Source organism: Frankia sp. AgB1.9 (assembly GCF_016786355.1).
GTDB lineage: Bacteria > Actinomycetota > Actinomycetes > Frankiales > Frankiaceae > Pseudofrankia.
Genome location: NZ_JADWYX010000001.1, coordinates 1 through 55,991 on the forward strand (window position 1 = coordinate 1; position 55,991 = coordinate 55,991).

General features: G+C 69.1%; 56 protein-coding genes (1 of these 56 running past the window's edge). 22 read left to right on the forward strand and 34 right to left on the reverse strand.

Going from position 1 to position 55,991, the window contains the following annotated elements; translation table 11 throughout:
- Positions 1-109: 109 nt before the first annotated feature.
- The 7 genes from I6A60_RS00005 to I6A60_RS00035 are packed head-to-tail and all read right to left on the reverse strand — an operon-like array spanning position 110 to position 7,535.
- Positions 110-1,303 (reverse strand): amidohydrolase family protein, encoded by a 1,194-nt coding sequence (locus I6A60_RS00005; RefSeq protein WP_203012753.1) that lies wholly within the window; start codon positions 1,301-1,303, stop codon positions 110-112.
- A 33-nt stretch (positions 1,304-1,336) separates the two neighbouring features.
- A complete protein-coding gene (locus I6A60_RS00010; RefSeq protein WP_203012754.1) occupies positions 1,337-2,908 on the reverse strand; it encodes a class I adenylate-forming enzyme family protein in 1,572 nt (523 codons plus the stop codon).
- Entirely contained in the window at positions 2,905-3,771 is an 867-nt protein-coding gene (locus I6A60_RS00015) for a TIGR03620 family F420-dependent LLM class oxidoreductase (RefSeq protein WP_203012755.1), read from the reverse strand. Before I6A60_RS00015 ends, I6A60_RS00010 begins: the two co-directional genes overlap by 4 nt.
- On the reverse strand, positions 3,768-4,631 hold the full coding sequence (locus I6A60_RS00020) for an amidohydrolase family protein (protein ID WP_203012761.1): 864 nt from the start codon (positions 4,629-4,631) through the stop codon (positions 3,768-3,770). Before I6A60_RS00020 ends, I6A60_RS00015 begins: the two co-directional genes overlap by 4 nt.
- 11 nt (positions 4,632-4,642) lie before the next feature.
- The gene (locus I6A60_RS00025) at positions 4,643-5,509 is read right to left on the reverse strand and encodes an enoyl-CoA hydratase-related protein (protein WP_203012763.1); all 867 of its coding nucleotides are present in this window, start codon (positions 5,507-5,509) and stop codon (positions 4,643-4,645) included.
- Entirely contained in the window at positions 5,506-6,684 is a 1,179-nt protein-coding gene (locus I6A60_RS00030) for an amidohydrolase family protein (RefSeq protein WP_203012777.1), read from the reverse strand. Before I6A60_RS00030 ends, I6A60_RS00025 begins: the two co-directional genes overlap by 4 nt.
- A gap of 17 nt (positions 6,685-6,701) precedes the next feature.
- On the reverse strand, positions 6,702-7,535 hold the full coding sequence (locus I6A60_RS00035; protein WP_203012779.1) for an enoyl-CoA hydratase-related protein: 834 nt from the start codon (positions 7,533-7,535) through the stop codon (positions 6,702-6,704).
- Between the two features lie 84 nt (positions 7,536-7,619).
- Here I6A60_RS00035 and I6A60_RS00040 point away from each other — a divergent pair, with 84 nt between their 5' ends.
- The 4 genes from I6A60_RS00040 (at position 7,620) to I6A60_RS00055 (ending at position 11,248) form a co-directional block, all read left to right on the forward strand.
- Positions 7,620-8,258, forward strand: a complete 639-nt coding sequence (locus I6A60_RS00040; RefSeq protein ID WP_203012781.1) for a TetR/AcrR family transcriptional regulator — start codon at positions 7,620-7,622, stop codon at positions 8,256-8,258.
- A gap of 178 nt (positions 8,259-8,436) precedes the next feature.
- The gene (locus tag I6A60_RS00045) at positions 8,437-9,399 is read left to right on the forward strand and encodes an alpha/beta fold hydrolase (protein ID WP_238434493.1); all 963 of its coding nucleotides are present in this window, start codon (positions 8,437-8,439) and stop codon (positions 9,397-9,399) included.
- A 140-nt stretch (positions 9,400-9,539) separates the two neighbouring features.
- Positions 9,540-10,634: an LLM class flavin-dependent oxidoreductase gene (locus I6A60_RS00050; RefSeq protein ID WP_255544970.1), complete on the forward strand. Its 1,095-nt coding sequence runs from the start codon at positions 9,540-9,542 to the stop codon at positions 10,632-10,634.
- Positions 10,634-11,248, forward strand: coding sequence for a class I SAM-dependent methyltransferase (locus I6A60_RS00055; RefSeq protein ID WP_203012789.1), 615 nt, complete (start codon positions 10,634-10,636; stop codon positions 11,246-11,248). The genes I6A60_RS00050 and I6A60_RS00055 overlap by 1 nt, the downstream gene beginning before the upstream one ends.
- 108 nt (positions 11,249-11,356) lie before the next feature.
- On the opposite strand, the gene I6A60_RS00060 is transcribed toward I6A60_RS00055, so the two are convergent.
- The 3 genes from I6A60_RS00060 to I6A60_RS00070 all read right to left on the reverse strand — a co-directional run bounded on the left by I6A60_RS00060 (position 11,357) and on the right by I6A60_RS00070 (position 15,036).
- Positions 11,357-12,625 carry an acyl-CoA dehydrogenase family protein gene (locus I6A60_RS00060; protein ID WP_203012790.1) on the reverse strand — a complete coding sequence of 423 codons (1,269 nt, stop codon included), beginning with the start codon at positions 12,623-12,625 and terminating at the stop codon, positions 11,357-11,359.
- Positions 12,622-13,779 (reverse strand): acyl-CoA dehydrogenase family protein, encoded by a 1,158-nt coding sequence (locus tag I6A60_RS00065; protein WP_203012791.1) that lies wholly within the window; start codon positions 13,777-13,779, stop codon positions 12,622-12,624. The genes I6A60_RS00060 and I6A60_RS00065 overlap by 4 nt, the downstream gene beginning before the upstream one ends.
- Before the next feature lie 69 nt (positions 13,780-13,848).
- Complete coding sequence (locus I6A60_RS00070) at positions 13,849-15,036, reverse strand: amidohydrolase family protein (protein ID WP_203012792.1); 1,188 nt, start codon at positions 15,034-15,036, stop codon at positions 13,849-13,851.
- Positions 15,037-15,140: 104 nt separating this feature from the next.
- On the opposite strand from I6A60_RS00070, the gene I6A60_RS00075 reads away from it, so the two are divergent.
- From I6A60_RS00075 to I6A60_RS00090, 4 genes are all read left to right on the forward strand, one after another.
- Positions 15,141-15,770 (forward strand): TetR/AcrR family transcriptional regulator, encoded by a 630-nt coding sequence (locus tag I6A60_RS00075; protein WP_203012793.1) that lies wholly within the window; start codon positions 15,141-15,143, stop codon positions 15,768-15,770.
- Positions 15,771-16,088: 318 nt separating this feature from the next.
- On the forward strand, positions 16,089-17,360 hold the full coding sequence (locus tag I6A60_RS00080; RefSeq protein ID WP_203012794.1) for an ABC transporter substrate-binding protein: 1,272 nt from the start codon (positions 16,089-16,091) through the stop codon (positions 17,358-17,360).
- Between the two features lie 284 nt (positions 17,361-17,644).
- Positions 17,645-18,226, forward strand: coding sequence for a hypothetical protein (locus I6A60_RS00085; protein ID WP_203012795.1), 582 nt, complete (start codon positions 17,645-17,647; stop codon positions 18,224-18,226).
- A gap of 44 nt (positions 18,227-18,270) precedes the next feature.
- Positions 18,271-19,149 (forward strand): hypothetical protein, encoded by an 879-nt coding sequence (locus I6A60_RS00090; RefSeq protein ID WP_203012796.1) that lies wholly within the window; start codon positions 18,271-18,273, stop codon positions 19,147-19,149.
- A gap of 84 nt (positions 19,150-19,233) precedes the next feature.
- Here the strand turns inward: I6A60_RS00090 and I6A60_RS00095 are convergent, their stop codons facing one another.
- The 5 genes from I6A60_RS00095 to I6A60_RS00115 form a co-directional block, all read right to left on the reverse strand.
- Entirely contained in the window at positions 19,234-20,616 is a 1,383-nt protein-coding gene (locus I6A60_RS00095) for a WD40 repeat domain-containing protein (protein WP_307838625.1), read from the reverse strand.
- A 136-nt stretch (positions 20,617-20,752) separates the two neighbouring features.
- The gene (locus I6A60_RS00100; protein ID WP_203012822.1) at positions 20,753-22,072 is read right to left on the reverse strand and encodes a hypothetical protein; all 1,320 of its coding nucleotides are present in this window, start codon (positions 22,070-22,072) and stop codon (positions 20,753-20,755) included.
- A gap of 73 nt (positions 22,073-22,145) precedes the next feature.
- Positions 22,146-22,682: a hypothetical protein gene (locus tag I6A60_RS00105; RefSeq protein ID WP_203012825.1), complete on the reverse strand. Its 537-nt coding sequence runs from the start codon at positions 22,680-22,682 to the stop codon at positions 22,146-22,148.
- Between the two features lie 89 nt (positions 22,683-22,771).
- Positions 22,772-23,080, reverse strand: a complete 309-nt coding sequence (locus I6A60_RS00110; protein WP_203012828.1) for a hypothetical protein — start codon at positions 23,078-23,080, stop codon at positions 22,772-22,774.
- A 17-nt stretch (positions 23,081-23,097) separates the two neighbouring features.
- A complete protein-coding gene (locus I6A60_RS00115) occupies positions 23,098-23,421 on the reverse strand; it encodes a hypothetical protein (protein WP_203012830.1) in 324 nt (107 codons plus the stop codon).
- Between the two features lie 326 nt (positions 23,422-23,747).
- Between I6A60_RS00115 and I6A60_RS00120 the strand changes: the two genes are divergently transcribed.
- On the forward strand, positions 23,748-24,626 hold the full coding sequence (locus I6A60_RS00120) for a helix-turn-helix transcriptional regulator (protein WP_203012834.1): 879 nt from the start codon (positions 23,748-23,750) through the stop codon (positions 24,624-24,626).
- A 23-nt stretch (positions 24,627-24,649) separates the two neighbouring features.
- Here the strand turns inward: I6A60_RS00120 and I6A60_RS00125 are convergent, their stop codons facing one another.
- Positions 24,650-24,862 (reverse strand): DUF397 domain-containing protein, encoded by a 213-nt coding sequence (locus I6A60_RS00125; protein WP_203012837.1) that lies wholly within the window; start codon positions 24,860-24,862, stop codon positions 24,650-24,652.
- A 385-nt stretch (positions 24,863-25,247) separates the two neighbouring features.
- Here I6A60_RS00125 and I6A60_RS00130 point away from each other — a divergent pair, with 385 nt between their 5' ends.
- Positions 25,248-27,182 (forward strand): protein kinase, encoded by a 1,935-nt coding sequence (locus tag I6A60_RS00130; protein WP_203012854.1) that lies wholly within the window; start codon positions 25,248-25,250, stop codon positions 27,180-27,182.
- A 38-nt stretch (positions 27,183-27,220) separates the two neighbouring features.
- Here I6A60_RS00130 and I6A60_RS00135 read toward each other — a convergent pair whose 3' ends face one another.
- Complete coding sequence (locus tag I6A60_RS00135; RefSeq protein WP_203012857.1) at positions 27,221-27,988, reverse strand: hypothetical protein; 768 nt, start codon at positions 27,986-27,988, stop codon at positions 27,221-27,223.
- A gap of 405 nt (positions 27,989-28,393) precedes the next feature.
- Here I6A60_RS00135 and I6A60_RS00140 point away from each other — a divergent pair, with 405 nt between their 5' ends.
- Both I6A60_RS00140 and I6A60_RS00145 read left to right on the forward strand, forming a co-directional pair.
- Positions 28,394-30,583, forward strand: a complete 2,190-nt coding sequence (locus tag I6A60_RS00140; protein WP_203055529.1) for a DUF11 domain-containing protein — start codon at positions 28,394-28,396, stop codon at positions 30,581-30,583.
- 199 nt (positions 30,584-30,782) lie between these two features.
- Positions 30,783-31,514: a ferritin-like domain-containing protein gene (locus I6A60_RS00145; protein WP_203012861.1), complete on the forward strand. Its 732-nt coding sequence runs from the start codon at positions 30,783-30,785 to the stop codon at positions 31,512-31,514.
- Here I6A60_RS00145 and I6A60_RS00150 read toward each other — a convergent pair.
- Both I6A60_RS00150 and I6A60_RS00155 read right to left on the reverse strand, forming a co-directional pair.
- The gene (locus tag I6A60_RS00150) at positions 31,489-31,749 is read right to left on the reverse strand and encodes a hypothetical protein (protein WP_203012863.1); all 261 of its coding nucleotides are present in this window, start codon (positions 31,747-31,749) and stop codon (positions 31,489-31,491) included. The genes I6A60_RS00145 and I6A60_RS00150 overlap by 26 nt on opposite strands.
- A gap of 141 nt (positions 31,750-31,890) precedes the next feature.
- Positions 31,891-32,322, reverse strand: coding sequence for a PPOX class F420-dependent oxidoreductase (locus I6A60_RS00155; protein WP_203012865.1), 432 nt, complete (start codon positions 32,320-32,322; stop codon positions 31,891-31,893).
- 361 nt (positions 32,323-32,683) lie between these two features.
- On the opposite strand from I6A60_RS00155, the gene I6A60_RS00160 reads away from it, so the two are divergent.
- Positions 32,684-33,175: a DUF2975 domain-containing protein gene (locus tag I6A60_RS00160; protein ID WP_203012867.1), complete on the forward strand. Its 492-nt coding sequence runs from the start codon at positions 32,684-32,686 to the stop codon at positions 33,173-33,175.
- Complete coding sequence (locus I6A60_RS00165; protein ID WP_203012869.1) at positions 33,175-33,396, forward strand: helix-turn-helix transcriptional regulator; 222 nt, start codon at positions 33,175-33,177, stop codon at positions 33,394-33,396. The genes I6A60_RS00160 and I6A60_RS00165 overlap by 1 nt, the downstream gene beginning before the upstream one ends.
- Positions 33,397-33,506: 110 nt before the next feature.
- Here the strand turns inward: I6A60_RS00165 and I6A60_RS00170 are convergent, their stop codons facing one another.
- Positions 33,507-34,181 carry a response regulator transcription factor gene (locus tag I6A60_RS00170; RefSeq protein WP_203012872.1) on the reverse strand — a complete coding sequence of 225 codons (675 nt, stop codon included), beginning with the start codon at positions 34,179-34,181 and terminating at the stop codon, positions 33,507-33,509.
- Positions 34,178-36,217, reverse strand: coding sequence for a sensor histidine kinase (locus I6A60_RS00175; protein WP_203012888.1), 2,040 nt, complete (start codon positions 36,215-36,217; stop codon positions 34,178-34,180). The genes I6A60_RS00170 and I6A60_RS00175 overlap by 4 nt, the downstream gene beginning before the upstream one ends.
- Positions 36,218-36,494: 277 nt before the next feature.
- Here I6A60_RS00175 and I6A60_RS00180 point away from each other — a divergent pair, with 277 nt between their 5' ends.
- Both I6A60_RS00180 and I6A60_RS00185 read left to right on the forward strand, forming a co-directional pair.
- Positions 36,495-36,845 carry a hypothetical protein gene (locus I6A60_RS00180; protein ID WP_203012891.1) on the forward strand — a complete coding sequence of 117 codons (351 nt, stop codon included), beginning with the start codon at positions 36,495-36,497 and terminating at the stop codon, positions 36,843-36,845.
- Positions 36,846-36,950: 105 nt separating this feature from the next.
- A complete protein-coding gene (locus tag I6A60_RS00185; RefSeq protein ID WP_203012894.1) occupies positions 36,951-37,766 on the forward strand; it encodes a hypothetical protein in 816 nt (271 codons plus the stop codon).
- Between the two features lie 148 nt (positions 37,767-37,914).
- Here the strand turns inward: I6A60_RS00185 and I6A60_RS00190 are convergent, their stop codons facing one another.
- The 11 genes from I6A60_RS00190 to I6A60_RS00240 form a co-directional block, all read right to left on the reverse strand.
- Entirely contained in the window at positions 37,915-38,220 is a 306-nt protein-coding gene (locus I6A60_RS00190; RefSeq protein ID WP_203012897.1) for a hypothetical protein, read from the reverse strand.
- 85 nt (positions 38,221-38,305) lie between these two features.
- On the reverse strand, positions 38,306-39,598 hold the full coding sequence (locus I6A60_RS00195; protein WP_203012900.1) for a type II toxin-antitoxin system HipA family toxin: 1,293 nt from the start codon (positions 39,596-39,598) through the stop codon (positions 38,306-38,308).
- On the reverse strand, positions 39,598-39,867 hold the full coding sequence (locus I6A60_RS00200; protein WP_203012903.1) for a helix-turn-helix domain-containing protein: 270 nt from the start codon (positions 39,865-39,867) through the stop codon (positions 39,598-39,600). The genes I6A60_RS00195 and I6A60_RS00200 overlap by 1 nt, the downstream gene beginning before the upstream one ends.
- Before the next feature lie 292 nt (positions 39,868-40,159).
- On the reverse strand, positions 40,160-41,668 hold the full coding sequence (gene chrA / locus I6A60_RS00205) for a chromate efflux transporter (RefSeq protein WP_255544962.1): 1,509 nt from the start codon (positions 41,666-41,668) through the stop codon (positions 40,160-40,162).
- Positions 41,665-42,096: a chromate resistance protein ChrB domain-containing protein gene (locus tag I6A60_RS00210; protein ID WP_203012913.1), complete on the reverse strand. Its 432-nt coding sequence runs from the start codon at positions 42,094-42,096 to the stop codon at positions 41,665-41,667. The genes chrA and I6A60_RS00210 overlap by 4 nt, the downstream gene beginning before the upstream one ends.
- Positions 42,093-42,626, reverse strand: coding sequence for a Chromate resistance protein ChrB (locus tag I6A60_RS00215; RefSeq protein ID WP_238434495.1), 534 nt, complete (start codon positions 42,624-42,626; stop codon positions 42,093-42,095). The genes I6A60_RS00210 and I6A60_RS00215 overlap by 4 nt, the downstream gene beginning before the upstream one ends.
- Before the next feature lie 131 nt (positions 42,627-42,757).
- The gene (locus I6A60_RS00220; RefSeq protein ID WP_203012918.1) at positions 42,758-43,819 is read right to left on the reverse strand and encodes a cation diffusion facilitator family transporter; all 1,062 of its coding nucleotides are present in this window, start codon (positions 43,817-43,819) and stop codon (positions 42,758-42,760) included.
- A 142-nt stretch (positions 43,820-43,961) separates the two neighbouring features.
- Complete coding sequence (locus tag I6A60_RS00225; protein ID WP_203012921.1) at positions 43,962-45,212, reverse strand: phosphatidylserine decarboxylase family protein; 1,251 nt, start codon at positions 45,210-45,212, stop codon at positions 43,962-43,964.
- Positions 45,213-45,804: 592 nt separating this feature from the next.
- On the reverse strand, positions 45,805-46,320 hold the full coding sequence (locus I6A60_RS00230; RefSeq protein WP_203012924.1) for a DUF4234 domain-containing protein: 516 nt from the start codon (positions 46,318-46,320) through the stop codon (positions 45,805-45,807).
- Between the two features lie 170 nt (positions 46,321-46,490).
- The gene (locus I6A60_RS00235) at positions 46,491-47,732 is read right to left on the reverse strand and encodes an EAL domain-containing protein (RefSeq protein WP_307838626.1); all 1,242 of its coding nucleotides are present in this window, start codon (positions 47,730-47,732) and stop codon (positions 46,491-46,493) included.
- A 326-nt stretch (positions 47,733-48,058) separates the two neighbouring features.
- Complete coding sequence (locus I6A60_RS00240) at positions 48,059-48,307, reverse strand: hypothetical protein (protein ID WP_203012935.1); 249 nt, start codon at positions 48,305-48,307, stop codon at positions 48,059-48,061.
- Positions 48,308-48,713: 406 nt separating this feature from the next.
- On the opposite strand from I6A60_RS00240, the gene I6A60_RS00245 reads away from it, so the two are divergent.
- The 6 genes from I6A60_RS00245 to I6A60_RS00270 all read left to right on the forward strand — a co-directional run bounded on the left by I6A60_RS00245 (position 48,714) and on the right by I6A60_RS00270 (position 53,108).
- The gene (locus I6A60_RS00245; RefSeq protein WP_203012937.1) at positions 48,714-49,028 is read left to right on the forward strand and encodes a hypothetical protein; all 315 of its coding nucleotides are present in this window, start codon (positions 48,714-48,716) and stop codon (positions 49,026-49,028) included.
- Positions 49,025-49,462 carry a recombinase gene (locus tag I6A60_RS00250; protein ID WP_203012939.1) on the forward strand — a complete coding sequence of 146 codons (438 nt, stop codon included), beginning with the start codon at positions 49,025-49,027 and terminating at the stop codon, positions 49,460-49,462. The genes I6A60_RS00245 and I6A60_RS00250 overlap by 4 nt, the downstream gene beginning before the upstream one ends.
- Positions 49,463-49,880: 418 nt before the next feature.
- Positions 49,881-50,237, forward strand: a complete 357-nt coding sequence (locus tag I6A60_RS00255) for a hypothetical protein (protein WP_203012941.1) — start codon at positions 49,881-49,883, stop codon at positions 50,235-50,237.
- Positions 50,238-50,243: 6 nt separating this feature from the next.
- Positions 50,244-50,906: a nucleotidyl transferase AbiEii/AbiGii toxin family protein gene (locus I6A60_RS00260; protein WP_374113343.1), complete on the forward strand. Its 663-nt coding sequence runs from the start codon at positions 50,244-50,246 to the stop codon at positions 50,904-50,906.
- Positions 50,907-50,959: 53 nt separating this feature from the next.
- On the forward strand, positions 50,960-52,219 hold the full coding sequence (locus I6A60_RS00265; RefSeq protein WP_203012945.1) for a hypothetical protein: 1,260 nt from the start codon (positions 50,960-50,962) through the stop codon (positions 52,217-52,219).
- Between the two features lie 412 nt (positions 52,220-52,631).
- Positions 52,632-53,108, forward strand: coding sequence for a helix-turn-helix domain-containing protein (locus I6A60_RS00270; protein WP_203012947.1), 477 nt, complete (start codon positions 52,632-52,634; stop codon positions 53,106-53,108).
- An 18-nt stretch (positions 53,109-53,126) separates the two neighbouring features.
- Here I6A60_RS00270 and I6A60_RS00275 read toward each other — a convergent pair whose 3' ends face one another.
- Together I6A60_RS00275 and I6A60_RS43080 are read right to left on the reverse strand one after the other, a co-directional pair.
- The gene (locus tag I6A60_RS00275) at positions 53,127-55,370 is read right to left on the reverse strand and encodes a UvrD-helicase domain-containing protein (RefSeq protein WP_203012952.1); all 2,244 of its coding nucleotides are present in this window, start codon (positions 55,368-55,370) and stop codon (positions 53,127-53,129) included.
- Positions 55,370-55,991: the 3' end of a DEAD/DEAH box helicase gene (locus tag I6A60_RS43080; protein ID WP_203012966.1), read on the reverse strand. The gene runs 6,074 nt beyond the window's last position; 622 of the gene's 6,696 nt are visible here — the last part of the coding sequence; the start codon falls outside the window, past its right edge — the gene reads right to left on this strand; it ends in the stop codon at positions 55,370-55,372. Before I6A60_RS43080 ends, I6A60_RS00275 begins: the two co-directional genes overlap by 1 nt.

The window sequence follows — 55,991 nt, forward strand, 5'->3', positions numbered from 1 at the left end:
CGCCGGCGGGGACCCGATGCGCGCTGGGGGACCCCCCGCCCGGCCAGAACCGACCCCGCCGTCCGCCGGCTGTGCGGGTGCGGCCCGCCGCACCCGGACAGACGAGGTGTCAGGCGACGTGGAGCAGGGCGGCGAGGTTCCCGCCCATCACCTTCCGGACGTCGTCGTCCGGAAGGCCCTTGAGGTCGTCGACGAAGGTGATCGGGTCGGCGAGGCCTTCGGGGTGCGGCCAGTCCGAACCGAACAGGACACGGTCGGAGCCGATGAGCTCGCACAGCCCGACCGGGTTCTCCTCGTGGAACGGATGCACGAAGATGTTCCGCTTGAACACCGCCACCGGGTCCTCGTCGAACGCGCGGGGCGAGAAGGAATAGGCGAACTCGAGCGCTTCGAGGACGGGGCGGACCCAGTTGCTGCCGTTCTCGATCGGCGCGAACTTCAGGGTGGGGAATCGGGTGCACAGTCCGTGGGCGATCACGGAGGTCATGGTGTCCACGATCGGGCGGGAGAAGTGGCGCATGATCTGGGAGAAGGCCGTGGCGCCCTTGAAGGGCAGCATCTCGCCGTCGCCGATGCCCTCCCATTCGTTCACGTAGCGCTGGTAACCGCTGTCGGAGGCGTGCAGGCCGACGAGGATGTCGGCCTGGGCGACCTTGGCCCAGAACGGGTCGAACTCCGGCAGCGCGAACGACCGCTTGCCGTGCAGGCCGGGCACCGGCGCCGGGCGGATCAGGATGACGCGCGCGCCGCGCTCCAGCACCCAGTCCAGCTCCTTGATGCCTTCCTCGACGATGCCGAGGTTGATGACCGGGGTCGGGAAGATGCGGTTCTGGTAGTTGAAGGTCCAGTCGTCGTGCATCCACTGGTTCAGCGCGTGGATGACGGCGTGCGTCGCCAGCGGGTCGTCGCTGAGCCGTTCCTCCAGCAGGCTCGCGAGCGTGGGCCACATGAGCGCCCCGTCCAGCCCCAGATCGTCCATGATCTTGATGCGCTCGACCGGGTCCCGGAAGCCCGCCAGAGCCCTGATCGGCTTGCCGAGGATCTCCCGGTAGGACTTGCCGTCCTGGTTCCCGCTGCGGAAGTACTCCTCCTGCGCTCCCGGCGCCGCGACGACCTCGAAGGTCGGGTTCGGGATGTAGTCGGAGATGACGTTGCGGATGGCGATCTTGGTGCGGCCGGCGACCTCGACGTACTTGATCAGACCGTCGTACTCGCGGGGCAGATGGCGGGTGAACGAGTCGGTCGTCTCGTACAGGTGGTTGTCGGCGTCGAACACGGGATAGCTGAGCGAGCGGGACGGCATGGCAAGGGGCCTTTCGGTGTGGACGGCGGACTGTCAGCTGTCGGGTGAGAACAGCGCGAGGAGCTCGATCTTTCGGATCTTCCCGGCGGCCGTCATCGGGAAGCCCTCGACGAATCGCCAATGGCTGGGGATCTTGAAGTGCGCCAGGCTTTTGGCCGCGAACAGGGCCAGGTCGTCCGCGGTCGCCGACGTCGGCGAGGTGAGGCGCACGACCGCGGCGACCTCCTCACCCCAGCGGTCGCTGGGCGCGGCGAGGACGGCGACCGCGGCGACCGCGGGATGGCGCAGGAGGACGTCCTCGACCTCGATGGGGTAGACGTTCTCGCCGCCGCGGATTACGACCTCGCGGGCGCGGCCGTGGATGCGGACCACGCCGTGCTCGTCGAGGGAGCCGAGATCGCCGGTGTGCAGGAAGCCCTCCGCGTCCAGGACCTCGTCGGTGGCGGTGAGCATGTCCCAGTAGCCGATCATCGTCAGCGGCGAACGGACCAGGACCTCGCCGACCTCGCCGCAGGCGACGGTGTGGCCGGCCGCGCCGACGATGCGCAGCTCGGTGTACGGGACCGCGAGGCCGACGGTGGTCGCGACGTGGACGGCGTCACCCGCGGGGTCGGACTGGGTGATCATCGGGCACTCCGACTGCGCGTAGGCGACGGAGACTGTCGCCCCGTGGGCCTGGAGCCGTTCGACGAGCGAGGGAGGCACGCTGGTCCCGCCGAGCCCGACCGACCGGATGCCGGCCAGCGCCTCGTCGAAGCCCGGGACGTCCAGCAGCGCGTAGAACATCGTCGGTACGCCGCCGGTGCGGGTCGCGCCCGTCGCGCGCATGAGGGCGACCTGGTTGGCCGGGTGGAAGCGGGACATCGTCACGTAGCTGGCGCCGGAGGCGAGGGCGGCCAGCACGACGACTACCGACCCGCCGACGTGGTGCAACGGCACGGGGTTGAGCCAGACGTCGTGCTCGTCGGCGTGGAAGGTCAGGGCGCGGATGTCCCCGGCGTTGAGCGCGGCTCGGTGGCTGAGGGTCGCGCCCTTGGCCCGGCCGGTGGTGCCCGAGGTGAACTGGATGAGGAACGGGTCGTAGGGCCGGACGTCCGGCGGCTCCCACGCGACCGGCCCCGGCCGGGTGGCGACGGTGTCGAGGTCGACCGTGTCGCACAGCGGGGTACGGCTGACGAGGCCGGCCGCGCGGGCCCGCAGGTCGAGCCCGCGGCTGTCGGAGCCGGCGAACAGCAGCCTTGGCGAGACGAGCGCGAGCGCGTGGGCGACCTCGTCGTCGGTCCACGCGGTGTTGAACGGGGTGAGGATGGTCCCGGCGAGCGCGCTGGCGTACTCGACGATCACCCACTCCGGCCCGTTCGCAGCCCACACGGCGACCCGCTGGCCCGGTCGGGCGCGGCTGGCGATGGCGGCCGCGGCCGCCTCGGCGGCCAGTAACAGCTCGCGGTAGGTGAGCGTCTGGAGGGCGGCGGGATCGTCGTCCACGGCCCAGCTCAACGCCGGACGGTCGGGACGGGCCGCCGCCTGAGCGCGCAGCTGGTCGCCGATCGTGCGGTCGAGCAGCGGTTCGCCGGTCCGGGCGGCGACGCTGACACCTGCGCTCACAGCACCTCCAGACCGGCGGCGACCCGGTCGAGGACCCGCGCCGACGACGGCGGCGGGACGAACTGCAGCGCGACGTGATCGGCGCCGGCGGCGTGCTGCGCGTCGAGGCGGGCGCGCAGTGCGGTCGGCTCGTCCGGGACGACGAGCGCGTCGACGAGGGCGTCGCTCGTCTGCGCGAGGTCGTCCGCGGAGAACCCCCACCGGTGCAGGTTCTGCCGGTAGTTCGGCATCCCCAGGCAGAGCCCGAGGTAGCGGCGCAGGTCGTCGCTCCAGCCGGTACCGGGGTTCCCGACCGCGACCATCTGGGACGGGGCGATCCACGGGCCCGCCCCGACGGCCTCGCGGGCAGCGGCCGTGTGCGCGACCGGGCAGAAGTAGGTGTGCAGGCCGTCGGTGGCCGCGCCGGCGAGCTCGACCATCTTCGGGCCGAGCGCGCCGAGGAACCGTGGCGGTAGGGCCCTGGTCCCGGCGACGGCGTCCATGGCGCCGAGGTAGTCGCGCATGGCGGTCAGCGGTTTGGCGTAGGTGCCGCCGCGGCTCTCGGCGAGGTGGCGGTGGCTGGCGCCGAGCCCGAGGGCGAACCGCCCGGGGAAGGCCTCGTGCAGCGTCGACGCGGCCGCGACCATCGCCTCCGGGTCGCGGGCGTGGATCGTGGCGACCCCGAGTGCGACGGTGAGCCGGTCGGTGGCCTGCAGGTACAGCGCGGCGCGGATGAACGGGTCGACGCCGCTGTACTCCTGCAGCCAGATCGTCGTCAGACCGGCCGCCTCGATGTCGCGGACGGCGCTGATCGCCTCGGCGGGAGCCATCCGGTCGAGGAAGCCGGCCCACAGGCCGACGCCGGTCGGCGGGGTGCCGCTCATGCCGCCACCCCGTAGCCCAGCACCTTCGCCGCGTTGTGCCGCAGGAACTTCGGCCAGACCTCGTCGCGGAACGGGACGTCGTCGAGCTCGGCGAAGGTCCGTTCCAGCTCGATGCCGAACGGATAGTAGCCGCCGTAGATGATTTTGCCGGCGCCGCGGGTGTTCGCGTAGTCGATGATCGCCTGGGGGTAGTGCCTCGGGACGAACGCGGTGGTCGAGTAGTACAGGTTCGGCCACTTGAGCATCAGCTTGACCGCGAGGTCGGTCCAGGGCTCGGCGCCGTGGCGCATCACGAACACCAGGTCGGGGAAGTCGTAGCAGACCTGGTCGATGAGCTCTACGTGCTGCGGTCCCATCGGGACGCGCGGGCCGGGAACCCCGACGGAGACGAACACGGGTAGCCCGAGCTCGACGCAGGTCGCGTAGATCGGGTAGGCGTGCCGGTCGTCGATCGGCACCTGTGGTGCGACTCCCGACGGGAACAGCGTCACGGCGCGCAGGCCGTACTCGTCGACCGCCTGGCGGATCGCGCGGATCGATCCCATGATGTCGTTCGGGTCGACCCCGAGAGATCCCGCGAAGCGCCCGGGGTGCTTCGCCAGCGCGGTCCTCGCCGTCTCACTGGTGGCGTTGACCAGCGCGGTCTCGATGCCGTGGGCGTCCATCTTCGCGAGCGTCTCGTCGATGGCCTGGTCGTCCGGGACGTCGTCGGGACGGTTGGCCGGCATCCCCTTGAACATGTAGCCGATGGTGTTGTCCGCGCGCCCGCTGTCGCGCAGCCCGGCGATGTGCGGGATGTTGCTGGTGGACCGGAAGCCCATCAGGGTGTCGATCACCTTGACGTCGCGTGGTCGAGTCATCCGTCGGTTGCCTATCTCGTCTCGTCGGCTTCGGGAAGCGTGAACCGGGCGTGTGCTGGGTCGAGGCCGCCGAACGCTGGTGGACGTCGCTCACGCCAGCTGCGGACGCCTTCGGCGAAGTCCGGCGACGCCAGCGCCTCCTCCATCCAGGCGTCGGCGCGGCTGACCGCGGCGGGCAGCGTGGCGGTCAGGTCGGTGTAGGTCTGGCGCTTGACGACACCCATCGCGGCCGGCGAGCAGGTGGCGGCCAGTCCCGCCGCGTAGTCCTGCGCCGCGGCCAGCAGCTCGCCGTCCTCGACGACCCGGTTGACCAGGCCCAGCCGCTCGGCTTCGGCGGCGCGGACCAGCCGGCCGGACAGCAGCAGGTCGTTGGCGATCCCGAGCCCGACGATCCGCGGCAGCAGCCAGCTCATCCCGAGCTCGGCGATCAGCCCGCGGCGCACGAACGCGGTGGCGAACTTCGTCGACGATCCGGCGAACCGGACGTCGCAGAACAGAGCCAGCTGCATCCCGACGCCGAAGCAGGCCCCGTTGACCGCCGCCACGACCGGCTTCGCGATCGTCATCGCCGCCCAGTACGTAGGCCGAGCCGCGTCGATCTCGTAGGAACCGGCATCCGCCATGTTGTCGAGGCCGCCGCCGTCGGCGCCGACACAGAAGTCAGGACCGGCGCCGGTCACGACGAGGGCTCGCACCGCGGGGTCGGTCGCCAGCTGGTCGAGCGCGGCGAAGAACATCCGGCCCAGTGCGGGCGTCCAGCCGTTGCCCGGCGGCCGGGCCAGGCTGACCGTGGCGACACTGCGGGCGATCTCGACCTCGACGGTCCCGTCCTGCGCCCACGGTGGACCGCTCGTGGTGGCCGGCTGGGGCGCGGTCACAGGTTGAGGAGCGCGACGGAGTTGTCGCGCATGATCCGGCGGCGGGTCTCGGTGTCGAGCCCTTCGATCTCCTTCTCGAACTGCAGCGGCTCGGCCAGGCCTTCGGCGTGCGGCCAGTCCGACCCGAACAGGACGTGGTCGGCGCCGACCAGGTCGATGAGCTCGCCGATGTCGTCCTCGTAGTACGGCGCGACCCAGACGTGCTCCCTGAAAGCCTCGACCGGGTCGCCGCTGAAGCTCTCCGGGGACTGGTTGGCGTACTTCTTCAGGAGCCGCAGCAGCGGCTTCACCCAGGCGGCGCCGTTCTCGATGCTGACCGCCCGCAGCCTCTGATGCCGGGCGAACACGCCGTCCACGACGAGGCTCGCCATCGTGTCCTGGATCGCCCGGTCACCGACCACGATCTTCGCGAGGACGTTCGTCTTCCCGAACGCCTCCAGGGTCGCCGAGCCGCCCCACATCGCCGACATCTTGTGGTACCCGCTGTCGCCCAGATGGAAGGCCACCGGCACGTCGGCCTCGGCGAGCCGCGCCCACACCGGATCATGGGACGGATGGCCCAGCGAGCGCCCGTTCGCCCCGGAACCCGGCGACGGAACGGGAGCCGGGCGGACATGGACGATCCGTGCTCCAAGGGCCAGTACGCGGTCGACCTCGGCGACGGCGCCGTCCGGGTCGGCCAGGGAGATCAGCGGGACGGCGAACAGGCGGTCCTGGTAGGAGTAGCCCCAGTCGTCCTCCAGCCAGCGGTTGAACGCGTGCAACGACGCCATCGTCGCCGGGACGTCGTCACGCAGCGCCTCCTCCACGCCGACTCCCAGGGTCGGGTAGAGCACCGCGCCGGCCAGGCCCTGCTCGTCGAGCCGATGGATCCGCTGGTCACGGTCCTGGTACTCGGCCGCGAGCGGTTCGAGCTCCATGAGGGTCTTGCGGCTGACGCCGTCGGGCATGACGCCACGGAAATAGAGGTCGAGGCAGCCGGGCTTGGTGACCGGGTTGAAGGTCGGGTTCGGGATGAACTGGCTGATCCGGCCGCCCATCACGACCACGGCGCGCTTGCCCTTCTGCAGGACCTGCACGCCCCGCTGGGCGAAGGCCGGGTCGAGATGGCGGGTGAACGCGTCGAGCGGCTCGTAGTAGTGGTTGTCGGCGTCGATGGGACGCGCGTCGGTCACGGCGGTTCGTCCTTCCATCACGGGATCGGCCGGAGGTCCTCGAAGACCGGGGAGCGGCGTTCCTGTTGGGCGCTCAGGCTCTCCAGGCAGTCGTCCGGGTGGTACATGCCGGCCTGCCAGAGGGCGACGAGGTCGAGCCCGTCGTCGACGGCGTGGTCGCGCGCATGGTTGAGAGAGTGCTTCGAGCCCCATACCGCCAACGGGCTCTTCGCGGCGATCTCGCGCGCGATCTCCGACACGCCGTCGAGAAGTGCCTCATGGTCGTCGAACACGGCATTGACGAAACCGACGGACTCCGCCCGGGCGGCGGGCAGCCGCATCCCGCGGTAGGCCATCTCGCGGGCGATGCCCTCCGGCATCACCTTCGGCAGCCGCTGGAGCTGCCCGACCTCGGCCGTGATGCCGAGGTTGGTCTCCTGGACGAGGAAGAAGGCGTCCCGGGTGGCGTAGCGCAGGTCACAGGCCGCGACCAGGCCGAGCCCGGCACCGACGCAGCCGCCCTGCACGGCGGCGATCACCGGAACGCGGGCCCGCTCCAACGCGGTGAACGTCGCCTGCAGCGACCGGATGCCCTGGTAGAGCACGGCGCGTTTGCGGCCGGGCTCGTCCCCGCCGCCCTGCGCGCGGAACATCCCGCCGTCGAAGACGCCGAGATCGAGACCGGCGCAGAAGTGCCGCCCGGTCGAGGACAGCACGATGACCCGGGCGCTGGCCTGCCGGTCGATGTCCTCGACCAGCGTCCGCAGCTCCGCCCAGAACGCCGGGACCAGCGAGTTCTTCTGCTCGGGCCGGTTCAGTCGCAGGTGCGCGACGGAGCCGTCGAAGCGGACGTCGAAGCAGGTCAGGGTCATGCCGCGGACTCCTTGCGCTCGGCGAGCCTGCCACACTGTTCCGGATTTTCTAGATCATTCTGGATAACACCTTAGAATTCTGTCATGGAGAACGCAATCGGTCGGCCGAGCCGGGTCGCGGCCCGCATCGCGGCGCAGACCGCAGCCGAACGTCGCCGGCCGGACTACGCGGGCGAGGTGTCCGCGCTGATCGAGGCGGGCCGGAAGGTCATCGAGGCGACCGGGACCACGGCGAAGGCCCGTGTCGCCGACATCGTCGCGCTGGCCGGGCTGTCGAACGACGCGTTCTACCGGCACTTCCCGTCGAAGGACGCGCTGGTGGCGGCGCTCATCGAGGACGGCGCCGAGCGCGTCGCCGTGGCTCTCGACCGCCGGATGGCGCGGGAGCCCACGGTCGAGGGCAAGATCCGGGTCTGGGTCGACGGGACGCTCGCCCAGGCCGACGAGTCTCCGGCGGCGCGGACCACCGCGGTCCTGTGGAACAGCAGCACCCTCAACTCGTCGATCCCCACCGGCGACCACGCCGCGACGGCCCCGTTCGCCGAGCTGCTGCACGAGCCGTTCGCGACGCTCGGCAGCGCCACCCCCGAGCTCGACGCCGAACTCGTCACCCATGCCGTCCTCGGACGGTTGAGCGGTCATCTGAGGGCGCACACGCGGGCGACCCCCGAGGAGAAGGACCGCCTCCTGCGGTTCTGCCTGGCGACGCCGACGACCGCCTAGCCGACGGGATCGGGCGCCGCCCCGGCCGACACCGCTACTTGCCATGATCGCCCCGCTTGGAGATGGGGTCGTGTCCCGGACGGGCACCTTTACCGGGTCGGCTGGACCTGTCAGCTTGGGAGGGGTGCGGGCGCTGATCAGGTACTGTGCGACGCCGGCCGGCCGCGTCGCCTATTCGATGACGGGTTCGGGTCCGGCCTTGTTGTGCGACTCGGGCTGGATCACCCATCTTCGCGGTCAGCTGGACCTGTTTTCTTTCGGTGCGTTTGTGGAGGGCCTGGCGCAGCATTTCTCGGTGATTCGTTTCGACAAGCCCGGATGCGGCCTGTCGGACCGGGACGGCGTCGATCTTTCGTTCGACGGGCAGGTCGCCGCGGCGCTGGCGGTCGCCGACGCGGCCGGCGCACGCCGCTTCCGACTGTTCGGCGCCTCGCAGGGGGGCCAGCTCGCCGCCGCGATCGCGGCGGGGCACCCGGAACGCGTCGAGGCGATGGTGGTCTACGGAATGTGCGCCAGCGGCCGGGATCTGGCCCCGGCCGACGTCAGGACCTCGGTCGTGGCGCTGGTGAGGGCGCACTGGGGGATGGGGCTCCAAGCGCTGGCGCGTGCGTTCGTGGCCGATCCCACCGCTGACGATGTGGCGGCTTTCGCCCGGTTCCAGCAGGCGAGTGCCACCGCGGCGGCAGCCGCCCGGCTGCTGGAGGTCTACTACGACACGGACATCCGAGCGCTACTTGCGGCGGTGCGGACGCCGACCGCGGTCCTGCACCGCGAAGACGACCGAGGGACCGGGTTCGAGCTGGGCCGCGAGGTCGCCGCGCTTGTTCCCGGCGCGGTCTTGGTTCCGCTGCCGGGCTCCAGCCACCTCTACTACCACGGTGACTGGGCGGCGGTCCTGGACGCGGTACTCGCGTTTCTGAGGCAGCCCTCGCGCGGTGGGCAACGGCTGACCGTCCGCGAGTTCGAGGTGGCCGAGCTGGTCACCGAAGGTCTCACCAACCACGCGATCGCCGGGCGGCTGTCGGTCGCGCCGCGAACGGTCGAGACGCACGTGGAGAACATCCGTCGCAAGCTGCAGGTCAGTTCCCGGGCCCAGATCGCGGCCTGGACCACCGAACAGCGGCTACGCCAGAGCTTCTGACGGATCGGTCGAACGCCCGATGCCAGCGCCCGTCGACCGGCCCAGGACCGGAATGGAGTGGTTCCGTACCGGTAGTTCACCCGATGGTTGGCCCGGTGCCGCGGTCCTAACGTCAAACCCATGTTCCATGCATCGGCGCACTGCGGCGCCCACGTCCCGCACTTGGCCGCTTCGGAGGCGTCATGACCGTCCGGCGCGGCGTGGGGCTCACACCGATGGAGACCCGGCGGGATGTCATCGTCAAGGCCGCGGTGCTGGCCGAGGAACTGGGCTACGAGGCCTTCGCGGTACCCGAGGGATGGGGGCTGGACTCCACCCCGATCGTGACCGAGATCGCGCTGCGTACCAGCCGGATCCGGCTCGCGTCGGGCGTCCTGTCCGTGTGGGGGCGCAGCCCGGCGACGTTGGCGATGACCGCCGCCACCCTGCAGGAGGTCTCCGCGGGTCGGTATGTGCTGGGCCTCGGTGCCAGCACGAAGGCGCTGGCCGAAGGGTTTCACGACACGCCGTTCGAGCATCCGGCCGCCAAGCTGCGCGACGTCGTCACCCAGGTTCGCGCGCTGCTCGCCGGTGAGCCGGCCCAGCTGTACCGCCTCCCGGGCGCGCACCCGCTTCGACTGGGCCAGCGGCCGGCCGCCGAGGTGCCCATCTGGGTCGCGGCGCTCGGCCCGCGTACGACCGAGGTGGCCGCGCAGGTCGGCGACGGCTGGATCCCCGCGCTGATGGCCCGGGATCACCTCGCCGCGTCGGCGGACCGGCTCCACCGGCTACGCGCGGCCACCGCTCCCGACCGGCCCGCTCTCACCGTGGCGGCCGGACCGATCACCGTCGCCGACGAGAACCCCGAGACCGCGCGGGCCATCGCCGCCGCCTGTACTGCCTGGTACCTGACGGCGATGGGCGGTGTCTACGCCCAGTCGGTGTCAAACCAGGGCTTCGCCACCCAGGTTGCCGCGATCGTGGCGGCCAATCCGCGGCCGAGCCCGCGCCGCGGCACGATCCCGCCCGCCGCGTCCCCCGTGCTCGACCAACTCGCCGCATACGGGACCGGCGACCAGGTCGGCGAGCAGCTCAAGGCGTGGGACCAGGCGGCCGACAGTGTCACCATCCTGCTGCCACCCGGCCTGCCGTGGCCCACGATCGAGTCCACGCTCGTAGCCGCGGCCCCGCCGACCGGCCCGGACACCGCCCGGCCTGCCCCTCGTTCCGCGCGGGTTTTCGCTGAGGAGACGTGATGGGCTTCTACGACGACCAGGTGGTGCCCCGCCTTACCGATGTAGCCCTCGGCCGGCCGATGGAGGAGACCAGGGCCCAGGTGACGGCCGGGCTGGCCGGCGAGGTGTTGGAGATCGGTTTTGGCTCGGGACGCAATCTTCCGCATCTTCCGGCGGCCGTGACTCGCCTGCTCGTGGTCGAGCCCGCCGCCGTCGGACGCACCCTCGCGGCGCCGCGCATCGCCGCGGCACCCTTCCCGGTCGAGTTCGTCGGCGACGACGGCCAGGCGCTGCCCGTCGCGGACGCGTCGGTCGACCACGTGCTCTCGACCTGGACGCTGTGCACCATCCCCGACGCCGAACAGGCGCTGCGCGAGATCTACCGAGTGCTGCGGCCCGGCGGCACGATGCACTTCACCGAGCATGGCCGCTCGCCCAGACCACGAGTCGCCCGCTGGCAGGACCGGCTCACCCCCGCCTGGGGCCGAATCGCCGGAGGCTGCCACCTCAACCGTCGGATCGACGATCTGGTGCAGAAGTCCGGACTGATCCTGAAGTCGGTCCAGACGTATCCGATGGAGGGGACAGCGCTGCTCGGCTTCGCCTACGAGGGCATCGCGTCGAAACCGGACTGACAGCCCCCGAGCCCGGCCGCGGGGCTGGATGACCGTGCGCTGCCATGCGGCCCCGCGACCCGGGCTGGATTTCCGCTGCCGACCGGCTCGCCCGACGCCTGACCCGGCCTATGACCCGTGGCGCACGTCCCGGAAGGGGACCCCGCGGTCGAGGGAGGTCTCGCGGGGCATGCCGAGGACGCGTTCGGCGATGGCGTTGCGGGCCATCTCGGTGGTGCCGCCCGCGATGCTCATCAGCTGGCGGACCAGGTAGCTCGTACCCTGGTCGCCCAGCAACTGCCCGGCGTCGTCGTCCAGGGAGGCGGCGACGGCGTCGGGGCCGGCGAGCTCGAAGCCGATCGTAGAGAAGCGCCCCGCGGCCACGCCGTGCATCAGCCGGCTGAGGGAGGCGAACTGGTCGGAGGCCCCGCCGGTGGCGATCGCGGTGTGAACTCGGTGATCGAGCTCGCGCATCGCGACGCTCAGCGCGTGTGCCTCCCCGATGAGGTCCCGAGCGGCCGGGTCGTCCAGCCTGCCGGCGACCTCGGCCAGGTGCATCAGCCCGGCGGCCGGCCCGTCGACGGCCTGGCCACCCGCCGTGGCGGTGGGGTGCAGGGTGAGCGGCGACGAGTGGAAGGTGCGCTCGTAGAACAGCCATCGGGTGGCCACGGTCCAGCCGTCGTCGACGCCGCCGACGCGGGCGCTGTCCGGGACGACGACGTCGGTGAGGTACTCCTGGCAGAACTCCCGGTTGCCATTGATCATTTCGATGCGGGAGACCTCGATGCCCGCCTGGTGGATCGGCAGCATGAAGACGCTGAGGCCGCGGTGCTTCGGCACGTCCCAGTTGGTCCGGGCCAGGCACAGACCCCAGTCGGACCACCAGGCGCCCGTCGTCCAGATCTTCGATCCGTTGAGCACCCAGTCGTCGCCCTGGCGCACCGCGCTCGTGCGCACGCCCGCCAGGTCCGACCCCGAGCCGGGTTCCGAGAGGAACTGCATCCACAGCTCGTCGCCGCGCAGGATCGCGGGTATGTGGGCCAGCTTCTGCTCTTGCGTGCCGAACTCCAGGATCACCGCGGCGCAGGGGGTCATCGTGGGTACCTGGAACCGCCAGGGATAGCGGTAACCAGCGAGCTCCTCGTCGAACACGGCGGCGTGCGCGGGAGTGAGGCCGAGGCCGCCGTACTGCTTGGGGAAGCAGATCCCGGCGAAGCCGCCGTCGAACAACAGCCGCTGCAGCCGTCGTTCCTCGGCAACCTCGGCCAGCTCCTCCTCGTCGGAGCGGGTCGCCATCTGCCGCACCCCGCCCGCCGGAACGGTGGGCATGTTCTCGCGCAGCCAGCCGCGGGCCCGCAGCCGGAACTCCTCGATCGGTTCGAGCTCGCCGGTGCTCATCGGTCCGTCGCCTTCCGCTCGTGGTTGCGCCGTTCGAGGAGGTCCGTCAGCCGCAGCCGATGCTCGCGGGGCGTCCCGATCAGCGCGCGTCCCAGCGCGACCCGGCGCAGGGAGAAGTGCAGGTCGTGCTCGAACGTGAGGCCGATACCGCCGTGCATCTGGACGCAGTCCTGACACAGCTCCGGACCGTGGTCACCGATGTAGGACTTCGCGACGCTGGCGAGCTCGGTGGCCCGGTCCGTGTCGTCGCCCGCGACGGCCTCGGTCGCGGCGTCGACGAGCGCGTTACTGGTCTCCAGCCACATCTTCATGTCGGCGAACCGGTGTTTGAGCGCCTGGTACGAGGCCAGCGGCCGGCCGAAGGAGTACCGGTCCGCGGCCCAGGCGACGGTCAGCTCGAAGGCCCGGTCCATCGCCCCGGCCATCTCGGCCACCTGAATGACCAACGCCTCGCGTAGCTGCCGCTCCGCCTCTGCGGCCGCGTGACCGGGCTCGCCGAGAACCGCCGTCGCCGGCACCTGAACCCCGTCGAAGGCGACCCGGGCGAAACGGCGGGTCACATCGATCGACCGCAGCTGGGTGACCGTCACTCCGTCCTGCGCGGCGGGCACGAGCAGTTGCACCAGGCCGCCCTCGGCTCGCGCGGTCACCAGGAACAGGTCGGCCTGCGCGCCGTGCTCGACGGGGGACTTGACTCCGGAGAGCACCCATCCGGCGCCCGACCGCTCGGCGACGGCGCCGATGTCGCCCAGCCCGCCATGCGGACGCGGCTCGCTCCAGCACCACGAGGCGACCGCCTCGCCGGCGCACAACGCTCCCAGCGCCTCGGTCGCCGACTCCCCGCCGACGCGTGACAACGCGGAGGCCACGACGTTCGTCGACAGCAGCGGGCCAGGGGCCGCCGCCCGGCCGAACTCGTGAGCCAGGAGCGCCAGATCGGCGAGTCCGTTGCCGCTGATGCTTCCGCCACCGTGCTCCTCGGCCACCAGCATCGAGGTCCAGCCCAGCTCGGCGCCGGTCTTCCAGTAGCCCGGCTCGTAGCCCTCCGGCGTGTCCCGAAGCTCGCGCAACACGCTGGTCGGTACCGCGTCCTGCAGGAACCTCCGGGTCGTCCCGACGAAAAGCTCCTCGTCAGCCGTCAGGCCTGACTTCACGTCTCTTCCTCTCCACGTCCATCAGGCAGCCAGTTCCGCCAGGATGCGCCCCGCAGGCGAGCGCGGGCGTCAGACGGAGACGCTGACACCCATGAGACGGGCGAGGTTCCCACCCATGATCTTGCGGATGGTCTCCTCGGGCGCCCCTTCGAGCTCCTTGAGGTAGCTGACCGGGCTGGCCAGGCCCTCGGGGTGCGGGTAGTCCGAGCCGAAGAGCACGTTGTCCGCCCCGATCATCTCGGCGAGCGCGGGCAGGTCGTCCTCCCAGAACGGGCTGACGTGGACGTTGCGCCTGAAGACCTCGATCGGGTTCTCCAGGAACGTCTGCGGCATCTTCTTGTAGGCGTTCTTCAGCGACTTCAGCAGCGGTTCGACCCAACTGCTGCCGTTCTCGATGACGGCGATCTTCAGCGCCGGGAAGCGCGACAGCGCACCGTGGCAGATCAGCGACGCCACCGAGTCCTCGATCGGGCGCCACAACCCGATCAGCCCGAACGCGCTCTGGTTCGCGAACGGGGTGTACTCGTTGTTGATGCCGATCCAGTCATCGACGTAGCGCTGGTAGCCGCTGTCGGAGGAGTGCATCGCGACGAGGACGTCGTGCTGGACGACCCGCTCCCAGAAGGGGTCGAACTCCGGCAGGCCGAACGACCGCGAGCCACGGATGTCCGGCACCGGCGCCGGCCGGATCAGGACGACCTTCGCGCCGCGCTCGACCACCCAGTCCAGCTCCGCGATCGCCTTCTCGACGTTGGGAAGCGTGATCACCGGAGTGCTGAAGATCCGGTCCAGGCCGTTGTAGTTGAACTGCCACGTCTCGTACATCCACTCGTTGAGCGCGTGGATAACCGCGTGCATCGCGCCGACGTCGTCGCGCAGCCGCTCCTCGACGAGGCTGGCCAGGGTCGGGAACATCAGCGCGCGGTCCAGCCCCTGCTCATCCATGAGCTCGATCCGGGCGGCCGGCTCCTGGAAGGCCGGGAGGGAGCGCATCGGCTTGCCGACGATCTCGCGGTAGCTCCGGCCCTCGGGGTTGCCCTTGCGGTAGTAGTCCTCCTGCGCCCCGGGCCTGGCGACCACCGCGAAGGTCGGGTTCGGGATGTAGTCGCTGATCTGGCCCTTGACCGCGATCTTGGTGCGACCGTTCACCTCGACGAACGTGATGACGCTCTTGTAGCGCTCCGGCAGGAACTTCGTGAGCGCGTCGGCGGTCTCGTAGAAGTGGTTGTCGCAGTCGAAGACGGAGTACTCAGCCATGGGCCGATGATACGGCCAACGGTAACCTTACCGTCAACTGTAACGACTGTGCTCGGTAAAGTTACCGTGGGCTGCAGTCATGCTTGAGACGGTAGGTTTACAGCATGAGCGAGCTGACTTTGCGGGACCGGACCCGCGCGAAGCGGCGCGCGGCAGTCGTGCGCAGCGCCCTGCGGCTCTTCGCGGAGCAGGGCTACGAGTCGACGCCCATCGCCCAGATCGCCGACGACGCGGAGGTTTCCCCCCGCACCGTGTCGTTGTACTTCGCCTCCAAGCGTGACCTCGCGCTCGCCTACCAGGCCGACGCCGCCAAGCGGTTCAACGAAACCCTGGCCGAGCGCGAGGACGGCGACACGACGCTGGACGTCTTCCGCCGCTGGCTGGAGGACGAGATCGGCACCCATGGCGAGGTACGCAGCCTGCATCGCGCCATGGTTCGGGCCAATCCGACGCTGCGCGGCGCCCAGAGCGCCGAGAGCCTGGAAGGGCGGCGGGGCACTGTCCTCTCGCTCGCGCGGGACCTCGGCCGGTCGCCCGACGACGTCGTGGTCGCGCTGGTCGGCGGCGCGATGGACGGGGTGCTCGGCGCCCTGAGCGAGATCCGGCCGGACGAGGTCGATCCGCGCGAGGCGCTGGAGGTCGCCGAGCGCATGCTGCTCGCGCTGACGGACTCCGCGCGGGCCGAGACCGGCGACCGAGCCGGGCGAAAGAAGCCCTCCCCGCGCGAGAGATGACCGCCGCCGGCCCGCCTCGCCGCCGGGCCTTGCCGGCCCGGCTGGCCGCGTGTTACACATTGCGTCCAGCATCACTTAGGCGACTGCCAAACGACGCGACGTAAAGGGACACGGCGTGCGGGGCGGTCCGGGTCGTTGTGCCGCGCGAACCGCGCCGCTGAGTCAGCGACGTCGCGACGCCATGACGTCGCAGGCCCGCTGGGCCGCCCGGGACCACGCCGCTCCGTGCCGCCCGGCTCGCGGCTCGGCCAGACCGGATCCAGCCCTGAACCGAGACCGCGAAGAGATCATTCGCGCAACGATGGGAGGCACGACTTCATGGACCTGCCTCGATTACCTGGCCGCACGGTCACCGTCGCTCTTGCCGCAGTGACCGCGATCGTGTCCACTGTGCTCGCCGGGTGCGGTGGGTCGTCTGTCGCGGCCAACCAGACCGTGAACCACTGCACCACGCAGGGCCCGGGCGTGACGGCGAACGCCATCAAGATCGGCCTGATCCAGCCCGACACCGGCCCCGCCGAGATCGCGGACATGTTCGGCGGGTCGCGCAGCGCGGTCCAGGCCCGGGTCGACCTGCAGAACGCCCACGGTGGTGTCAACGGCCGCAGGATCGACCTGGTCTGGGGTGACGACCAGACCACCCCGTCAGGATTCTCGCTGGCGGCGCATGACCTCGTCGACACCCAGCAGGTCTTCGGCCTGGTCGCGCTGACGGTGGTCCTCGACGGCGCGGCGACCTGGTTGCAGTCGAAGAACGTCCCCGTCACCGGGTTCGCCTCCAGCGCGGACTGGAGCGATTTCCCCAACGTCTTCCACTTCGGCAACCTCTTCAACAAGGGCATCGTCTCGACGTACGGCGACTATGTGAAGGCCGAGGGCGGCACGAAAGCCGTCATCGTCATCGACCCGAGCGCGGCGACGTCGCCAAACCTGATCGCGGCGCTTGCCGCCAGTCTGCAGAGCCGCGGCGTCCAGGTGGTCGACCAGGTCAAGTTCACCCACGGAATGAGCAGCGCCGCGAACATCGCCCAGGAACTGCAACAGTCGGGAGCCGACGCGCTGGTCGGCACCGCGCAGGGCGCCGACTTCGTCGACATCTACTCCCAGGCGATGAGCCTCGGTATCCCGATCAAGGTCGCTCTCAACGCCGGCGGTTTCAGCGCCTCCCTCCTCACGACCTTCGGCGCCAAGATGGCCGGGCTGTCGACCATCTCGACCTTCGCGGCCCCGACCTCCCCCGCGATGAAGACCTACAGCAACGCGATGGCCACCTATTCACCCGAGCTTAGAGACCCGAGCGACGAGATCGCGATCGCGTCCTACGTCGCGGCCGACGAGATGATCAAGGGTCTTCAGTTGGCGGGCCCCTGTCCGACCCGTGCCGCGTTCGTCGACAGGCTTCGCCAGGTCACGGACTTCACCGGCAGCGGCCTGATGCCCCCCGTTGACCTCTCCAAGCCCAAAGAGCCCCAGCTCTGCGAGAACTTCGTCAAGGCCGACCCCACGGGCCACAGCTTCGCCGTGGTCGCCCCGCCGGCAGCCCTCGAACACGACGGATTCTGGTGCGGCCAGGTCGTCCCAGGCCAATAGCCAGGCTCGGTGGGTCTCCCGTTGCCGGGGGAGGCCCACTGCCGCAGGCCGGCCGAGGGCCAGCAACGCACGCGACAGCGCGGTCGGCGCAGAGCAGGACAGGCAGGAGGCCGCCGGCCGCCTGCTGGGAGGTGCCAGGGGTGCACCGAGACCCAACTGTTTCGTGATCTACTGGCGCAAAATGTCCTGGTCCGTTCTGACACGGCCTGCGACTTCTCGTTACGGGCGGTGATCCCCTCACGGCCGTGCCGGACCGAAGATAGTCAAACCGGAGCCCGCTGATCGTGATCCAACCCCTGGTTGGTCAGCCGCCACACCTCCCTCCCGGGCGGTACCGGGCGACTCTTGACGAGGTCCTGGGCCGTTTCGTTGACAGCTTCCCGGGATCGTCGACCCGCAGGGAGATCTGGGACGGCTTCGTCGCCTACCTGCGGGTCTGGGCCGACTTCGAGGGGCGGATGCGGCCCCATCTTGGGGACGACGCGTTGCTGAGCGTGGTATGGCTCGCCGGTAGCTTCATCTCGGGCAAGCTTGATCCACAGAACCTGGACCTGTCGGTGATGGTCGACTATGACGCCATCCAGAAGTGCAGGGGCAGGCCGGGTGCCAAGACGGTTGTCGAGCTGGCTAGTCGAGAGAAGATGCTCAAGCAGTTCCGGCTCAGCCCGATCTTGATCCGGTACCGCTACATGCCAAGCCCGTTCCGGCTCCAGAACCTGGCTCCAGGGCCGGAGCTTGACTACATACTCGACCGCGGGGCCTTCGACGACTTCTGGCAGAGAACCCGACCGGTCGGCGAGCCCAAGGGCCCGCCGACCAAGGACAGCGGCGCGCTGAGCCGCGGCTACCTGGAGGTGGAGGTATGAGACGGGACGATCTGGACCGGTTGTCCAGTCCAACCGCTCGCAGGATGGCCGCTGACTACCTTGACCAGTCTGGCGACGGTGTCGACGCTTCCGATGTCGATCTTGTCGAGGCGCTGGACCGCAGCTTCGTGGAGGCGCTCTCTGCCTATGATCCGGACGCGGCGGCGGCCCGCTTCCTCTCGCTGAGGTTCAGCGGAGACGGGGTCGATGGTCGCCTGCCAGAACGGATCGTCGAGGAGGTCCTCGCCGCGTTCCGCCGAGAGCTTGCTGGAGCGGTGCCTTCGGCGAGCCCGGCTGACCTCCAGCTTGACCTCGTCGGTTTCTCGCGGGGCAGCGCAGTGCTTCACCTGGCCCCTGCCCCCGTTCTCTCCGAGCCGGCGGATCGCGGTGGCCAGCCGGCGCTTCTCGCGGCGGATCCCGTTGACAGTGCGGTCCGCTCTGTCGCGGACCTGCACGACGCGGCCGAAGGCCAGCAGGACATGCGACGGTTCGCGGACAGAACGGACCTGCTCCATGCCTTCGTTGCCCTGACTGATGCACTGGAACGACATGGTGTCGACCTGGACGTGATCTGGCGATCTGCGGCCGGTACTGGCCGCCGGGCCACGCTCACGAAGCTCGGCCGTGCACACGTCCGCAGGAATCTCGAGCGGCGAGAGGCGGTCGACCAGTATTCCTTCACGGGACGCGTCGTCGAACTCAACATCAACGGTTCGTTCTCGCTCAAGCTCGGTGTTGCAAGGAACAGCACGCGTGTTGAGGTCGACGCGAACGGCGAGGAGCGCCTCCTCGCCCTCGGCCTTCGACTCGGCGAGACCATCACTGTGACCGTTCTCCGCGCCGTCGAGCACACTAATCTAGGAATTGCGTCGAAGGGCCGCTACACCTTGCTCGTCGTCGACTCGCGTTCCGCAAGTAGCTGATCTGACTGGCAGACTGCGGGTTGGGACGGCGCTGATGGGCACTAGGCAGTTTGGGACCTGTGCTAGGGCGCGGGAACTGTCAGGTCAGCGGAGTTTCCAGAACTGAACGCTGCCCGGTGTGAGGACGGTGTTGTCCGGGTCGGTGCGGGGAAAGGTCGCGACCGCGAGGAGGTCACTCCTGGGGACGAATGCCGCGACCGAGACGCTGGGGCCTCTGGTGTCGAGGTCCTGGCCGATGGCCACTGGATGCGCGGGGTCGGAGACGTCGAGAAGCCGAGTCCCGTGGCCGACCGTGGTGTTGCCGCCCCGTTCGACACTGGCCGCCAGCGTGCTGCCGTCTGGGGAGAACGCGACGGAGTAGACCTCCTCGCCGAGGTCGTTCGCACTCCCGAGGAGACGGGCACGGGCAGGGTCGGTGACGTCCCACAGCTGAACTGTGCCGTCCCAGCCACTGCTGGCGAGCGTCTTTCCGTCCGGGGAGAACGCGGCGTCGATCGCGCTGTCGCGGTGGCCGGCCAACGGCCTGCCAAGCGGTACCGGCCAGGTGAGAACTGAAATGTCCCAAAGGTGTACGGAGCCGTCGGCCGCAGCGCCGGCAAGGATCTTCCCGTCGGGCGAGAATGCCGAAGCCCCGAAGCCACGGTCGTCGATGTTGGCGGCACCGTCGGTGAGCGGATGGCCGAGCGGAACCGGGCGGGCCGGATCGTGAATATCCCAGAGGCGCAGGTCGGTGTTGTCCGAGACGGCCAGGGTGTTCCCGTCCGGGGAGAAGGTGAGCCAATCGCCCCCGTCCGGAAGGACCAGGGGCGTTCCCAGGGGAACCGCACGGGCCGGATCGCTGATGTCCCACAAGCGCGCGGACTTGTCGAAGCTGGTGGTCCCGAGTATGCGCCCGTTCGGTGAGAACGCCGCCCAGGAAACGTCCTCGGTGTGACCGGTCAGGGGCTGGCCGAGCCGGATTGGACGAGTCGGGTCGTGGACGTCCCACAGACTCGCAGTGTGGTCGGCGCTCGCCGTCGCGGCCAGGTGACCATCCGGCGAGAACTGCACGGACCAGAGCCCTTTGTTATCAGTAGCGAACGGCGCGCCGATCGGTGCGGCCGGATGCTTGCCCAACTGCCGTGCCAACGCCGGGCCCGACGAGCCGTGCCCAACGAGAAGGACCGTTGCTCCGACGGCGGTGGCAGCCAAGAGCGGTATGACCGTGAAGAGGAGCACCGCAAAGCGGCGCCGTGGGCGAGCGCCAGGCCCTGACATGGGCGGGGCGCCGGATGGCGCCAGCTCTGGCCCCCAGTGCGGGTAGCTCGCGGGGCCGGGTGCCGGTGCTCCGGCCGGATAGTGACCCAGCACGTAACCCGGTGCGGCACCGTCCGCCGCGGCCTTGCCCATTCCAGCGTCCGAAGGCCGGGTTTGCGCTGGCAGTTGCTCTGCCTTCTCGGCCGAGCCGTCCGCTGACAGATCCGTCATTTTCGTCCCCCGAATACCACGCACTTGTGCCAGTCCCCGTTACAGGCATCACTGCGTCTTGACTGGGTCGCCCGTGCAGATGACCTGCTGGCTGGCCGTCCGTATTTGACGCGCAAGTTGGGTTGGGTCACGTGCCCTAGAGCGATTCCGCGATGAACGCCAGCCCGGCTAGAATACCGATGAGAGCCACGGCGTAGAATATAAGCGGGATCACGTACCCCTTCCGGGTAAACGCAATGCGCCCAGCGTAGCCAAGTGATGCGATGCCGATAACGATGGCTCCAAACGTGCCGAAGCCGTGTTCTAGCGGAGCCACAACGAAGCAGATGATCCCAAACACGAGCCATAGCAGTGCGTCGATTGTCCGCCGTACCTGGCGCCAGGACCGGTCGGCTACATAGTCGACGGCGCGGTCTGTTCGTCCGGCCCATCTGGAGGCAGTCAGGGCACCTGGCGAGCTTGGCGGAGCGACGGAGCGTGAGGCCTGCCTGAACCAGTGGTCCAAGGCGTCAGCGATGGGCGTGCCGGGCTGGTTGCCGCGGTACCACGAGCGGGCCCCGAAGAGGATGAGCACGACGCCGATGAGCACGGCGAACGCCGCCCCGCCGTTCTTGTCCGTTGCGGCGGCGATGAGGGCGAGCGTGCCGAATCCGAGCCAGGCTAGCGCGCGGCCGGTGAGTCGTGGTGTCCCGCCCCTTGGATAGGGGGCGACCCCGGAGCCGCCGCCGGGGATACCGCCTCCCTGCGGCAGACCTGGTCCCGGTATCCCATTGGCTGCGGCATGCGCCCTTTGCGTCTGCGTGACAAGGCCGCCGAACTGGTCCCAGTAGGCATCGTTCGCTCTCCTGATCTCCGCTGCGAGAGGCCGGTCGTCCTTGGTGACAAACGCCTCGTAGGCGATGTTGGCGGCTCTGTCCAGAGCCTCTTTGGACAAGTCAGGCGGCCAGACTTCAAGGCGGCTGGCACCGGCCAACTCCTGAAATCTAAGCGCTGGCGCGAGGGGAGACGGGCCGTTCGAGCTGTTCATGACAATACCTATGGCTGAGTCTATCGTCGGTGGAGCCATCTGCGAGTAGGGCCAACAGAAAGTGAACACTCGTCGGGCCGGTGAAAGGCTACCGATCACGGGCCCGGCACCGACGTCGAATGACCCGCGCAGCGATCGATCGGTCACCAGCAAAGTGCCAGCGGCCTTGCTGAGAACCGGCTCTCGGCTCAGCCCGCCGGTAACCGAGGAGTACAGCCAAACGTTGGTGACGTGATGGGAGGAGAGGGCGGTCTCGCCCGGCCATGGCAGTGCCGATCCATTGCGTGAGATACGCGGTCCACCGGGATGTTCCCAGGAGTCCGTGTGGATCGTCTCGCAGTCGATGACGATGCATCTAGCAGCCAGATCAGGAAGCAATGGTGGGACGGTCGGCGTGGCGTCGGTTTCGCCATTGCCGAGACTGGTCATTCTGGATCCCCCGTTGAGATTGCGCTTTAGAGATTATCGCTATAGCGACCGGCACCCGTCTGCCTCGGCTGGCTCACGCCTGCAGCCGGCGGCGGACCGACCCATCGACGATCTCGGCGGTAGCCGAGCCACCGAGTTCCTGAACGGCCGTGCCGATCCCATCACGTAGCCTGGCCATGTCTTTCGCGCCTTGCACGATCGCGCCCTGCTCGTGCCAGCGGTTGACCTGGAAGGTGCCGCTCGAGCCCGTGTCCGAGGTGGCGAGTCGGACGGAGGCGATGAACACGTCGCCGGCCGCTCGGCTCCCGAACGCGAAGACAACCGACTCACCGGTCCGTGACTTCAGGTAAAGAGCGGCCTTCAGGCCCGGAAAGGCATTACCCACACCGACGGCATCGACGATCTTGTCGATGGTTTCTAAGGGGGCTACCGGGGATGCGATCTTCAGGACAGCCTTGGCCTCGGCAAGGCCGCTGGCGTAGGTGCCGCTGAACACGGCCCGCTCCACCGGAGCGGTCACCTTGGCAGCGGCCTTGCCGGCGAGGTTCCGCACGAAGACGATGGCTGTGACGAGGGCGATGAAGCCAGTGATTCCAAGAAAAGCCGTCATGAAAAATCCCTTCTCACGGCCTCAGGGCCGCGGAATTCACTGACGAGTCGCGGCTGTTCCGCCCACGCCAGTGCCGCCGGAGCGCTTCGTCAGTCGCATCTGAATTGGATGGCGTCGGTGACGTAGCCGTGTTGCATGGCCTGCCGCCAGTCGGCTGCGGCCTTCTCGCACTCGTCTTTCGTGACCATGCAGGTCGCGGTGAATCCGGATCCCTTCTCGTCTCCGTGGTACTTCGCACACTTGCCTGCCGAGAGAGGGAAGATCGGCGAGATATCGTAGTTCTTACCACTACCACCGCTGACGCCTGAACAGGCGGACACCGCGAGTGAGAGGACCATCGCGGCCAAGAGGGTGCAGATCTTCACTGTCGTGCCGTCCGTCCCGAGGTGGCTGGACATGTTCATTCCGCCTGATTTCACTGCTGGTTTTTCTTCTTGCCGTATCGCTCCCAGGCGACGAAGCCGAGGTAGGCGAGAGCGCCGAAGGGGAAGATGAAGATCCAGATCGGGAAATAGAAGGTGCCCGACGTCTGGTGCGCGACGTAGGCGCCGTACGCGATGAGGACGACCCCACCGGCGAGGGCGCTCGCGCGTTCCCGCAGGCTGAGGCCTGGTGCGAACGCGGCGACGGCCAGGATCACGCCGGAGATGACTGAGAAGACCTCGTAGGCGCCCCAGTGCGCGGGAGTGGCCGCGGCTGCGGCCGTGACCTGGCTTTCTAGATGGTTGCCCCAGTCCACGGGGTCCTCCAATGGTGATCGCTAGCGATGTGAGTTCGGCCGGGTGCCGTGGCGCGGGTCGGCCGGTGTTCAGGGGACGCCGACGTCGTCCGCTGTTCCGCCGAGTTGCCGCACCCGGATCCCCGCCCGTCGCTGCCGCCCCGTACTCGGCAGCGATGAGGGCGGGACCGGGGCGAGGTCGAGGCACCCCCTGAACTTGCTTCGGCCCTCCGGCCGGAAGATACTGCAATTGCATATTGCATGTCCAGATTGGATTTTCCGTCCGGGGATGTGTGGTTGCCTGGACCTGTTGGCGGGCAGTGGCCGTGGGTGGGGACCGGAGGATCATGTTGCCTAGCAGGCCATTGACGGACGGGGCGACGAACGCGGTGATCGCGCGGCGGCGGCTCGCCCAGCGGCTGCGGCGCTACCGGCAGCGGTCCGGGCTCACAGTCGAGGACGTCGCACGCGCGCTGGTGTGCTCACCGTCGAAGATCAGCCGGATGGAGACGGCGGTCTCCGGCATCCGCGTCGTCGACCTCGCCGCGCTGGCTCCGGTGTTGGGGATGGTCGAGGACGAGAAGCTGGGCCTCGATGTGCTGGTCCGCCAGGCCCGGGTTCGCGAGTGGTGGCAGGAGTACACCGACGTCGTCCCAGCAGGCTCCGGCCAGTTCTTCGGCCTGGAGGATGGGGCCGCTCACATCCGGACGCACAACACCTCGTTGATTCCCGGACTGCTGCAGACCGCGGACTATGCCCGCGCCCTGTTCAGCACCCGGGACGCCGTCGCCGACGAGCGGGCCGAACGGATGATTGCCCTCCGGCTGCGCCGGCAGCGCCTGCTTGACGGCCTCGAACCGACGCGCCTGACCGTCCTGTTCGATGAGGCCGTGCTGCGTCGGGTGATCGGCGGGAAGGCCGTGATGTCCGAGCAGTGGAAGCAGATCCTGCGCCGGATCGACGAGTCCGGCGTCATCACCCGGGTCATCCCGCATGATGCCGACGTCCATCCCGCCGACGGTCTCGCCTTCACGCTTTTCGAGTTCGACGACGAGGATCTTCCTCCGGTCGTCTTCGCGGAACTGCTCGAGGAGATGACCTTCATCGACGACCCGCACGGCGTCGCCCGGTATGCCAAGGCCTTGGCTGGGGCCGAGGGAGCGGCGGCGTCGGCCGCCGACTCCCGTCAGCTGATTGTCGACCGAATCGCGGAACTGCGCGGATGACCGGCGACCGGCCAGCCGCGTGTTCAGCACACCGGTGGCTCGAACTCGCCGAGGCGAGCGCCTCCGAGGAAGGTCGACCACTCCTCGACGGTGAAGCGCAGCACCGGGCCGTGCGGGTCCTTCGAGTCGCGGACGCGCACCTCGCCGCGGCGGACCGCGACCTCGACGCAGTTGTCCGACACACAGAGACTGCTGGTCTGCCAGGCCGAGGCCGGCGTGTAGGTGTGGGGTTCCATGGCGTTCCCTCCAGGAGATCGGTGTGGTGGGAGGCCGCCCCGCCCCCTGAAAGCGGGGCGGCCTCTGGAGAGATCTCATCCGGGAGCGCCCGCTTCGCCGAGCCTGTTCATTCACAGGGTGGTGACGCCAGCACCCTGTGCACGAGCAGGGTAGGCAACCATTCCGTCTCGTGCGGTGATGGGGTGATGCCGCGTTGCGACGACCCCCTTGCACAGGGCCGCTGGCACGCCGATATCGTCCCGATCCGCTTCTTTCCATCGAGATGCCGCGCAGCCAACGGTCACCCGCTTCTCTCGGGGCGGACCTGGAACCTGCGCGGTGGCACCTCGACCGTGCGGCCCAGCCATCGCCGCTCGGCCCATCAGAAGTCTTTACGGGGGCACCATGTCTGACGCCGACTCCTGGGTCGGTCCACCCACCAGTCCCGAGACCTACCGGATGCTCGAAAGCATTGGTGGTGGCGGCGAAGGTGAAGTCTGGAAGGCCGTCCGGCACCTTTCGGAATCCGGCCGGCACGAGGTCGCGGTGAAGATCCTCCCAGCACAACAGGACCGCGACGACACGTGGGAGCAGAACACTGGTGGGCTGCTTCTCAGCCTTCATCACCCGAACCTCGTCCGGGTCATCGAGGTTTTCACCGGTGCGCCGATGCACCGCGCCGGAGCCGCGGACCCGAAGCAACGGAAGCGCTACGTCGTGATGGATCACATCGACGGCATGTCGCTGCTGGAATGGTGCGACGAGAATCCGAAGGCGACGGTCGGCGACAGGCTCAAGAAGCTGCGAAGCGTCGCCTCGGCCCTGGATGAGATGCATTCGGGGACCGCCACCCACGTACCGGTGGCCCACGGTGATGTGAAGCCCGCGAACATCGTGGTCGACAAGGATGGCAAGCCCATGCTCGTCGACCTGGGCCTCGCGCGGCTGACCGACGCGACCGGGGTCGTCGGATACAGCCGGCCTTACGCGGCGCCCGAGCTGCGCGAGCCGGGTGCGATGGTCACTCCGGCCGCGGACAAATGGGCCTTCGTCGTGACGGTCGCCCAGGTGCTGCTTCTTGGCCGGCCGCTGCCGGCCCAGCCGGCGGCGGGCTGGCTGGACGAGGTGGCGCTCGCCGATGCGCTGCACCGTAACGAGCTGACCTCCACCAGGCATGATCTGATCCAGCACATCCAGGACTCGCTCGCGACTCCCGCCGAGGCGCGGGGCGGTCGCCTCGTCGACTGGCTTGACCGGACCCGCCAGTCCGCGACCACCGCCTCCACCGGCGGCGACCTGCTCCCCGTGACCGGTACGGTCGCGGGCCCCTGGGGCGGCGCGCCGAGATCCTCCGTCCCGGCTGGCTCGACGTCCGTCATCTCGGCGCTCGCTACCGCTGAGTTCACGGCTGCGGAGGAGGCAGCGCCGACCGGCGACGTCGGCTACGACATGACCCCGCCTGTGGAGCCGCCCGGAAGTGGCACGACGGTGTTGCTGCCCTCCGACCAGCCCTACCCGGGCAGCCCGGCCCCGTTCGCCCCGGCCGGTTCACCGAGCAACGACGACGCCTACCCGTCAGGCGGGCGGTCATCCTTCGGCGCGTACGCGAGTCCGCCGCCCGGCGGCGACCATCGCGGGCGTCGTTGGCTGGTTCCCAGCCTGGTCGCCATCTCCGTCGTCCTCATCGCGGCAGTCGCAGTGATCATCAGCCAGAGCGGCGGCAGGAATGGCGCCAACGGACAACTCACGGGTCAATCCGGCGGCCTGCCAACCTCGCTGACGGACGCCCCAAGCACCGTGGCGACGACGTCCTCCACCGCTGTTGACACCCCGACTCCGACCGACGGACTTCCCACCGATGGTGCGGGAAAGAACAGCGGTCCCAGCGTGTCACCGAGCGCCACTTTCATCAATACTCTGGGTTCACCGACCCAGGTCGGCGTCCAGTTGCTGTGCCGTACGCAGAACGCAGAATGCGACAATGACGACGCAGGGACGATCCCGGCGGGCGGAAAACTTTTCCAGTACTACGACTACGGTTCTACCCAGTCGCCGAACTGGGTCGACCTGCTCAAGTTCCCGGCCAACACCTGCACATCTCTGGTCGTACAGTTCGCGACCAAGAGTTCCGCGAACTCGAATTCTGTGACCGCGAATCTGCAGCTTCTTCAGACGAGCGTCGGGCCGGTGGCGGCCACCTCCACCGGTGACGTCGGCACGCTTACCGCGACACTGGATGGCGGCCCGTTTGAACTGGAGGCGAACTCCTCTACCGGCGACTATGTCTATCTGAACGGCTATGCCGTCTGCAACACCTACTCGGGTCTTCCGGGCGGCTGACGGGCGGTGACGTGGGTGGGGACGGAAACCCACCCACGTCACTGAAGCCAGGGAAGAATCACCCGGCCGGGGACGGGTGCCGGCGGTCTGAGATATCCGGCCTTGACCAGGAAGTAGATGTACTCCGGGTTGGTCAGGCCCACGTTGTGGCTGAAGCCGAGGCGCTGGGCGCGGCCGAGAACGTCGTCCAGCCGGTCGCGCACCGCCTGCGGGCTGATCCCGATCCTGGACGCCGCCTGTTTGAGCACCAAGGGTTCGGCGGCCAACAATGGAGGCCAGGAGAGCATGCCGCCGAAGACGGTCCATACCGCTTCCGACTGCGCTGCCGACAGTTCGCCAGGCAACTCGCCGGTGACCGTCCTGCTGGTACTGGTGCTGGTTCCGCGGCTCACCTGAGGGCCGGCACGTGTGATGGGTAGGTCGTCGGCCTCCAACAGGATCCAATGCTCGGTAGCCGTCCGGTCGGCCCGCACCGGGTCGAGCACGCGGATCGCGACGCGCGGCCACCTGATCGTCTGCCTTTTCGCGAGCCGCTCGGGACTCTGCCCCCAAGCGTGCAGCACCGCGCCGTTGGCATTGGGAACGCCCACATCCCAGCCGATCTCGGTCGCGGTGATGACCAGGGCCTCGCGGGAAATGCCCTTGTTGCGCACCTCGACCCCGAGCGCCAGCCGTCCCTGTCGCCCGATTACCAGTGGCTTCCCGATGGGCTGCGGCGCCCCCGTCGGAACCGGGCGGATCTGCTGGCTGCCCTCATACGCCAGCACCCACCGCTGCGTGACCGCCTCCGGCCCGGGCAGCTCCACCGCCGCCTGAACGCTGTCCGTCGACCCGTCAGCCATCGCGTCCCCCCGAACGACCCGTGCATCAGCTTCTAAAGGATCATGCCACTACGTGCGTGGTCGTCGGACAGGCAGGGCGCATCAGAGCGACGTCGGCGGCGACGTCAGGTCGGTGGGCCCGCCGACGACAAGGCGGGTCCTGGTTTTCTCGGTGTCCCGGTCCACCTGACCCCCATCTAGGGGTCAGGCGTCGTCCAAGAATTGGGCACAGTCGGGAGCTTCCCGCGCTGGCCATCTGGATACCACTCTGGCTTGTCGCCGTTCCGATACGGTTGGCGGTCGGTGTCACATATGGCTGGGGGAAAGCAAATGGGCATTGGTTTCGCGCGTGGCCGGCCGCGGGGGGTCGGCTGGCTCAAACGGGGGGCCGTGGTCGCGGGCGCAGCGCTCGGGATCACCACCTTGGTCGGAGGTGCCGCGGTCGCGGCGCCGGCCAGTCCCGGAACTCTGAAGCTCGTGACCGGGCAGGCCGACAGCGGCGCCCACGGCGTCCCGCTGGGCTGGTCCTACACGGCGCCCGCGAAGGCGTCCGTGACCGGCACGATCAGGATCGTCGTCCCGAAGGGCTTCTCCGCGCCGCGGACCGGCGCGCTGGCGGCGCCGGGGAATGTGCTGACAGCCTCGACCTGCGCACGTTTCAGCGTTTCCGGTACAGCGCTCCAGGCCAACGGCTCGACCATCCTGTCCATCGCCACGAACTGCGCGGCGGGCAAGGTCGGGGCCATTCTCATGACCAACGTCACTGTGCCTGGCGCGGTGGGCGTGTACGAGTTCCCGGCCACCTTCACGCCGACGGGCTCGTCTCCGGTCGCCTTCACCGGAGCCGACACGGTCCAGATCAAGCCTGGCCCGCTGGCCACGCTGAAGATCAGCCCGGCGACGGCGACGATCACCGCTGGCGGGAGCCAGGCTTACACCGTCGCCGGGTATGACGCGGCCGGCAACGCGCTCAGCTCCGCCGCCCTGGGCAAGGTCACCTTCGGGATCACCCCGGACGGCAAGTGCACCGGCGCGGTCTGCACCGCGAGCAAGGCCGGTGTCCACACCGTCACGGCGGCCAGCGGCAAGATCAAGGCGACGGCGACGCTGACCGTCGGCGGGACGACGCAGACCAGCGCCGACCTGGCCGTCACGGAGATCGTCTCCACTGCCACGCCGACCTACTACACGAGCGTGTCCTTCACGACCACGGTGACGAACACCAGCGCCACGGCCGCGGCGACGGGTGTCGTCGTACAGGCCGCGGTACCGGCCGGACTGGTCTCGCCCACCGCGACCCCGTCGGGCTCCACCACCTACAACCAGGCGTCCGGTACCTGGACGGTCGGGAGCCTGGCCGCCGGTGCCAGCGCCACCCTGACGATCAGCGGCCTCGCGGGTGACGTCGCCCTCGGCGCTCAGACCGCCAACGCCACCGTCACCTCGACGACGACCGACCCGAACCTGACGAACAACACGGCCTCGGCGACCGAGACGTCCAAGCCGGCATCGATCGCGGTCACCATCACCCCGAACCCGGCCAACCCCAACCCGATCGACGTCGGCGTGCCCGGCACGGTCAGCTGGACCGCGTCAGCCGCCAACGCCGCCAACCCGGCTGCCCCGGCGCCGACGGGGACGTTCCGCTGGAGCTGCATCGGCGCCAACGGCGAGCCCTGCGGAATCGCCTCGTTCGACGGCCCGACGCTGTCACTCTCGACCACTGGTCTGCCGATCAGCGAGACCACGCTGTACGCGATCTTCACTCCCGACCCCGCGAACGGCAACTACGTCCAGGACGTGGCGAGCACGGCCAGCACCTTCACGCCCACGTACACGCCTCCGCCGCCGACGAAGTCCGACCTCGCGGTCACGGTGTCGGTCAGCAGTAGCTCGCCGGCGTACTACACCGACGTCACGTTCACGGCGACGGTGAAGAACACCAGCGCTGTCACCGCGACGGGCGTTTCCGCCAGCGTCGACCTTCCGACGGGCCTGGTGTCGCCGACGGTGACGCCGTCGAGCTCGACGTCCTTCGACCAGGGGACCAGCACCTGGACGATCGGTGACCTGGCGCCTGGTGCCAGCGCGACGCTCACGGTCAGTGCGCTGGCCGGGAATGTCTCCGCCGGCGAACAGGCCGTCAACGTCACGGCGACCGCGACGAACGCGTCCTCCGCCGCCTACGGGGCAGAGGCGGTCGAGACCTCGGCGCCGGCGCCGGTCGCGGTCGTGATCAGCCCCGACCCCAACAACCCACCGTCCGACAACGTCGACCTCGGCAACCCGGGCAACCTGAGCTGGACTGCGTTCTTCGCCAACGCCGACAACGCGTCGGCCCCAGCGCCTACCGGCGTGGTCGTCTGGACCTGTGAGACGCAGGGCGGTTCCGACTGCCCGTTCGTCCCGGCGCTCAATCCGACGGCGAATCTGCCGGTGCTGACGTTCAAGATCAGCACTCTTGGGGTCATCGACATCTTCACTGTGACCGCGACATTCGCCCCGAACGGAGATAGCAACTACGTTCAGGAGGCCGTGAGCTCGTCGGTGACCTTCACGACGACCAACAACGGCGGCTGATCCGCGGCGGGGTTCGGGCGCCACGGCATCCGAACCCCGCTCGCGTTCAGCCAGGATGCCCACGGCCCCGCCGGCTCACCCCGGTGGGGCCGTGGCATGTCTGACGCGAGCCGCCTCCTACAGCGGCGCGGAGATCGCGGTGTGGTCGCCAATCCGACAGGCCGCGTGTCGGCGGCGCGTTGCCGTGCAGCCTTGGCTCGTGCTCGACACCACGGCGGCCCATGTATTCGAGCGCTGGCGACGCCGGTTCGAGGAGAACCGGCACCGGCCTGATCCGGACTGGAGCCTGGGCGCTGAGATTCCCGCGGCTCTGGCGGCCAGCCTCGCCAGATTCCAGATCGGTGAAGGAAGCGACGGCGACGGAATGATCCGGGCAGCCGCCCGATCCGGCCAGGCCGGCTACCTCGCGGCTGTGCGGCTGTTCGTCAACGAGGAGCAGGACCACTCGCGACTGCTTGGCCGACTACTCGCCGCCGCCGGGCGGCCGACGATTACGGCGCACTGGAGTGACACCGTCTTTCGGTCCCTACGCTGGCGGGCCCGGCTGCGACGCGAGGTGATGGTGCTGACCGTCGCTGAGGTGTGCGCGCTGCCCTATTACCAGGCGGTTCGCGACGGCGCCGACGACCCGCTGACCCGCGAGGTCGCGGCACGCATCCTCGCCGACGAGCAGGAGCACGTTCCTTTCCACCTTCACTGCCTGCGACTGGAATTCGCTGGGCTGCCCGCGCCGGTACGGGCTCTGTTGACCGCGGTGTGGTGGGCCCTCTTCGTTCCCTCCGCGGCGGTCGTCGCCGTCAACCACCGTGCCGCCCTGCGCCTGCTCAGGATGCCGCCGACGCGCTACTTTTCCGAGGCGTGCAGGCTGTTCGCCTCCGTCAACCGGGAAACGGGGAATCGAGGGTCTATTCTCCCAGCGCGCCGCTTGTAGGCTGGAGCTGGACGGCCTCGGGCTGGGTCGGGTTGGCTCTGCTCTGCGAGACGAGGTAAGTCCCACGAGCGACGTAAAGAAGCCCGATCACGAACCACCCGGCGATGATGTACCAAGGGTTCGCCCCGGATGAACTGACCAGCGACGCGGCAAGATGGGTGACCCCGGCCGCCAGGAACAGTCCGCCCAGGATGAAGGACGATCCTGCTCCTTTGAATTTCGACGACTTCGCCACGACTTCTCCTCGGTTCCGGCGCCCTGAATGCCCAAAATATGCACCTCAAGGGCTCGGCCAGCCTGGAATGTCGGGTCCACGACGGCCGTCGCGAAGGCGAGTCAACGCCCCCCGCGGCCGGAGACTCGCGAGACCGCCTCGTCAGTCGAGGTTGGCGCCGTAGACGTGGTCGACCGTCATGCGCATGAGGACCCTGCGGTCGGCCACCATCACTGACCGGTACTCGTCCCAGTCCGGGTGCTCGCCCGCCGCGGCGCGGTAGTAGTCGACGAGTGCCTGGACCTCGGAACCGTTCGGGTCGGCACCCGGCCCGACGAGCGTCACCGCGCCTTCCGCGGTGGCCCAGGCCCGGCCGTCGGGACGGGTGACCTCCAGCGCGGCTCGTGGGTCCCGCCGCAGGTTCGCCGTCTTGGCGCGTCCCTCGGTCATCGAGACGTAGAGGACGCCGGACCCCCGGTCGTAGAAGGGCAGGACGGGAGAAAGCTGCGGTCGGCCGTCCGACCTGATCGTCGCGAGGACACCGAGCCGGCTCTCGGCGAGCAGCGTGTGCGGGTCGAATGGCGTGCCAGTCATGTCCGTAGCAAGAGCTCCGCCACGCCACGCATTCCGGCCGGCGCCAGCCTTGCGACCCGCGGCCGACGATCTCCACCCCGTCGATTGGGCCGTTCACGGTTCCGCCGTAGCCGCCCATCGTCTTGATCGCTGTTTTGGCCCTCTGGTGGCTATGAAACAGACGCGGCTACGACCGCCGGAGGGCCGAAACAGCGATCTATGGGGACGCCGGCACGGGCTGGCGGCCGGCCTGCCTTCGTTGGAAGTCGGTGGTCGACCTGGCCGAGGTGAGGGTGCGCCGGTGGGAACGGCAGGTCCAAGCCCTTGCCATACCTATCGAGCATCGATAGATTCCCATCGCAAATCGATGGGAGGATGGGCCGTGGGACAGCTGACCGTGCGTGCGCTGCGCACCGTGCTCGTGGTGGTCCTCGCCGGGACCGTGTTCGTACAGACAGGGATGGTCTGGGCGTTGGTCAGTGGGAGCGACCCGGAGGACGGGTCGCTCCCGCTCACCCCGCTGCGCGTGATCACGATCCTGGGCATGGTGTCGGTCCAGGTCGCCCTGGTCTGCGTCTGGCGCCTGGTGGCGATGGTGCGACGCGGAACCGTGTTCTCCCACGACGCCTTCCGATACGTGGACGTCGTGATCGGCGCGATCGTGTCGGCCGCCCTCGTGTGGTTCGCGGTCACGGCCATCAACGCGCCGGGCCAGCGGGCCGACCCGGGCGTCACCCTGATCATGGGCGGGGTCGGTGTGGCCATCCTGGGGGTCGCGCTCCTCGTGCTCGTGCTGCGGACGCTGCTCGCCCAGGCCGTCGCGCGCAACGTCGAGGCCTCGCAGCTGCAGGCCGAGCTGGACGAGGTGATCTGATGCCGATCGCCGTCGACATCGACGTGATGCTGGCCAGGCGGAAGATGTCCGTGGGGGAACTCGCGGACCGCGTAGGGATCACGCCCGCCAACCTGGCGGTACTCAAGAACGGCCGCGCCAAGGCGGTGCGTTTCGCGACGCTCGCCGCGCTCTGCGAGGTGCTCCAGTGCCAGCCGGGCGACCTGCTGCGCTGGGAGGCCGAGGACGCCGGGGGCGGATGAGCCGCCGGGTCGCCGTCAGGCATCCCCCAGCGCCTGCCGGCAGGCACAACGTGGGCACTCGGTTCCGGCGTCGACAGTTTGCCCACCAAGATCTGGAACGGGCACTCAGCTCAGAGGTTCTGGGGGTGGTCGGGTTTCGGGCGGCCCAGGCCAGCCTCCCGGGCTGCCACGATTGCCTGCCCACGCTCGGCGAGGTGCAGTTTGGCGAGGATGTTGGACACATTGTTGGCGACTGTTTTGGTGGACAGGAACAGTCGCTGTCCGATCTGGCCGTTGGACAGGCCCGCCGCGACCGCGTCGAGGATGACTCGCTCGCGGTCGGTCAGCTGTGGGAATGCGGCGGCTGACGGCCGTGGAGGGCGGGCGAACCAGGACCGTAGCCGTACCGCCAGGGCCGCGCCGAAAACGGCCTGACCAGCGGCGGCAGCGCGGACCGCGGTGGCGATGGCGCCTCCGTCGGCTCCTTTGAGGAGGTAGCCGGCTGCGCCGGCGGCTACGGCGGCGAACACCATGTCGTCGTCCTCGAACATCGTCAGGACGAGGACGGCGGTGCCGGGATCCGCCGTGACGATCTTCCGTGTGGCGTCGATTCCGTGCATGCCGTCCATCTGAAGATCCATGATCACGACGTTGGGGCGAAGGGCGGCGGCGAGTTCGACCGCCGTATGCCCGTCGCCGGCCTCGCCGAGCACCGCGATGTCGTCTGTGGCGTCGAGGACCGCGCGTAGTCCCTGCCGCACCATCGGGTGATCGTCGACGATCAGGACCGTGGTCTGGTCCGTCACGCCGTCCCCCGATCGGCGGCGGAAGGCTGTTCGACGGCGGGGAGTGCCCTGGCCGCAGGCTGGCCCGCGGCCAGCGGGAGGCTGGCCCGGACGCGGCCGCCGGCCGCCGTCGGCCCAGCGGTCAGCGTGCCGCCGACCTCGCCGGCACGTTCGTGCATGGCGAGCAGGCCCACTCCCGCCGGCCAGGATGTGCGCGCCGTCCCGTCATCGGCCACGTCAACAATGAGGGCCCCCTGGTCGTCGACGTGGACCCGCGCGGTGCAGCAGCGAGCCTGCGCGTGGCGGACCACGTTGGTGACCGCTTCGACGGTGATACGGAATGCGGCGACCTCGATGGCTGCGGGCAGCTCGGGCAGACCGTCGAGGTCGACCGCGACCTGCGGACCTCCGGTTTCCACAAGCCGGTCGACGTGGGTCCGGACGGCGCCGGCCAGGCCGAGGTCGTCGAGGGCCGGAGGTCGCAGGCCGTAGACGATCCCGCGCAGGTCGGCGATCGCCTGGGACGAGGCGTCCTTGGCCCTGGCCAGCAGCGGGTCGGGGGTCTCGGTGCTCGCGCCGCCACTGGTCGCCAGCGCGCGACGGGCGCGGGCCGCGTCGATGTTGAGGCCGATGCTGGTCAGCAGCGGGCCGAGGCCGTCGTGCAGGTCCCGGCGCAGGCGCCGCCGTTCCTCCTCACGAGCGCTGACCAGGCGTTGGCGCGACTCGCGCAGGTCCGCGGTGAGCGCCTCGGCGTGCACCGCCGCGCCCGCCTGCCGGGCGATGTCGGCCAGGACCACGCGGTCGCGCGTGTCGAAGACGGCCTCCCCCCGCCGGGGCGACGCCACGAGCATTCCGACCGTCGCGCCCTGGTACACCGCCGGCCAGCGCTCCGCCCCGGCGCCCTCGGCCATGGCCGGGTCGCCGTGTACCGCCAACGCCGAACCGTCGGATGGGCGCTCGATGGCGACATACGGCAGCCGCAACGAGTCCGCGACGGCGGCGACGACCCCCGGCAGCACCTCGCCAGGCGCCGCGACGGCCGCGAGCCGGCGTCCGACGTCGCTCAGCGCGCGGTAAGGATCGTTGCGATCGCCATAGAAGACATGATCGACCAGTCGCCGGCTGCGACCGAGCGCCGGCGCGAACGCGACCGCCGTCACGGCGGCCGCGACGAGAAGCCCGAACCGTTCGGAGGCGACCGCCGCTATCCCCACCGCGATGCCCGCGAACGCCGCGACCTCAACGGTGATCGCGACCGCGTAGACCATCGAGCGCCGGATGATCGTGTCGATCGCCCAGAGCCGGTAGCGGACGACCGGGATGGCGAGTGTCGCGACGAACACGACGCCGTCGAGCGCGCTGGGCACCTCGGGCAGGGTGTCCGTCACGGCCAGTGGGAACAGGCACAGCGCGAGGACGACGCCGAACGCGCGCCAGCGGAGCTGGTCGCGCTCGACGCCGGAGGTCTTCCAGGCTCGGCGCACCACCCGCAGCCCGGCGACAAGCCCCAGCAGGATCACGATCGGGACGACGACGGTGAGATCGGATGCGAGGTGGCCGATCGTCGTACCGCTGGTCAGCGAGTTGCGGATCTGGCGGGTCGTCCCGTCGGGCAGGACGGTGGAGTACGTCGTGCCGTTGAAGACGCCCGCGAAGAGAGCGATCCCGCAGCCGGCGAGGAGCGCGCGTTCGAGCAGCCGATCCCCGCGCGTGCTCAACCGACCGGACGGGAACCGCACGTTGACGAGTCCCTGAACGCAGACCGGTAGCCATTCCAGGCTCCCAGCGGCGTGACCCCATCCGATGAGCGAGGACGTGTCGCCGCGCAGCGCCGCGAGGGTCGCGACGCCGGCCACCGCGGATCCCACCGAGACCGCGACCGCCGTGCCGGCGAGTAGCCAGCCGAACGGCAGATCGGGTCGGCGGCTGATCAGAAACCCGCCGACGACGGCATAGGGAACCGCGTAGGTCACCGCGAACAGCAACCCCTCCCGAAAATTCGACGGCGCGTACTTCGCCTGGACCAGTTCGACCGTGGTGGCCACGGCGGCCGCCATGGTGAGGACCAGCGCCGCACCCGCCCACCACGTCGCATGGCGCCGCGGGAACGCGACGCCGATCGGGGAGGTGACGGAAGTGTCGATGGGCCAACAATGCCTGAGCCGTCGCGGCCACCGCAATGACCAGGGCTTCCCGGATAGCGGGATATCCTCCCGCTATCCCGGGATTGATCGGGGACTGGCGTCTCTGTGCGCGGGAATGGACGACGACGAAACATCGGTCCGGTCAACGTCAGTCTGGCCTACCGCCAGGCTCCGAGCCGGAAGAGGCACCATGACCGTCATCCGTTGGACCGCCGCCGCTGCCCTCACCCTCATCTCGCTGATGAACATCGGAACCGTTCTCGACGGCGGCGACGGCCCGATCCCACTCCCGGTCGCGATCCCCGTCGCGGTCCTCGGTGCCGTCGGCCTAGCCGCCGCCTATGGCCTGGTGCGGCGGTTGACCTGGGGTCAGCCGTCGGCGCTCGCGGTGGGCGTGACCAACGTCGTCGCCGCGGTCATCGGCCTGGCACTCGACTCCGACGGAGCCGCGATCGGGCTCGTGGTCAGCGCGGTGGCGACCGCTCTGGCCGTCGTCACCTTCTACGGCGACCAGCGTCGTTCCCGCGCGTCGATCGGCTGAAGCCGGCTCCGACGCCCCTTTTCTCGTCTCGCTCTTCTCGTCTCGCCGCGCTCTGCCGAGTTCGTCGACCCTTCTTTTCGTCGACCCGTTCCAGGGAGTCCCACCATGTCTCGCCCGCCGTTGTCCCGCGCACCGCTCGCCCTCGCCGGCGCGGCCCTGACCGTCGCCGCGCTCGCTGCCTGTTCCTCCACCGCCGCGCCGGCGGCCACCTCGACCGCCAAGCCGTCGGCGGGGACCGCCACGGTCGCCGGGGACTCGACCGCGGACTTCGCGGCGGCGTGTGCCGCCCTGCCGTCCTTCGACGCGGCGATCACTGCCTATCCCGGCGCGGACTCCGACGGCCCGCCCCCGACCGCCGCGCAGCTCACCTCGTGGGCGAGCACCGCCATGCCTTCCCTGACCATCATCGCCAAGCACGTGCCTGCCGGCCTCGACCCCGACGTCAAGATCCTCACCACCGCGCTCGAAGGCGTCAGCCACGGGACCCCGTTGAACACCGACGACGCCACCGTGACCGGAGCCCTTACGGCCCTCAACAAGTCCGGCCACGACATCTGCGGCCTGACCAAGGTGGACGTCGTGGACAACGGCGAGCTCACCGGCGCCCCCGCCACGCTGCCGGCCGGGCCGGTCAGCATCTCGTTCACCAACACCGCGCCGGCCGGGCAGACCGGATTCATCCTCCTCGTCGCCAAGATCAAGGACGGCGCGCAGGTCACAGCGGACCAGGTCCGCACCAACACAGTCGATCTCGGTAACCCCTCGATCGCCGACATAGTCGCGGTCGCCCAACCGGGCCAGGACGGCTCCGCCGCCTACACCACGGCGAACCTGGCCGCAGGCCACTACATCCTGTCCACTCCGGTCGGGACGCCGCCCGCCTTCAGCAAGATCCTCGCCGTGGACCTCCAGATCACCTGACTCGCGGCGCTCACGACCTACGGAGATCGTGACGGCAACCTGGTGGCGGCGGCGCGAAGGCGTCGCCACCAGGCGTACGACGGGGATGGCGAGCATTGTCGAGACAATCGTCGAGATAGAGGCGCCGTCTGTCCCGGTAGTCAGCCGTTCAGGCCCGGGAGTTACGTGTGATCACTATTCCGAGGGTGGCGAGGAGTGCGCTCCAGCCACCGACGCCGAGGAAGAACAGGTCACCGCCGCCCATGACCAGTGGGAGGAGGCCGACGAAGACGAACACGCCGCACAGCAGCGGCACGAACCGGCCGGCACCGCGCAGGGCGCGCTCGCGCAGCACCCCGACTCCGACCAGGATGAATCCGACCGCGCAGAGCGCGCCGGACAGATACGAGGGCGCGGGGCCAGCTGGCCGGGCCGGGGTCGGCCGCGGGAGATCGGCGAGCAGGGCAGCCAGCACGTCTTCGCCAACTTGCCGGTTAGAAGCGAAGGAAAACAGGTGTCGCGCGGTGCCTTGGCTGGCAGGCCGGGCAGGCCCAGTGGCGTCAGGGTTCTCTCGGGTCGTGGAGGCGTTCCGCCAGCTGGCTGGTGTGCCGGGCGATGCGGTCGATCGAGCGTTTCCGTACTTCCTCGGCATCGGGCGTGCCGACCAGCGTGAGTGCGTCGGAGAATGCGTCCGGGAAGCGCCTCGCCAGCTCGCGGACGGTGGTGCGGTACTGCTCGGCAGGGATACCGAGGACAGCAGCCGCTCGGTCCCAGTGCCTGCCGAGCACCTGGCCGAACTTCCGCCGGCCGCCGATCCCGATGGCGATCTCGCGCAGGCCTGGATAGGTGTCGTAGGGGAGGCTGGTGGCCAGGTCGTAGAGCGGGGCGACCTTGATCTCGTTGGGGAGCAGCAGGAGGGACACGTTTTTCGAGTGGCCGTCGGGTGCGCCGGCGACGTAGTTGATGGCGGCGAAGTCGCCGATTGCGGCCAGGGCGGCGGCGGCCTGGCCGCGTGAGTTCTGCTCGACGATCCGGGCGAGGTCGGTGAGTCCGGGGCCGCCGTGTGCTTCGTACTTCTTCGCGGGGAGCCGTCCGCTGGCGGAGCAGAAGTCTTCCTGATGGAGGCGTAGGACGCGGCCATCATCGAGGATGACGCGGTCGTAGCGCTCGATGACGATCGCCGGCTCGCCGTCGCCGAACCGGGTGAACTCGGTGCGGGCGACGTCGAGCCCGAGTGCGCTGGCCGCGCGCATCGTGGCGTGTTCGACCAGAGACTGATGGTGGAGGCGTCCGATACCGGGTTTGATGATGTGCGTTGTCGCGGCAGATCCGTGCGCCTCGTGCCAGCCGGTGGGGAGCTTCGCGAGCGCGAACTTCGACTGCTGCCCCGGCAGCGACCAGTGCTCGTCGGGAAGGCTCCAGGAGGCGGCATCCCCGGTGCGCAGTGCGCTGAGCCGGTCGGCGATGTCCCGGTCGCTGACGGGCCGCGTTTCGTGGGCACGGGAGAGCATCTCGTCGAGCGCGTCGGGCTCGCAGAACTGCACTGCGCCGGGGCAGTCCCAGCCCATGTGGGCGAGGAGCGCCAGGGTGTCATCGGGCTCGACGCCCAGCGTGGCCCCCCAACGCTGCCGTGTCCGGGGGTCTTCTGGCAGGACGCCCTCGACGAAGGCACGGACGCTCTTGCCCCGGTAGGTCGTTGCGCTCAGTGGCATCCGGACACCGAGGGGACTACTCGGTCTGGCTGCGAGATAGGCCGGTTCGTAGGTGAACTCGGGCTCGGCAGCGGCGTGACGCTGGGCGACCCGGCCGACCGGGACGCCGTACAGCACGACCAGCAGGCTACGTGCGGCCATCAGCGCTTCGCCCGTGCGGCGAGGGCAGCGAGCACCGCGGCCTCGGCCTCGGTGACAGTGCGTTGAACCAGGTCAAGGCTCAGATCCAGGGCGGCGAGCACCCGGAAGAGCGGACCGACACTCGCTGTGGGGTGACCGGTTTCGAACCTGGCCAGCCAGGCGCGGGAGACCCCTGCCTGGGCGGCGAGGTTCTCCTGTGAAAGGCCCTGCTTGTTGCGGGCCTCGCGAACCTCGGCGCCGAACTGACGAGCGTTGGTGATGTTGGCCATGGCGTCGTCCTGTCCACGCTCGTAGGCGGCCCAATTTGCCTTCGCTCGTAGACAGTACAGGTTGCCTGCGTTCGTAGACAATTCGCGATGTCTAGGAACGTGGACGAACACCGCTCGCGATGCCTGGACCCCGGGGTCCCGCGGCGGCCCGGATTGGCTCCTGGCCATGCGGAACGTCTGTGGTTGCGGCACAAGCACCGCCAAGGAGAGGCGCGGGGCGGCTTGATCTCGCGGGGAGGTGATGCTGGGCCTGGTGGGCGGTGACCTGGCGTGGTGATGGTCGGTGTCGTGGTCAGGTTCCGGGCAGGTGGGCGAGGGCGGCGATGAGGCCGAGGATGGCGCTGATGCCAAGGACGCGGAGCACCGGCCATCGCAGCCTGAAGATCAGGAGTGCGGCGACTCCAGTGATCACGACTGGTGTGAGTCGGAGGGCGTCGAGTGCCGGGAGTTGGAGGTGGAAGGGCCCGGTGGTGCGGGTGTGGGTGGTGGTGAACAGGGTGTGCAGTGCGAAGTAGAGGCCGAGGTTGGCGATGACGCCGACGACGGCGGCGGTGATGGCTGTCAGGGCCGCAGACAGGGCGTGGTTTCCGCGGAGTCGTTCGACGTAGGGCGCGCCCAGCAGGACGAGAAGGAAGCAGGGTACGAACGTCACCCAGGTCGTCAGGAGCGAGGCGACGACGCCGGCGAGCCAGGGGTCGAGGGCGCCTGGGTGGTGGTAGGCGCCGAGGAACGCGACGAACTGAACGACCATGATCAGCGGTCCGGGGGTGGACTCGGCGAGGGCGAGGCCGTGGACCATGTCGGGGGCGGAGAGCCAGGTGTAGTGCTCGACGGCGCGTTGGGCGACGTAGGAGAGCACGGCGTAGGCGCCGCCGAAGGTGACGACGGCGGTGCCGGAGAAGAACAGGCCCTGCTGGGTGTAGACGCTGCTCGTGCCGGTGAGTGCCGCGACGAGGGCGATGGGCAGGAACCAGGCGACCAGGCCGACGCTGAGGACGCCTGCGGTGCGGCGGGTGCTGGGCGGGTCGTGGTGCAGCACGTGGTCGGGGATCAGTGGCGGTGGCCCGTCCGTCGTGCCGCCGTGCCGGCCGTCGCCGCCGCGCAGCATTGCCGGCCGCCAGCGGTGCACAGCCCATCCGGCGCCAGCGGCGGTGGCGATGACCAGGGGGAACGGCAGGCCGAAGACGGCCAGGGCGACGAACGCGACGACCGCGAACCCGACGAGCAGCGGTCCGGTGAGCGCCCGGCGGCCGACCCGCCAGACCGCCTGGGCGACGATCGCGACGACGGCGGGCGCGAGGCCGGCGAACAGTCCGGTGACGACGGTGGTGTCACCGAGGCCGACATAGAGCGCGGACAGGCCCAGTAGGGCGGCCATGCCGGGCAGGACGAACAGGGTGCCGGCGACGAGTCCGCCGCGTAGGCCGTTGAGTAGCCAGCCGATGTAGATCGCTAGTTGTTGGGCTTCGGGGCCGGGAAGCAGCATGCAGTAGTTCAGTGCGTGCAGGAAGCGTCGTTGCCCGATCCAGCGGCGTTCGTCGACAAGGTGCCGCTGCATGACCGCGATCTGGCCCGCCGGGCCGCCGAAAGTCTGCAACGAGATGAGAAACCAGGTTCGCGTCGCCTGGCGAAACGGAACCACATCACCTGATGCCCCGCTTTCGCCGTCGTGGGCGGTCGCCGCGGTGTCGACGCTGGCAGCCGGTTCGCTGGGTGTGGCGGATTCTGTCCTTGGAGCCTCGATGGTGTCTGGTCGCGGCTCGGTGGTCGTCACGGGCGTGTTCCCGGTGTCGGCGGTCATGCGGGTGGGCCGTCCGCGAGCAGGGCACGGCGGTGGTAGGCGTAGAGCCCGTCGAACAGCGGTCCGGTCAGCGTGAGCACCTCGGCATCGGTGTGGATCATCGAAAGGCCGCGGAGTGCCACGTCCAGGCCGACGGCTTCCGGGGCGTCGAAGCGTTCGTCGTCGATGTCGGCTTCGTGCACGATCTCGGCGAGTTTCCACAGCACCGGGTCGGTCAGGTCGTAGCGGCGCAGGATCGTCTCGAACGTGCAGTCGCCGCCGTGATGGCCCAGCTCGACACCGCGCATGTCGAACGGGGTCGCCTCCGCCGGCACCGCCGCCAGATCGTCGGCGAACACGAAGTCCGCGGCGGGGTCGACGTGGCGGCGGATCAGCCAGGCACTGGCGGCCCGATCGATGTGGACCCCCGCCCGAGTCGCCCACCTCACCTCTGCTCCCGGGCGGCGTCGGCTTCAGCCGGTTCCGGCACGGCGAGCGCCTCGACCGCTGCTTTGGCCAAATCCCGCTGCGGGGGCGGGAAAAAGTCTCGACGGACGATCTGGCGCAGCTCGCCGCGTAGCCGGCGTACCGCGCGCGTCCGCTCGACTCCCGTCTCCGTTCCGGCGGCGGCTGCCTGGTCGATCAGCGCCTGGTACTCCACCGCGCGGGCCGCGCGCATCCCTTTGGCGATCTCGCGTTCCTGCGTGCGGGTGGTCGGTTGCGCGAGCCAGACGGTCGCCGCGCCGCCGGCTTCCATGACCTCGTCGGCGATCCAGCCGATCTGCTCGCGCGTCCGCGCGTCGGCAGGCAGCCCCACCAGGCCGTCGCCGAGGCGGGCGACCCCGAGTCGTTCCAGCTTCCGCCACACCGCGATCCTCGGCCGTGACGGCTCCCGCGGAACCCGGTAGGCCAGCAACACCCAGCTCCCCGTCCGCCCCTCGGAGCCGCCCGGCCCGGAAACCGGTGCACCTTCGTTCATGCGGCCGATGTAACCACGGTTACATGAACGGTCGATGGCGCGGAACGGGCATGGCGGAGCACCCTTCACGGTCGCCGTCCTGCTCCAGTTCACCCTCTGGAGAACGACCCGGCGCCCCTGACCGGGGGTCGCTACAGCGCGGGGGTGGCGTGGTGGTGGGCGGGGCTGGTGTGGATGGTCGCGGCGGACAGCCGTCGGAGGTGGCGCAGCAGGTGGGCTTCGGCGGCGTGCGCGACGTCATGGGCGGCGGCCAGCGTCAGGTTCGGATCGACGGTGACGTCGGCTTCGGCGCGCAGGGTGTGCCCGATCCAGCGCAGCCGCAGCTCGCGGACGGTGTCGATGCCCTCGGTGTGCAGAAGGGTGGTCCTGGCTTCGGCGACGACGTCGGGATCGACGGCGTCCATCAGCCTCGCGCCGAGGACCCGGGCAGCCGAACGCAGGACTCCGAGGATCGCGATCGTGATGGCGAGGCCGACGACGGGATCAGCCCAGCGCCAGCCGAGGGCGACGCCCGCCGCGCCGAGGAGGACCGCGAGGCTGGTGAAGCCGTCGGTGCGGGCATGCAGGCCGTCGGCGACAAGGGCGGCGGAGCCGATCTGGTGGCCGACCCGGATGCGGTAACGAGCGACGATCTCGTTGCCGACGAAGCCAATCAGCCCAGCCACCGCCACCGCGGCGAGATGATCGATGTGCCGGGGGTTCAGCAGTCGGTCGATCGCGGCCCAGGCGGCGAGCACACTCGACAGGCTGATCATTGTCAGGACGGCAAGACCGGCGAGATCCTCCGCGCGGCCATATCCATAGGTGAACCTGGTGGTGGCCGGGCGGCGCGCCAGAGTGAAGGCAATGAGCAGCGGGACCGCGGTCAGCGCGTCGGCGACGTTGTGCAGGGTGTCCCCGAGTAGTGCCACCGATCCGGACAGCACGACGACGACGGCCTGAGGGGCGGCGGTCAGGCCGAGACCGGCGAGGCTGATCAGCAGGGCGCGTCGCCCGGCGGTGTCAGCTTCCAACGCGTCGTCGATCTGGTCGCCGCTGTCATGGCTGTGGCCCCCGACCAGCTCCGAGAGTCCGTGGCGAAGCCGCGCCCAAAGTCCCGCCTCGTGATGGGCATGCCCGTCCTCGTGCGCGTGCCCACCGTGAGCATGGCCATGGTCGCGTGTCGGAAGCTCAGGCTCAGGGCCGGTGTCCATAGCCGCGACGATAGACAAAAACGATCAACGCGGTATTTTCGCAGCGGCCACCACCTCGCACCTGCGCCGACGGCGCAACTGCCGCGCGGCAGCGGGGCCGGTGCCCCGCTGCCGCTCTGGCTGGTTAGACCCTGTTCTGTTCTTAGCGTCCGGCTGTGGCGATCTGCCTGTTGAGCTTGATGGGCGGTGTGTTGAAGTCGAACGGTGGCTTGGGTACCCAGCTTCGGATGACGCCGCGCTGGAAGATCAGGCAGTGGGTGGAGCCGCCGTACTGGAAGTAGCCGATCTCGTCGCCCTTGTTCACCTTCTGCTTCTCGTTGACCTTGATCACGCAAGAGGAGATCTCGGCCATGCCTACGAAGACGCAGGCCACGGTGCCCACGCGCGGGTCGCCGGTGTCGATCACGATGACCGCGCGGGCGGCGACCTGGCTGATGTAGCCCTGGGAGTCGTCGGGGCCGCCGGGGTCGAGGCCTTCGGCTTCGAGGTCGGAGTAGTAGGTGCCGTCCAGCGGGTAGGCGGCGACGATGGTGCCGGCTACGGGTGCGTGCCAGCGGTGGTAGTTGTAGGCGCTGAGGAACGCCTGGTAGACGTCGCCGCCGACGAACTGTTCGGCGAGTGCCTGGCGTGAGCTCGTGAAGATGTCGGCGAGGGAGTACGGCTGTGCCTTCATCCAGAAGCGGTCCGTGAGCTGCACGTTGTTCTGGATGTTGTAGGGGGTGGCCTCGCAGGCGCTGACGACGACCGTGTTGTCGGTCGGTCCGTCCACGGGCCGGGCGCCGGCCTTGAACTTACGGGTGAAGAAGTCGTTCCACGACTTGAAATCGTAGTACGGCTTGGTGGGGTCGCAGACGAATTCTGACATGCGGAGGTAGGTGAGGGCCTCCGGAGAGAACCATCCCGGCGGTTCGGGAATGAGGTAGTACCGCGAGTCGGGCCCGCTCAGGAAGTCGCACCAGTACTGCAGCACGGCCTTGAGCTTCGCGTTGAGCGCTGGCGAGCGGAACAGCGGGAAACCGGCGGGCATGCACATGGGCCAGTCGAGCAGCGCGTTGAGCGGACAGCCGACGAGCTCGGTGGTGTCGAACGGCGGCGCGTAGGTCATGATCACGTTGATCAGGGCCATCAGTTCGTCGATGTTGCGGTAGCCGAGGTCGTAGCCGGCCGCGATCGCCTGCTCGATCGCCTGGGTGAAGTACATGCGCAGAACAGGATCGGTGTTCACGAGATTCGCGAGATCCTGCACGGGCGGCGTGAGCGGCGCTCCGGGGCCCCGCTTCCTGGCCTCCTGCGCGAATTTGTGCCGGAACGCGACGAGCGCTTCTTCGCGGACGGGCAGCCAGTGTCCACGCCGGCTGGCCCGGAGCGCGATCGTCTCGGCATTAATGTTCATGCGGTGAAGTCCCTCACTTCCGATGGAAAGCGGAATGACGGATACCGTCAGCGGCCGGCCGGGCCCTCTGTTCCACATTTCACGATGTCGACGATCGTGTTTTTTCTCGATCGTCTGCGACCTCGCCGCGCGGCGCCTGAGGCTAACACGGGAAGGCGTGGCGGGGATTCCGGAAAGCCATTATCCTAATAGGCAGGATTTCGGCTGGCGCAACGACTTCCGCCCAGGAATGACAGGGACGGTCGACGAAACCGGGGCATTCTCGGCACCCCGACGGACCTGTTGACGCTCGCCGGGGAGGGGCGAGAGATCCCTAGAAGGCGCGGCTCGCTCCTCGTGTGGGAGGAACCGGGGTACGAAGCGGACGCGGGCCGACAATCCCGAGGATCTCGATGAGGGTCTGGGTGACCCACGACGCGCGGCGAGCAGACGGCGGTTGCTGCGTCCGGCCGTCAGTCTGCAGCCGAACCTGCAGCTTTAGGCGCCCTCCGTTGGTCCAGCGCGCTGGATGCGTGCTGGACCTACGGTCTTGGCCTGGGCCGGGTCCGCCCGAGAGTGGATTCTCGGTGATGCGGCGGCGGGCTGTTCGGGTTCAGCTTCCGGTGGGGCCGTTCTGCGAGGCGAGGACGTCGTGCAGGATGTTGACGCGGCGCTGCAGGTAGCGGGTCTGCGAGGCGAACCACGCAGGCGCCCAGAACCAGGACGTGAAGACGCCGACCTGGGTCGGTGAGCCGACGAGGGTGTGTGCGGCGTTGAGGCGCTTCGCGGTGGCGCCGAGGCCGACGAGGTTCCAGATTGGGATGAGCTGGTTCCACCACTGGCTGTTCGCCCTGCGTGGCTGGCCGAGGACGGTTGCCAGTTCGCTGTTGATTCGGTCGTACCAGACGAGGTAGTAGATCGAGAAGGTGATCAGGCAGAGCCACCACAGGCCCCAGGCGCCCTGCTTGCGTGGGACCGGCGGACCGCCGAACGGAGGCCGGGCGACGACGACGGCCTGGCTGGACGGCGACGGCAGCTGTGGACTCGGTACTACCGCCTCGTCCGGCGGTAGGTCGACGTGCGGGGCAGCTGTCAGGTCGCCGCCGGTCGATAAGTTTGGCTCAGTCATCGGGTACTCCCCCACGGAGATGTTGCGACTCTCGCCCGGAGATCAGATCGTTTCCGGGGGACCGGAGTGTAGCCCCGCCTTTCGGATCACGACAGCCTGACGAGGCTTGGATTTCGGCGGGGGAGTGAGACCGGCGGGGCGGTCTCGTCTGCCAGGCCGATTGTGGTGGGTCAGAGCTGCGGACCGTGGATTCTCGGGATGCGGCGGGTCCGCTCGCCAGTCCGTGTGGCGGTTGGGCGCTGCTTGCCGAGGCATGCCTCGTGGATGTCGGCTGAGGGCCGTCCGAGCAGGTAGCCCTGGCCGTAGCCGATCCCGGCGTCCACGACCGCGTCGAGTTCCGCCCTCGACTCGATCCCCTCGGCTACGACGTGCCCGCCGATGTCACCCGCGAGCCTGGCCAGCCCGGAGGCCACGGTCCGCCGGGCCGGATCGCAGTCGATGCCATGGACGATGAAGGCGTCGACCTTGATGACGTCCGGTCGTAGCTGCAGGAGCTCTTCGATCCCTGAGTAGCCGCTACCGACGTCGTCCACGGCGATGTGGGTGCCATGCCCGCGGAGCTCCTCCAAGGACAGGAGCACGTCCCGGTCGTTTCCGATCTTGTTGCGTTCGGTGATCTCCACTGTTACGCGGTGTGGGGTTCCGGTCTGGACGACGAGGTCGACGAGCTGACTCGTCACGGTGGCAGGCGACGCGTTGACGGCCAGGAGCACGTCGGCTGGTATCTGTGGGAGTTCGTGCAACGCGTTGCGGACGGCCGCCAGTTCCAGTTCGCGCCCGAGCCCTGTGCCGGTCGCGTCGGCGAACAACTCGTCCGGCCCTCGCACGCCGGCGGGAAACCGGGCCAGCGACTCCACCGCCACGGTCTGGCCGGTCGTCAGGTCGGCGACCGGTTGGAAGACCATCCGCGGCCCGCCCTGATCGAGTACCTCCCGGACCTGCCGCCAGACCTCGCTGCGCTCGTCCCACAACCGGCGAAGATCGATGACGAACTCGGTGAGGAAGGACGCGACCATGCGGAGTAATCCGCCGTCACGCTCGGGCAGCGAGGGGCACGGCTCGCGGCCCATGCAGCCGACCATTCCGTAGACCCTTCCGAGAACGTCCGTGACCGGCGTCGCGGCGTAAGAGCGGATCCCGAACTCGGTCACGACCGGCAGACCGCACGAGCGTGGGTCCGCCTGGACGTCGGCCATCAGTGAGGGAAGCTCGCCAGACAGGACCTTGGCGAACAGTGACTGATCACGGTGCACACTCCAGCCCGGCATCACACCGTAGTTCGCCAGGTCGCCGCTGACCATCTGCAGGACGAGCAGATCCCCGTCCAGCCGCCCGAGCCACGCGACATCCATGTGCAGCCGGGCCCGCAGCAGATCGAGGAGATCGACCAGGACCGTCCAGGGCTCAGGCACCTCCCGCCTGGGTCCCAGGCAGGAGACACCACCCCGTGTGATCGGGCCCACTCCGGCGGGCTACCCACCGTCGGAGGCGCTACACCGCGAGCATGCGCGCGACGAGCCACGACCAGGGCCCGCGGTCGAGCCAAGAGACGATCATCCTGGTGGGCGCGAAGCAGGTCGACTCTCGGTGCGCGTATCTGGTAGGTCCGCACGTCTCGACCCGTTCACGACTTCCGTCCGCTACCAGGTGGAAGACATCCCGCTCGCCGCCCCACCGTTATAACCGGGCGAAGAGAAACCCCGGCCTGGGCCCAGACCGGGGCGCTCGTGGTCGCCGGTCAGCCGGCCGTCGGCACCGCCGCGGTCTCCTCGACGACGGCGAACAGGCCACCCTCAACATCGCGCCAGTCGCTGACGGGGCGGACGCCGAGGGTCGCGAGCAGCTTGTCGGCGGATTCGCTGAGGGCTGGGAGGCCGGCGGCGTCGACGCGGCCGACGATGGTGCCTTCCGTGTCAGCCTCACCACGGACGATCCGGACGTCGAGGGTGTCAGCGTCGACGTACGCGTAGGTGTTCGTGTCGGTCAAGGGAGCCTCCTTGGGGCATGGGAGAGATCGATTCGATTCGTACGAGGGCCAGCCTTACGCAGCGACGCGGACCCGAGCCACGCGCCTCTCGAGGTGTCAGGCCGCACGGGCATATGGCGTGTCGTGGTCGTCCCGCGACGCCAATCCCAAACCGATGGCGGCCAAATCCGGTCTAACCGCAGCTGCGGATGCGCTCCGCGGTAGATGTCGTGGGGTGCCACTCCGCGGCCGGATGATGTGCGGCCCAGCGCGGTTGGGAACTGCCGGTCCGTGCCTCTGAAGTCCCGTCGGCGGGGTCGATGCCAAGCCGGTCGACGAAGAGGCCCGCGCGGTCCGACTACGCCCGCCCAAGACCCGCTCCGGCAAGCGCAAGGTCGATCTGGGTCCCACGATGCTCGGCTCGCTGATGGCGTATCGCCTGGCGCAGGACTCCGAACGTGACGACCTCGGCGCGAACCTCTGGGACAACGGGATACTGCCCGACAACGAGGGACGGTTCGTGCACCTCGAAGGGCTGATGTTCACGAAGCCGGACAGCAGCCATCTGGCGCCCGAGTACATCACTGCCCACATGCAGGTGATCGCGAAGCGGGCCGGTCTGTGCTGTGCGCTCGTGCGCGACGCCGATCCGGGCGCGACGACGCTGGTAGTCGGCAACCGGCATGCCGAGCCGGTCGGCACATCGACGCCTATGTGGATCGTCAGCCGGTCGGCCAGGTGACCGTGACCGGGTGCGCGAAGCGCCGCGGTGCCGGAGCGGTGCTGACTCTCGCCGAGCCACTCGAAGCTGCGGTGCCGTGCGGCGCGGAACTTGGCCAGAATCTTCTGTCCCGGCGCCGGCTGCACGACATGCGGCATGGCTCGGCGAGCATCTCGCTGGCCCAGGGCATCGACATCACGCTCGCGTCCAAGCGCCTCGGTCGCTCTTCGCCAAATGCCACGGCGAAGCTGTACGCCCATCTCTTGCGTTCGACCGGCCAGGCGGTGGCCGAGAAGGTGGAGGCGGCCGTGCCCCGTCGGAAGCGCTCCGCCCAGCGACCTGGAAACGGGCGCTCGGGCGAGGTCAGAGACCGACGAAGCCGAAGAAACCATGCAGGTCAGCGGACTATGATGTTGTGGGCCGTCAGGGACTCGAACCCTGAACTCGCCGGTTAAAAGCGAAGGAGAATAGTTGTCGAACTGTGTCCAACGGTGTCGTTAGATGTCAAGTTTTCCTATGTTTCCAGGGTTTTGGGAGCGTGTCGCGTCGTCAGGTGTCGGGCCGTGTCGAGTGATGCCGGGGTGTCCACGCCCACACCACGCCCACAATGATCATGCTGTTCGGCGGGGGCTGCTCTGAGTCGCGCCGTTGGTGTGCGACCTGGATCGAGACCGACCGGAAAAGTTGGCAAGATCGTCGGCACCGCAGCTGCGAGATCGGCTCAGGTCGCTCCTGACCCCTGCGGTGGTCTGCCGCTCAGTGCGCGATGACCAAGTCGCCTTCCGCACTTGGGGGCCGGCCAAGCCTGGTCTACCGTAAGGACGGGATGGCGCACTGTGTGTCAGGATCTAGGCAGGGAAGGCGGTGTGGGAGATGAGTGGCTCGTCGTCCGGAGGCCCGCCGCCTGGGTCGCGGTACGCCGACGTGCGCCCGTACGCCGTGGCGGACTCGCTTGAAGATCTTCGTGGTCCGACCGCCGGAGTGGTCGTCCTGGACCGGTGGCTGGACTGGTCAGGTTCGGGCCGCTATGACCTGGCCAGCCAGGGTCGGTTGGCCCGGATGTACGAGACCGTTTTGCGTGAGGCGTCGAAGAAGGCGGACCTCTCGCGGTGGCTGGATGGGCGCACGCTCGTGCGACTGTGGCGTGAGCTGGTGCTGCCGCCCCAGGTGCGTCGCCGCTGGGAGGCGCGGTTCCCCGAGTTGGCCAGCGGGCACTGGTCCGCGGCGTAGCGGCGAATGGCGGCACAGAACCCACCGATCCACCGTCGGTTGGCGGTGATCGGGCTTCAGGTCGGCGGTCCGTTCGGGTTCGCGCTCGCCGGTGGTCACGCCGTCGCGGCTCATGGGATTCTCCAGCGGCCCAGCGAGGACGTCGACTTGTTCGCGGACTGGGACAGGCGCGCGGACTTCCCCGCTGCGGTGGATGCCGTGATCGCGGCATACCGAGCCGACGGCCTCCACGTCCAGATCGAGATGCAGGCCGACCTGATGGCACGTCTACATGTGGTGGACCCGGAGCGGCCTGACGAACTGCACCGCGTCGAGCTGGTCGCCAACTGGCGGTTCCAGCCACCGGTCCAGATGGACATCGGCCCGGTGCTTCACCCGGACGATGTGATGGCAGGAAAGATCGACGCATTGTGCAACCGCGCGGCCGCCCGCGACTTCCTGGACATCGACGCCGCGATCATGGGCGGGCACTACACTCTTGATCGCCTATGCGAGATCGCGCACGAGGCTGACCGCGGGTTCGACCGCCGGCATTTCGCGGCCATGCTCGGGTTGATCGGCAGGCTCGATGATGACGACGACTTCGCCGTCTACGGTGCGACCCCCGACTACCTGGCAGGCCTGCGGTTGAGAGTCGCCGACTGGCGTATCCGCCTCGCCACAGGCTGATCGCGTCCGGCGGGCCGACCTGCGCCAGCGGTCCTGAATGGCATCATTGGCGCATGGACCTTGACCACGCCCTGCGGGTTGTTGACACCGAGATTCATTTGTCCGGAAGCAGCGACGACGAACTCGTCAGCAAGATCCAGAGTGTGAAGGGCTTCAACGCCGACAAGGACCTCGCGCCCGCCGTCGGGTTGGAATCGGGTGTTCGCCTTCGGCCAGTCGAGGCGCTCCACATGCTCTCCTACGTGACTCGCCCTCGTTATCAGGATGACCTCCTCGACCTCTACCTGCAGTGGGGTCGCCTCCGCTACCTCGGCTTCTTCGATCTGACCTCCGATAAAGTCCCGCAGCTGTGTGTCAGCGAGCCGGGCCGCGGGGTCGTCGGCAACCAGAGGAGGGTCACGTCCGAAGAGCTGGGCATCGGCTTCGGCGCGCTTCTCAGCCAGCGCTGGTTCGAGCGGTCAGGCGTCGCTGGCGAGGTGATCCGAGTGCTTGACATCGATGTTGCGTTCCGTGACGGACACGTACGCGCAGGCGGGGAGCGCTACCCGGTGAAGAAGGCTGGGGTGCGACGCCCTGACTACCTGCTGATCGCGGACGACGCTTCCGTTCCCTCGCGCTACCGAGTGCGGGCTGTCGAATGCAAGGGCACCAAGTACCCGGCGCATGCGATCCAACAGCTGGCGAGCGCCGTCGAGCAGCTCGGCGGGCTCACGGTGGACGGCCGAGTCCCGGCTGGCATGGCCGTGAGCACCATCCTGGCCGACAACGGGTTGCGATATCTCGCGCTGGATCCCCAGGATGAGGACGAGCCCAGTTACGAGGTACGAGCCGAGCGCGTACGGCAGGTGCGAGGCTTCCGCATCGCCGACAATGCTCGCGATGTCGACTCAGGAGAACTGGTGGATGCTGGGCTGCCTGGTTCGTGGGCGATGCTCGCTGACTTCGCGGGCAACCTGCCCGCCGTCGAACGCTGGGCCCCGAGGGTCATGCGACAGCGGCTGGACCGCAGACCACGGGAACGGCCGTTCTATGAGACCCCGTTTGGCACAGCGCGCGGGACGAGTGCCACCTTCGCCTTCGAGGGCCAAAGGTTGACCCTTCGCTGCGGGGTCGAAGCAAGCCTCGACCAACAACTGTCCAGCGGCGACGTGGACGCCGTCCTCGAAGTCCAAGCGGCCTTCGCCCGACGTCTCACCGCCTCGAAAGCGCGCCCGCAGGTGAGCGCGAGTCCCAGCCTTGCCACGCGGGGAGATACACGTGAGGTCCATTCCGCGATGCCCGACGGCTCGATCTACTCGCTGATCGCGACCTAATAACGGAGCCCTACGACGGCCCCATGCCTGACCCTTCGTGCTGGTGCAGTGGCTCCGCCACGTCGATAGGGGTGGTGCGTACCGCTCGTGCGGTGTGTCCGAGTCTGCGAACTGTTCGTTGGCCTTGGTCAGCAGTGGGTGGTCAACCTGGTCGAGGGGGCTCCAGGCCGGCGTGGCGACAGGTGCGGATCTTCGCGCAGGCAGCGCAGGGTCGGACGGACCGGCATGGTGTCACTCGTTCCGGTCGCCGACGCCGCCAAGTTGTTCGATCCGCTCCGGCGACAGTTCGGTCAGTGCGGCACGCTCTCGCGCTGACCAGGCCGAGTTGGGAGACGTTTTCTACGACGGGATCGCTACCCGGGCTGATCCGATGATCGACCAATGGAAGCGCGACGTCCTTTGAGGAGAAGCCATGACCGAGGACGCCCCCCGGCCGGCGTCGACGTTCGTCCGTAGGAATGAGCGCCTGGACCAGCTGTTGTCCGATCCGCAGCTCGCCGCCGACGTCGCCGAGGCGCACGCCGCCGCCGAGGAGATGGACCGGGTCTACGCCATGAACCTTGCGATGATCCGCAAGGCGGCACAGATGACCCAGACCGAGGTCGCCAAAAAGCTCGGAGTCGGCCAGGCCGCAGTCTCCCGCCTCGAAAGCCGCGAGGACATGCTCCTGTCCACCCTGTACGACTACCTCACCGCCACCGGCGCCGACGCCGCCAGCATCGTCGTCACCGTCCACGGACGCCGCATCGAACTCGACCTCGCCAGCATCCGCGCCCCCCACGCCGCCTCACCCGCGCGGCACTCTGTCGATCTAGTCGGAGTCGTCATTGGGGACCCGGGCGGCGTCGGGGCCAAGAAGGTTGGACCAGGCCGTTGCGCGGCAACGTGATGGCTCTGTTCGCCGACATCAGGTGCCCTCTGGTCGGGAAGGCAAGAGGGGGCTAGGCGTCACGCTCCAGCTGATGACAAGAGTGTCGCGGGCTCGCGTGGTGGCGACGAAGAGCAGCGAGCGGGCTTTACGAACTTCCTGGGCGTAGCGGGGCGGGTCTTCGGCCTTGTAGCGGTCAATGGCGGCCCGGGGGATGACACCGGCGGACACGGCGGTGATCGCGAGCTTCTGGTACTCGAGGCCTTTGAAGCGATGCATGGTCCCGACGTGGATGTCGCCGTCGCCCTGGGGGCCGTCCTTCGTGAGCTCGGCGCAGGCGAGTCCCGCGCCTGTGAGGTGGTGGATGGCATCGGCGACGCGCTCGCGGTCGGCGACACAGACGGCGATGCGGCCGGTGGGGTCGAGGGTGAGTGCCTTGAGCTCGGCCCGCCATGCGGAGACGGTTTCGACGAGGCCGCCGAGTTCCTTGTCCCAGGAGCTGTACCCCCGGACGTCGGGCACGCGGCCCCGGAGGATGGCGCGATAGCCAGCGAGAGTGTCCGTGCCGTCGTCGAGGTCGTCGTAGGTGGTGTGGGCGGGGTCGACAACCTGCTGGGCCCAGCCGAGGATCTCGCGGGTGCTGCGGTAGCTGAGGGTGAGGCGGGTCGACCGGCCGCGGATGTTGATGCCGAGTGGACCCAGCGTGACGTAGTGGTCGTAGATCCGCTGGTGGGTGTCGCCAGCTAGGAACAGGTCGTTGGGGCCCGCCGGGTTGGCCATGGCCCGCAGCATCTTCCAATGCGCGGCCCGGAGGTCCTGCGCCTCGTCGACGACGATGTGCCGGTAGCGCCACGTCAGGTTGCGCCGCCCTGAGCTGTCGTCGTCCGCGGGCGTGGTGCCGCGCTCGGCGACGCGGCGGGCCCGGTCGGTCTCGTAGCGGGCCGCGCGCTCCGCAGCCTGCCCCCAGGTCTCCATGCCGAGCTTGTCGAGGCGGGCGGTGAACTGCTCGACGAGCTTCCAGACCTGGTTGCGTTCGACTCGGGTGAGGGCCGTCCCGCGGCCAGCGCGGCGGACCGCGAAGTAGTCGGCACGGGTGGTGACGGACTGGCCGAGGATGACCTGGTCCCATTCGTCGAACAGGAACGGTGCTTCCCAGCGGATCTCGCTGACCTCGGCGAGAAGCTGGCGGAGCTCGCTGGCGGCGACCTGGTCGCTGACGCGCTTTTTGCGATGTTGAGTGGATGTGTTCTCGCCGAGGACGCGGGCGGCGAGCTGGTCGATGTGCGTGACATCGACGCGGGCGAGCAACGCCGGCTCGATCAACGACGCGAGGCGCATGCGCAGGTCAGCGGCCAGGTTCGCCGTGTAGGTCGTGAGGAGGATTGGCTTGTCGATACCCGGCGGGAGCTTCTCTACCAGGTGTTTGACGCGGTGGAGCGCGACGATGGTCTTACCGGTACCCGGCCCGCCGGAGACACGTGCGGGTCCGCGGTAGTTCGCGTAGGCGACGCGACGCTGGGTGGGATGCAGGAAGACCTTCCAGGCACGGAAGTCGCCCTCCTCGATGGCCTGTTGAAGGGTCTCGTCCACCGCGGTGACCTGGGTGCGCCGTAGAGCGGCGGGCAGGTCGGTGCGGTCGGGTTCCTCGTTGAGGCGGACCTGAGCGGTGATCTCGGCGCGGACCTCGTCAACTGTCATACCTGCGGCCAGCGCGTAAAGGATGTCCTTCGACAGCGGCGGGGCGCCGGTGAGCAGCAGATCCAGCTCGGCGTCGGTGGTGACACGGAGCGCTAGGTCGACCAGCGCCTCGGCGACGCCGAGGCTGAGTAGAAGCTCGGCGTCGTAGTCAGCGAGCCGGGGCTTCGTGGGTTCCGGGAGCACCGGAGGCGCGACCCGGCCACGGGCCGCGCTGGCGAGGTCCGCGCGACGGACGCTGCTGTCTCCCAGAACGGTGAGATCGACGCATTCGATCTCACCGGTGATCCGGTTGATGTCGACCTTTAGCCCGTCGTAGACGTCCTTGCGATCTCGAACCGCGATGACCAGCCAGTTCTGAGTGCCGTCCCCGTCGACGCCGGCGCGCAGCAGTAGCGCGCGATGGTCGGGGCCGACCTTCGCCCGGTAGACGTGCGTATGACCCTTGAGCGGCTTGAGGTCCAGGCCGGGGTGGTCAGGGTTGGCGCGGAAGTGGTGGCAGAAGTTGAAGTAGTCCGCCTTCGCCTTCTGGCTGAGCTTGTAGAGCTCCTCTTCGGCCTTGCGGTACATGCTGACTCGGGCGGTCATCAGGCGCCTTCCGGGTCCGGGAGGAGCAGCGTGCGCAGGTCCTCGAGGTGCTCAAGCCATCCGACGGCGGTGTTCACCGTCCAGCCGGCGGCAAGGTACGCGGCGACGCGTCGTTCACCCTCGTCGTCGCCAGGCTCATGGGGTACGACGACTGCTGCCCTGGCCGGTTCGTCCCAGCCGAACTCGGCGAGCCAGCGGTGGGCGCCCAGCTCGTAGCCGAAGACGGGAGCCGGCGCGCCGACGCCGACGAGGGCCTCGGCGAGGCGGAGCAGATCGGGGTTGTCGGCTGGATCGTCGCGCAGTATCTCCAGGATGTCGGTCCAGCCGGGATCTGCCAGCGCGTCGGCGCCGTGCGAGGGCGTGCCCGCTGGGACAGGCTGCTCCGGGACCGCGACGGGTGACGGCAAGTCCGGCGCGGGGACTCCGGGCAGCGAGTCGAGCTCACCCATGCCGTCACAGGCCCGGAGGACCTCGACGGGGAAGTCGGCTGCCTCGCTGGCGGCGAGCTGAACGCCGTCGCCCTCGCCGAAGGCGAGGAACTGGGTCAGGTTCGTCCAGTACAGCCAGGCCCGCCAGCGCAGCCGGTGGGCAGGATCGTCGAGCGCGGCGTCACGATCGTCG

Bases quoted from the DNA above. Each gene is read 5' to 3' on its own strand.
- I6A60_RS00005 (WP_203012753.1), bottom strand. From the start codon at position 1,303: ATGCCGTCCCGCTCGCTCAGCTATCCCGTGTTCGACGCCGACAACCAC.
- I6A60_RS00015 (WP_203012755.1), bottom strand. From the start codon at position 3,771: ATGAGCGGCACCCCGCCGACCGGCGTCGGCCTGTGGGCCGGCTTCCTC.
- I6A60_RS00020 (WP_203012761.1), bottom strand. From the start codon at position 4,631: ATGACTCGACCACGCGACGTCAAGGTGATCGACACCCTGATGGGCTTC.
- I6A60_RS00035 (WP_203012779.1), bottom strand. From the start codon at position 7,535: ATGACCCTGACCTGCTTCGACGTCCGCTTCGACGGCTCCGTCGCGCAC.
- I6A60_RS00040 (WP_203012781.1), top strand. From the start codon at position 7,620: ATGGAGAACGCAATCGGTCGGCCGAGCCGGGTCGCGGCCCGCATCGCG.
- I6A60_RS00045 (WP_238434493.1), top strand. From the start codon at position 8,437: ATGACGGGTTCGGGTCCGGCCTTGTTGTGCGACTCGGGCTGGATCACC.
- I6A60_RS00055 (WP_203012789.1), top strand. From the start codon at position 10,634: ATGGGCTTCTACGACGACCAGGTGGTGCCCCGCCTTACCGATGTAGCC.
- I6A60_RS00060 (WP_203012790.1), bottom strand. From the start codon at position 12,625: ATGAGCACCGGCGAGCTCGAACCGATCGAGGAGTTCCGGCTGCGGGCC.
- I6A60_RS00070 (WP_203012792.1), bottom strand. From the start codon at position 15,036: ATGGCTGAGTACTCCGTCTTCGACTGCGACAACCACTTCTACGAGACC.
- I6A60_RS00075 (WP_203012793.1), top strand. From the start codon at position 15,141: ATGAGCGAGCTGACTTTGCGGGACCGGACCCGCGCGAAGCGGCGCGCG.
- I6A60_RS00080 (WP_203012794.1), top strand. From the start codon at position 16,089: ATGGACCTGCCTCGATTACCTGGCCGCACGGTCACCGTCGCTCTTGCC.
- I6A60_RS00090 (WP_203012796.1), top strand. From the start codon at position 18,271: ATGGCCGCTGACTACCTTGACCAGTCTGGCGACGGTGTCGACGCTTCC.
- I6A60_RS00095 (WP_307838625.1), bottom strand. From the start codon at position 20,616: ATGACGGATCTGTCAGCGGACGGCTCGGCCGAGAAGGCAGAGCAACTG.
- I6A60_RS00100 (WP_203012822.1), bottom strand. From the start codon at position 22,072: ATGACCAGTCTCGGCAATGGCGAAACCGACGCCACGCCGACCGTCCCA.
- I6A60_RS00105 (WP_203012825.1), bottom strand. From the start codon at position 22,682: ATGACGGCTTTTCTTGGAATCACTGGCTTCATCGCCCTCGTCACAGCC.
- I6A60_RS00110 (WP_203012828.1), bottom strand. From the start codon at position 23,080: ATGTCCAGCCACCTCGGGACGGACGGCACGACAGTGAAGATCTGCACC.
- I6A60_RS00120 (WP_203012834.1), top strand. From the start codon at position 23,748: ATGTTGCCTAGCAGGCCATTGACGGACGGGGCGACGAACGCGGTGATC.
- I6A60_RS00125 (WP_203012837.1), bottom strand. From the start codon at position 24,862: ATGGAACCCCACACCTACACGCCGGCCTCGGCCTGGCAGACCAGCAGT.
- I6A60_RS00130 (WP_203012854.1), top strand. From the start codon at position 25,248: ATGTCTGACGCCGACTCCTGGGTCGGTCCACCCACCAGTCCCGAGACC.
- I6A60_RS00155 (WP_203012865.1), bottom strand. From the start codon at position 32,322: ATGACTGGCACGCCATTCGACCCGCACACGCTGCTCGCCGAGAGCCGG.
- I6A60_RS00165 (WP_203012869.1), top strand. From the start codon at position 33,175: ATGCCGATCGCCGTCGACATCGACGTGATGCTGGCCAGGCGGAAGATG.
- I6A60_RS00175 (WP_203012888.1), bottom strand. From the start codon at position 36,217: ATGGCGGCCGCCGTGGCCACCACGGTCGAACTGGTCCAGGCGAAGTAC.
- I6A60_RS00180 (WP_203012891.1), top strand. From the start codon at position 36,495: ATGACCGTCATCCGTTGGACCGCCGCCGCTGCCCTCACCCTCATCTCG.
- I6A60_RS00185 (WP_203012894.1), top strand. From the start codon at position 36,951: ATGTCTCGCCCGCCGTTGTCCCGCGCACCGCTCGCCCTCGCCGGCGCG.
- I6A60_RS00195 (WP_203012900.1), bottom strand. From the start codon at position 39,598: ATGGCCGCACGTAGCCTGCTGGTCGTGCTGTACGGCGTCCCGGTCGGC.
- I6A60_RS00200 (WP_203012903.1), bottom strand. From the start codon at position 39,867: ATGGCCAACATCACCAACGCTCGTCAGTTCGGCGCCGAGGTTCGCGAG.
- chrA (WP_255544962.1), bottom strand. From the start codon at position 41,668: ATGACCGCCGACACCGGGAACACGCCCGTGACGACCACCGAGCCGCGA.
- I6A60_RS00215 (WP_238434495.1), bottom strand. From the start codon at position 42,626: ATGAACGAAGGTGCACCGGTTTCCGGGCCGGGCGGCTCCGAGGGGCGG.
- I6A60_RS00220 (WP_203012918.1), bottom strand. From the start codon at position 43,819: ATGGACACCGGCCCTGAGCCTGAGCTTCCGACACGCGACCATGGCCAT.
- I6A60_RS00225 (WP_203012921.1), bottom strand. From the start codon at position 45,212: ATGAACATTAATGCCGAGACGATCGCGCTCCGGGCCAGCCGGCGTGGA.
- I6A60_RS00230 (WP_203012924.1), bottom strand. From the start codon at position 46,320: ATGACTGAGCCAAACTTATCGACCGGCGGCGACCTGACAGCTGCCCCG.
- I6A60_RS00245 (WP_203012937.1), top strand. From the start codon at position 48,714: ATGGCGTATCGCCTGGCGCAGGACTCCGAACGTGACGACCTCGGCGCG.
- I6A60_RS00255 (WP_203012941.1), top strand. From the start codon at position 49,881: ATGAGTGGCTCGTCGTCCGGAGGCCCGCCGCCTGGGTCGCGGTACGCC.
- I6A60_RS00260 (WP_374113343.1), top strand. From the start codon at position 50,244: ATGGCGGCACAGAACCCACCGATCCACCGTCGGTTGGCGGTGATCGGG.
- I6A60_RS00265 (WP_203012945.1), top strand. From the start codon at position 50,960: ATGGACCTTGACCACGCCCTGCGGGTTGTTGACACCGAGATTCATTTG.
- I6A60_RS00270 (WP_203012947.1), top strand. From the start codon at position 52,632: ATGACCGAGGACGCCCCCCGGCCGGCGTCGACGTTCGTCCGTAGGAAT.
- I6A60_RS00275 (WP_203012952.1), bottom strand. From the start codon at position 55,370: ATGACCGCCCGAGTCAGCATGTACCGCAAGGCCGAAGAGGAGCTCTAC.